At 41.7% G+C, this 57671-nt stretch carries 53 protein-coding genes and 1 riboswitch (2 of these 54 cut by a window edge); of the genes, 30 read left to right on the forward strand and 23 right to left on the reverse strand.

Annotation, left to right across the window (positions count from 1 at the left end):
• Window positions 1-679 carry the 3' portion of an oxidoreductase gene (locus H9Y05_RS11555; protein ID WP_216714377.1) on the forward strand. The gene continues 281 nt to the left of window position 1, outside the view, so 679 of the gene's 960 nt are visible here — the last part of the coding sequence; its start codon lies beyond the left edge, outside the window; its stop codon occupies window positions 677-679.
• Between the two features lie 30 nt (window positions 680-709).
• Here the strand turns inward: H9Y05_RS11555 and H9Y05_RS11560 are convergent, their stop codons facing one another.
• Entirely contained in the window at window positions 710-2842 is a 2133-nt protein-coding gene (locus H9Y05_RS11560; RefSeq protein WP_163491890.1) for an endonuclease MutS2, read from the reverse strand.
• Window positions 2843-3063: 221 nt separating this feature from the next.
• On the opposite strand from H9Y05_RS11560, the gene H9Y05_RS11565 reads away from it, so the two are divergent.
• The 4 genes from H9Y05_RS11565 (at window position 3064) to H9Y05_RS11580 (ending at window position 5885) form a co-directional block, all read left to right on the forward strand.
• Window positions 3064-3903, forward strand: a complete 840-nt coding sequence (locus tag H9Y05_RS11565; protein WP_163491891.1) for an outer membrane beta-barrel protein — start codon at window positions 3064-3066, stop codon at window positions 3901-3903.
• A gap of 157 nt (window positions 3904-4060) precedes the next feature.
• Window positions 4061-4630: a 30S ribosomal protein S16 gene (locus H9Y05_RS11570; RefSeq protein WP_163491892.1), complete on the forward strand. Its 570-nt coding sequence runs from the start codon at window positions 4061-4063 to the stop codon at window positions 4628-4630.
• 15 nt (window positions 4631-4645) lie between these two features.
• Window positions 4646-5173, forward strand: coding sequence for a ribosome maturation factor RimM (gene rimM / locus H9Y05_RS11575; RefSeq protein ID WP_163491893.1), 528 nt, complete (start codon window positions 4646-4648; stop codon window positions 5171-5173).
• A 67-nt stretch (window positions 5174-5240) separates the two neighbouring features.
• Window positions 5241-5885, forward strand: a complete 645-nt coding sequence (locus H9Y05_RS11580) for a tRNA1(Val) (adenine(37)-N6)-methyltransferase (RefSeq protein ID WP_163491894.1) — start codon at window positions 5241-5243, stop codon at window positions 5883-5885.
• A 75-nt stretch (window positions 5886-5960) separates the two neighbouring features.
• Here the strand turns inward: H9Y05_RS11580 and H9Y05_RS11585 are convergent, their stop codons facing one another.
• Entirely contained in the window at window positions 5961-6770 is an 810-nt protein-coding gene (locus tag H9Y05_RS11585; RefSeq protein WP_216714378.1) for a 2,3,4,5-tetrahydropyridine-2,6-dicarboxylate N-succinyltransferase, read from the reverse strand.
• 277 nt (window positions 6771-7047) lie between these two features.
• On the reverse strand, window positions 7048-7428 hold the full coding sequence (locus H9Y05_RS11590; protein WP_216714379.1) for a DUF1573 domain-containing protein: 381 nt from the start codon (window positions 7426-7428) through the stop codon (window positions 7048-7050).
• A 125-nt stretch (window positions 7429-7553) separates the two neighbouring features.
• Between H9Y05_RS11590 and H9Y05_RS16560 the strand changes: the two genes are divergently transcribed.
• Window positions 7554-8828 (forward strand): PKD domain-containing protein, encoded by a 1275-nt coding sequence (locus H9Y05_RS16560; RefSeq protein WP_216714380.1) that lies wholly within the window; start codon window positions 7554-7556, stop codon window positions 8826-8828.
• A gap of 56 nt (window positions 8829-8884) precedes the next feature.
• Here H9Y05_RS16560 and H9Y05_RS11600 read toward each other — a convergent pair whose 3' ends face one another.
• From H9Y05_RS11600 to purL, 5 genes are all read right to left on the reverse strand, one after another.
• Window positions 8885-9328, reverse strand: a complete 444-nt coding sequence (locus tag H9Y05_RS11600) for a DUF1573 domain-containing protein (RefSeq protein WP_163491898.1) — start codon at window positions 9326-9328, stop codon at window positions 8885-8887.
• 211 nt (window positions 9329-9539) lie between these two features.
• The gene (locus H9Y05_RS11605) at window positions 9540-9986 is read right to left on the reverse strand and encodes a DUF1573 domain-containing protein (RefSeq protein ID WP_163491899.1); all 447 of its coding nucleotides are present in this window, start codon (window positions 9984-9986) and stop codon (window positions 9540-9542) included.
• Between the two features lie 128 nt (window positions 9987-10114).
• Window positions 10115-11422, reverse strand: a complete 1308-nt coding sequence (gene murA, locus H9Y05_RS11610) for a UDP-N-acetylglucosamine 1-carboxyvinyltransferase (RefSeq protein WP_216714381.1) — start codon at window positions 11420-11422, stop codon at window positions 10115-10117.
• 6 nt (window positions 11423-11428) lie between these two features.
• On the reverse strand, window positions 11429-12064 hold the full coding sequence (locus tag H9Y05_RS11615) for a DUF4290 domain-containing protein (RefSeq protein WP_163491901.1): 636 nt from the start codon (window positions 12062-12064) through the stop codon (window positions 11429-11431).
• Between the two features lie 153 nt (window positions 12065-12217).
• On the reverse strand, window positions 12218-14452 hold the full coding sequence (gene purL / locus H9Y05_RS11620) for a phosphoribosylformylglycinamidine synthase subunit PurL (protein ID WP_163491902.1): 2235 nt from the start codon (window positions 14450-14452) through the stop codon (window positions 12218-12220).
• A 193-nt stretch (window positions 14453-14645) separates the two neighbouring features.
• Between purL and H9Y05_RS11625 the strand changes: the two genes are divergently transcribed.
• On the forward strand, window positions 14646-15038 hold the full coding sequence (locus tag H9Y05_RS11625; protein ID WP_163491903.1) for a VOC family protein: 393 nt from the start codon (window positions 14646-14648) through the stop codon (window positions 15036-15038).
• Between the two features lie 227 nt (window positions 15039-15265).
• On the opposite strand, the gene H9Y05_RS11630 is transcribed toward H9Y05_RS11625, so the two are convergent.
• Window positions 15266-15865, reverse strand: a complete 600-nt coding sequence (locus H9Y05_RS11630) for an NAD(P)H-dependent oxidoreductase (RefSeq protein ID WP_163491904.1) — start codon at window positions 15863-15865, stop codon at window positions 15266-15268.
• 94 nt (window positions 15866-15959) lie between these two features.
• Here H9Y05_RS11630 and H9Y05_RS11635 point away from each other — a divergent pair, with 94 nt between their 5' ends.
• The 4 genes from H9Y05_RS11635 to H9Y05_RS11650 all read left to right on the forward strand — a co-directional run bounded on the left by H9Y05_RS11635 (window position 15960) and on the right by H9Y05_RS11650 (window position 20534).
• Window positions 15960-16310 (forward strand): winged helix-turn-helix transcriptional regulator, encoded by a 351-nt coding sequence (locus tag H9Y05_RS11635; RefSeq protein ID WP_216714382.1) that lies wholly within the window; start codon window positions 15960-15962, stop codon window positions 16308-16310.
• Window positions 16311-16430: 120 nt separating this feature from the next.
• Window positions 16431-17468: a sensor histidine kinase gene (locus H9Y05_RS11640; RefSeq protein ID WP_216714383.1), complete on the forward strand. Its 1038-nt coding sequence runs from the start codon at window positions 16431-16433 to the stop codon at window positions 17466-17468.
• Complete coding sequence (locus H9Y05_RS11645; protein WP_205729585.1) at window positions 17455-18204, forward strand: LytR/AlgR family response regulator transcription factor; 750 nt, start codon at window positions 17455-17457, stop codon at window positions 18202-18204. Before H9Y05_RS11640 ends, H9Y05_RS11645 begins: the two co-directional genes overlap by 14 nt.
• 74 nt (window positions 18205-18278) lie before the next feature.
• Complete coding sequence (locus H9Y05_RS11650) at window positions 18279-20534, forward strand: DUF5060 domain-containing protein (RefSeq protein WP_216714384.1); 2256 nt, start codon at window positions 18279-18281, stop codon at window positions 20532-20534.
• 35 nt (window positions 20535-20569) lie between these two features.
• Here the strand turns inward: H9Y05_RS11650 and H9Y05_RS11655 are convergent, their stop codons facing one another.
• From H9Y05_RS11655 to H9Y05_RS11680, 6 genes are all read right to left on the reverse strand, one after another.
• Entirely contained in the window at window positions 20570-21751 is a 1182-nt protein-coding gene (locus tag H9Y05_RS11655) for a lipase family protein (RefSeq protein WP_163491908.1), read from the reverse strand.
• Window positions 21752-21924: 173 nt separating this feature from the next.
• Window positions 21925-22617, reverse strand: coding sequence for an adenine nucleotide alpha hydrolase (locus H9Y05_RS11660; protein ID WP_216714385.1), 693 nt, complete (start codon window positions 22615-22617; stop codon window positions 21925-21927).
• Between the two features lie 104 nt (window positions 22618-22721).
• A complete protein-coding gene (locus H9Y05_RS11665) occupies window positions 22722-25781 on the reverse strand; it encodes an efflux RND transporter permease subunit (protein WP_216714386.1) in 3060 nt (1019 codons plus the stop codon).
• A 10-nt stretch (window positions 25782-25791) separates the two neighbouring features.
• On the reverse strand, window positions 25792-26850 hold the full coding sequence (locus H9Y05_RS11670; RefSeq protein ID WP_216714387.1) for an efflux RND transporter periplasmic adaptor subunit: 1059 nt from the start codon (window positions 26848-26850) through the stop codon (window positions 25792-25794).
• Between the two features lie 8 nt (window positions 26851-26858).
• Complete coding sequence (locus H9Y05_RS11675) at window positions 26859-28229, reverse strand: TolC family protein (RefSeq protein WP_216714388.1); 1371 nt, start codon at window positions 28227-28229, stop codon at window positions 26859-26861.
• A gap of 11 nt (window positions 28230-28240) precedes the next feature.
• The gene (locus tag H9Y05_RS11680; RefSeq protein ID WP_163491912.1) at window positions 28241-28891 is read right to left on the reverse strand and encodes a TetR/AcrR family transcriptional regulator; all 651 of its coding nucleotides are present in this window, start codon (window positions 28889-28891) and stop codon (window positions 28241-28243) included.
• Window positions 28892-29046: 155 nt separating this feature from the next.
• Here H9Y05_RS11680 and H9Y05_RS11685 point away from each other — a divergent pair, with 155 nt between their 5' ends.
• The 3 genes from H9Y05_RS11685 to H9Y05_RS11695 are packed head-to-tail and all read left to right on the forward strand — an operon-like array spanning window position 29047 to window position 31909.
• A complete protein-coding gene (locus H9Y05_RS11685; protein ID WP_163491913.1) occupies window positions 29047-29670 on the forward strand; it encodes a DEAD/DEAH box helicase in 624 nt (207 codons plus the stop codon).
• A gap of 30 nt (window positions 29671-29700) precedes the next feature.
• The gene (hemE, locus tag H9Y05_RS11690) at window positions 29701-30741 is read left to right on the forward strand and encodes a uroporphyrinogen decarboxylase (protein ID WP_216714389.1); all 1041 of its coding nucleotides are present in this window, start codon (window positions 29701-29703) and stop codon (window positions 30739-30741) included.
• A gap of 1 nt (window position 30742) precedes the next feature.
• Entirely contained in the window at window positions 30743-31909 is a 1167-nt protein-coding gene (locus H9Y05_RS11695; protein ID WP_216714390.1) for an OmpA family protein, read from the forward strand.
• An 85-nt stretch (window positions 31910-31994) separates the two neighbouring features.
• Here the strand turns inward: H9Y05_RS11695 and H9Y05_RS11700 are convergent, their stop codons facing one another.
• Entirely contained in the window at window positions 31995-32246 is a 252-nt protein-coding gene (locus H9Y05_RS11700) for a hypothetical protein (RefSeq protein ID WP_216714391.1), read from the reverse strand.
• 167 nt (window positions 32247-32413) lie between these two features.
• On the opposite strand from H9Y05_RS11700, the gene H9Y05_RS11705 reads away from it, so the two are divergent.
• Both H9Y05_RS11705 and H9Y05_RS11710 read left to right on the forward strand, forming a co-directional pair.
• Window positions 32414-32992 carry a DinB family protein gene (locus H9Y05_RS11705; protein ID WP_163491917.1) on the forward strand — a complete coding sequence of 193 codons (579 nt, stop codon included), beginning with the start codon at window positions 32414-32416 and terminating at the stop codon, window positions 32990-32992.
• Window positions 32989-33750 carry a C40 family peptidase gene (locus tag H9Y05_RS11710; RefSeq protein ID WP_163491918.1) on the forward strand — a complete coding sequence of 254 codons (762 nt, stop codon included), beginning with the start codon at window positions 32989-32991 and terminating at the stop codon, window positions 33748-33750. The genes H9Y05_RS11705 and H9Y05_RS11710 overlap by 4 nt, the downstream gene beginning before the upstream one ends.
• A gap of 37 nt (window positions 33751-33787) precedes the next feature.
• Here the strand turns inward: H9Y05_RS11710 and H9Y05_RS11715 are convergent, their stop codons facing one another.
• Both H9Y05_RS11715 and H9Y05_RS11720 read right to left on the reverse strand, forming a co-directional pair.
• Complete coding sequence (locus H9Y05_RS11715; RefSeq protein WP_216714392.1) at window positions 33788-34837, reverse strand: PorP/SprF family type IX secretion system membrane protein; 1050 nt, start codon at window positions 34835-34837, stop codon at window positions 33788-33790.
• 20 nt (window positions 34838-34857) lie between these two features.
• On the reverse strand, window positions 34858-36474 hold the full coding sequence (locus H9Y05_RS11720; RefSeq protein ID WP_163491920.1) for a gliding motility-associated C-terminal domain-containing protein: 1617 nt from the start codon (window positions 36472-36474) through the stop codon (window positions 34858-34860).
• A gap of 177 nt (window positions 36475-36651) precedes the next feature.
• Here H9Y05_RS11720 and H9Y05_RS11725 point away from each other — a divergent pair, with 177 nt between their 5' ends.
• From H9Y05_RS11725 to H9Y05_RS11740, 4 genes are all read left to right on the forward strand, one after another.
• Window positions 36652-38067, forward strand: coding sequence for a CCA tRNA nucleotidyltransferase (locus H9Y05_RS11725; protein ID WP_216714393.1), 1416 nt, complete (start codon window positions 36652-36654; stop codon window positions 38065-38067).
• A 156-nt stretch (window positions 38068-38223) separates the two neighbouring features.
• Window positions 38224-39888 (forward strand): acyl-CoA dehydrogenase family protein, encoded by a 1665-nt coding sequence (locus H9Y05_RS11730; protein WP_216714394.1) that lies wholly within the window; start codon window positions 38224-38226, stop codon window positions 39886-39888.
• A gap of 113 nt (window positions 39889-40001) precedes the next feature.
• Complete coding sequence (locus H9Y05_RS11735; protein ID WP_216714395.1) at window positions 40002-41363, forward strand: pyridoxal-phosphate dependent enzyme; 1362 nt, start codon at window positions 40002-40004, stop codon at window positions 41361-41363.
• Window positions 41364-41404: 41 nt separating this feature from the next.
• Complete coding sequence (locus H9Y05_RS11740; RefSeq protein WP_163491924.1) at window positions 41405-42193, forward strand: ABC transporter substrate-binding protein; 789 nt, start codon at window positions 41405-41407, stop codon at window positions 42191-42193.
• Window positions 42194-42202: 9 nt separating this feature from the next.
• Here H9Y05_RS11740 and H9Y05_RS11745 read toward each other — a convergent pair whose 3' ends face one another.
• Window positions 42203-42622, reverse strand: a complete 420-nt coding sequence (locus tag H9Y05_RS11745; RefSeq protein ID WP_216714396.1) for a hypothetical protein — start codon at window positions 42620-42622, stop codon at window positions 42203-42205.
• A 149-nt stretch (window positions 42623-42771) separates the two neighbouring features.
• A riboswitch (cobalamin riboswitch) is annotated at window positions 42772-42954 on the forward strand.
• Between the two features lie 132 nt (window positions 42955-43086).
• On the opposite strand from H9Y05_RS11745, the gene H9Y05_RS11750 reads away from it, so the two are divergent.
• Window positions 43087-43473 carry an acyl-CoA thioesterase gene (locus H9Y05_RS11750; RefSeq protein ID WP_163491926.1) on the forward strand — a complete coding sequence of 129 codons (387 nt, stop codon included), beginning with the start codon at window positions 43087-43089 and terminating at the stop codon, window positions 43471-43473.
• 24 nt (window positions 43474-43497) lie between these two features.
• On the opposite strand, the gene H9Y05_RS11755 is transcribed toward H9Y05_RS11750, so the two are convergent.
• Complete coding sequence (locus tag H9Y05_RS11755) at window positions 43498-44880, reverse strand: FG-GAP-like repeat-containing protein (protein ID WP_216714397.1); 1383 nt, start codon at window positions 44878-44880, stop codon at window positions 43498-43500.
• A gap of 165 nt (window positions 44881-45045) precedes the next feature.
• On the opposite strand from H9Y05_RS11755, the gene gcvT reads away from it, so the two are divergent.
• The 6 genes from gcvT to H9Y05_RS11785 all read left to right on the forward strand — a co-directional run bounded on the left by gcvT (window position 45046) and on the right by H9Y05_RS11785 (window position 51528).
• Window positions 45046-46131 (forward strand): glycine cleavage system aminomethyltransferase GcvT, encoded by a 1086-nt coding sequence (gene gcvT, locus H9Y05_RS11760; protein ID WP_216714398.1) that lies wholly within the window; start codon window positions 45046-45048, stop codon window positions 46129-46131.
• Between the two features lie 2 nt (window positions 46132-46133).
• On the forward strand, window positions 46134-47600 hold the full coding sequence (crtD, locus tag H9Y05_RS11765; RefSeq protein ID WP_163491929.1) for a 1-hydroxycarotenoid 3,4-desaturase CrtD: 1467 nt from the start codon (window positions 46134-46136) through the stop codon (window positions 47598-47600).
• Between the two features lie 131 nt (window positions 47601-47731).
• Window positions 47732-48175: a Fur family transcriptional regulator gene (locus tag H9Y05_RS11770; RefSeq protein WP_163491930.1), complete on the forward strand. Its 444-nt coding sequence runs from the start codon at window positions 47732-47734 to the stop codon at window positions 48173-48175.
• Between the two features lie 7 nt (window positions 48176-48182).
• Window positions 48183-48536: an STAS domain-containing protein gene (locus H9Y05_RS11775; RefSeq protein ID WP_163491932.1), complete on the forward strand. Its 354-nt coding sequence runs from the start codon at window positions 48183-48185 to the stop codon at window positions 48534-48536.
• Window positions 48533-49807: an adenylosuccinate synthase gene (locus H9Y05_RS11780; protein WP_216714399.1), complete on the forward strand. Its 1275-nt coding sequence runs from the start codon at window positions 48533-48535 to the stop codon at window positions 49805-49807. The genes H9Y05_RS11775 and H9Y05_RS11780 overlap by 4 nt, the downstream gene beginning before the upstream one ends.
• Window positions 49808-49845: 38 nt before the next feature.
• The gene (locus H9Y05_RS11785) at window positions 49846-51528 is read left to right on the forward strand and encodes an OstA-like protein (RefSeq protein WP_216714400.1); all 1683 of its coding nucleotides are present in this window, start codon (window positions 49846-49848) and stop codon (window positions 51526-51528) included.
• A 133-nt stretch (window positions 51529-51661) separates the two neighbouring features.
• Here H9Y05_RS11785 and H9Y05_RS11790 read toward each other — a convergent pair whose 3' ends face one another.
• Window positions 51662-52561, reverse strand: a complete 900-nt coding sequence (locus H9Y05_RS11790) for a C40 family peptidase (protein WP_216714401.1) — start codon at window positions 52559-52561, stop codon at window positions 51662-51664.
• A 224-nt stretch (window positions 52562-52785) separates the two neighbouring features.
• On the opposite strand from H9Y05_RS11790, the gene htpG reads away from it, so the two are divergent.
• Window positions 52786-54675, forward strand: coding sequence for a molecular chaperone HtpG (htpG, locus tag H9Y05_RS11795; protein WP_216714402.1), 1890 nt, complete (start codon window positions 52786-52788; stop codon window positions 54673-54675).
• Window positions 54676-54774: 99 nt separating this feature from the next.
• On the opposite strand, the gene H9Y05_RS11800 is transcribed toward htpG, so the two are convergent.
• Complete coding sequence (locus tag H9Y05_RS11800) at window positions 54775-55590, reverse strand: hypothetical protein (protein WP_216714403.1); 816 nt, start codon at window positions 55588-55590, stop codon at window positions 54775-54777.
• A gap of 63 nt (window positions 55591-55653) precedes the next feature.
• Entirely contained in the window at window positions 55654-56343 is a 690-nt protein-coding gene (gene radC / locus H9Y05_RS11805) for a RadC family protein (protein WP_163491941.1), read from the reverse strand.
• A 168-nt stretch (window positions 56344-56511) separates the two neighbouring features.
• Here radC and H9Y05_RS11810 point away from each other — a divergent pair, with 168 nt between their 5' ends.
• The gene (locus H9Y05_RS11810; protein ID WP_216714404.1) at window positions 56512-57540 is read left to right on the forward strand and encodes a metal-dependent hydrolase; all 1029 of its coding nucleotides are present in this window, start codon (window positions 56512-56514) and stop codon (window positions 57538-57540) included.
• Window positions 57533-57671: the 5' portion of a glycoside hydrolase family 3 N-terminal domain-containing protein gene (locus tag H9Y05_RS11815; protein WP_216714405.1), read on the forward strand. 1022 nt of this gene lie beyond the right edge of the window; only the first 139 of its 1161 coding nucleotides appear in the window; its start codon is at window positions 57533-57535; its stop codon lies off the right edge, out of view. Before H9Y05_RS11810 ends, H9Y05_RS11815 begins: the two co-directional genes overlap by 8 nt.

Consider the following 57671-nt stretch of genomic DNA (forward strand, 5'->3'; position numbering starts at 1 on the left):
CATTTACAATTATGCAGAAAACAAACTCAAAACATTTAAAGCAAAAGAACTTCAGGTAATCGCGCTGTTGGATTTTTATGCTTCTGTTGAAGAATGGCCGTTTTCGCAATATGATTATATGATCGGGTTTCAAATAGACAACAGCCAATTAACCGACTTCAAGGAGAATTATTATGATGTTCTTGTATATATAGGTAAAGAGACCCCATTTATTACCGGAGCACTTGAACCGATTACCTGGGATCGGGCCGAAGCAAAAGACAAAACATTGTTGTCGACTGTTCCAACAGATGATTCTTTTTTTACAGACAGGGAAATTACTGATTATACTGTTGGGGATACCTATACATATGAATCCGGAGGATATACCTATTATATTCAAAATTTGTTTGACGGGAATAATGAATTATTCGTACGGCATTTAATTGTGCTCAATTCCGCGACAAAGAAACTGGTCTGCGAACGGCTCTATGATCAATGGGAAGGCAATGGACTTACGTCACTGAATATCCGGGGAGAAGAAAATGAATATGCGGATTACCAATGGACAGGGAAATTATTCAACGGTATGGACCCCGTCATTTTTGGATTTCAGTACTTTTCATTCGGATGTCCGTACATTACCATTCTTAATTCAAACGACGAGGAAGTTTATATTTATTGTGACAACAGGCATTAGGGAAGAGTTTTTTGTAAGAAAGAGGGGCGATTACCTGATCCACATTAGTTTTTCCCGTTCCACTTTCATTCGTAAAAATCCGAATTCGACAGTAATTTGATTTCCAACCACTTCTTCAACCGTTCCGGATTGTTTTGTAGCAATCAATTTTACTGTAGACCCGACAACAATTTTCTGTTGCTGAAATTCATCTTTTTCCGGAGTGGATTTCTTTTTCTTTGCTGGCTTGGCAACCGGGTTTATCGCTGCTTTTAATTTCTCCTTTCGTTTGCTTTCTTCTGTTTTTCCTCTTTCCATCGCAATGAAGGTTCTGACATCATCCAGCAATGGCTTGTTAACATCTTTCTTTTTACTATTCGAATTATAGCGATCAATAAAGCTTTGCATTTTCTTACCCAAAATCAACCACTTGTTGTTCTTATCGGTTAGCTCCTGCTGAGCAAGCAACCTTTTTTCCAGGTGTTTTTTCTTTTCCAGGAAATACGTTCGGGCTTCATCCGCTGCTTCCTGTGCTTCCCGGTGTTCATTATTCAGCCGTTCGAAATAATTTTTTTCTTTCTGCAGTTCATTGAGCAAATGATCCATCTTCACTTTCCGGTCGTCTAAACGCAACTTGGCTTCATTGATGATCCGCTGTGGAATTCCATTGATTTGTGCGACTTCAAACGTGAATGAACTCCCTGGCTGACCAAGGTTGAACCTGTACAAAGGCTCTAAGGTTTCGGTGTCAAACAACATACACCCGTTTACTGCATGAGGTAATTGATCCGCCTTTAATTTTATATTGGCGTAATGTGTTGTGATAACTGAAAAGCACTCCGTTTTGTACAACTCCTCAAAAAACACCTCTGCCAATGCCCCTCCCAAATCCGGATCAGAACCTGTTCCGAATTCGTCCAGCAACAACAGCGTTCTTCGATTAGTCACTTTCAAAAAATGCTTCATGCGCTTAAGTCGGTACGAGTAAGTACTCAATTCATTCTCAATCGACTGATTATCTCCTATATCTGACAACACCTGTTGAAAAAAGCAGATTTTACTATTCGGATGCACCGGAATCAACAATCCAGATTGCAGCATTACCTGCAACAATCCGACGGTCTTCAAGGTAATACTTTTTCCTCCGGCATTTGGTCCTGAAATAACTAACATGCGGGATTTCTGATGCAATTGAATTCGTTGTGGAAATGTCGGTTTGCCTAACAACTTGTTGCTTTTCCACAAAATAGGGTGATAGGCATCAATCAATTCAACGTTCATCTGGCGAACAATTCCCGGAAGATGCCCGTCCAACTCAAGTGCCAGCCTTGTTTTAGCGTTAATAAAATCCAGTTCTGTCAGCACCGACTGGTAAGCCGTAATTAACGGAAGAAAAACAGCTATTTCAGCCGTCAGTAATTTTAATATCCGGTAAATTTCCTTTCGCTCTTCATCAATCTGTAATTCCAGTTCATTGTTCAATTCAACGTTGATCTGAGGTTCAATATATACAAGACTTCCCGTTTTGCTCGACCCGACGACATTCCCGGAAACCATGCGCTTATGTGAAGCCAATACGGTCAATACTCTTCTGTCATTGTAAAACGTTTCACGCGTATCGCCCAACACATTTTCCCGGATCAGCTTCTTCATTTCCCGGTCGAAATTACGATTGATCTGATTGCGAAGCACTTTAATTTCATTTCGAATCTCCGACAACAAGGAGGATGCATTGTCTTTTACCTTCCATGTCTTATCAAATACGTGATCGATTTTCTCAATGACTTCTTTTGTATATTCAATGTCTGAAAACAGGCTGTATAATAGCGGATAATCTTTTTCGCGTTTGTCAAAAAAGTACACTAACTGGTTACACAAATCAGAGGCCTTACTCAATCGGTAAAAACCTTCCTGTGACAGTACCGAGTTTTTAATTGGCAACAATTTCAACTCTTCCGTCAACTCCTCAAAATCAAGCTGAGGAAAGGTCTCTCCTGCTTTTCGAACCGCCAGCAATTCATTCGATTTCAGTAGTTCCTGCTCTACCAGTTGAAAATCATTACTCGGTTCCAGTTGCTGGATTCGCCCGATGGCAGTAGGTCCAATCGCATACTTTTCCAACCATGATTTTATGGCCGGGAACTCCAAATCTATTAATGTTTGTGCATCAAATGGTGAAAACATGGTTACAAAGTTAGTCAGGAAATTTCAAAACTGATTTTTATCCGGAAGATATTTACAAATTGATTGTTCCCGGTTATCCGTCCTGATTCAGAAAGGAACTTAATCAATTCACAATCAAACCAATTCAAAAAGAATCATTCCCTGAATCGATTTAATTTTCAGCGAATGTTAAATTGTAACAAAAATATCCGTATGTTTATGTTATATCTAAAACAAAAATTATGAGAAAAATTGTATTATTAGCGGCTGTTCTTTTTACCGGGTTCGGAGTGAAAGCACAGGGATTTTATGGAGAATTCAACGTTGGATACGGGTTTGGGATTCCATCCAGCAACCTGGGAACAGAAAGCTATACGGATCTTTCAGGAAACGGCTCGTATCAGAAACCTATCTATGGAACATTGGGAAGCGGACTGAACCTTACATTGACTCCGGGATATATGATTAACAAGCACCTGGGAGTTGAATTGGGAATCAACTACTTTCTGGGTTCAAAAACGGTGATCTCAGAAAGTTCTTCTTCTGTCAATGCTACAGATAAAACTACGGCTCACTCCAATCAGTTGCGCTTGTTGCCTTCATTGGTGGTAAGCACCGGGGGAGACAAGTTGTATGCATATGCGAAGGCAGGATTAGCCATTCCTGTTTTCGGAGATACAAAAGGATTACGTGAAATATCTGTTCCTTCTCCAATGGGACCAATTCCAACAGAAGTAGAGACAACAACAAAAGGAAATGTTTCATTGGGATTCAGAGGTTCTGTCGGTATTGGCTACAATATCTCCGAGCTGATTGGGTTACAACTGGAGGTCTTTCATACCAGCCTGACGATCAAACCGAAGTCGAGAGCGATTGATTCATATACAGTTGCCGGACAGGATATTTCAGGTATGCTTACTGTGTATGACAAAGAAACGAAATACATTGATGAGTTAAATTCAACATCCAACAACAGTTCTACCAATCCGAATTATTCAGCGGGTGTTGCAAAGGAAGAACTTGCAACAAAATCAAATTTCAGTCAATTCGGAGTATCTTTAGGAGTGAAGTTCAACTTCTGATACAGCCCGTATTATCCGAACATGTTATTGTACCTGCCAGTTCGCTGGCAGGTTTTTTTATTGTTTTTTCTCGTGTATCAATAAAAACACTATCTTTGTACCCAATTAATTTAATTATTAACCGGGGTTTCGTACTCCAAATAATAAACAAAACAGTATGGCAACTCGCATCAGATTGCAAAGACACGGAAAGAAAGGATATGCTTTCTTCCACATTGTAGCTGCAGACAGCAGAGCAAAAAGAGATGGTAAATTCATCGAAAAACTGGGGACTTACAACCCAAACACAAATCCGGCAACAATCGACATCAACTTTGATCGTACTCTTCACTGGGTACAAGTTGGAGCTGAATTGACGGATACAGCACGTGCGATCCTTTCTTACAAAGGAGTTCTTTACAAAAATCACCTGATTAAGGGGATTGCAAAAGGAGCTTTGACAGAAGCACAGGTTGAAGAGAAATTCAACGTGTGGTTGGCTGAGAAAGATGCAAAAATTACAGGTAAAAGTGAAGGTCTTGCAAAAGCAAAAGCTGATCAAAAAGCTGCTGCATTGAAAGCTGAAACTGCTGTAAACGAAGCAAAAGCGAAAGCAATTGAAGCAAAAAACACTCCGGAGCCGGAAGTAGCTGAAGAAGTTGTTGCTGAAGAAGCTGCAGAAGAAGTAGCAACTGAAGAAACAACTGAAGGAGCTGAGGCTGCTGAAGAAGAAACTTCTGCTGAGTAATTTAAACGTCTTTAAATGAACAAGGCAGACTGCTTTCATTTAGGATATGTGGCGAAACTTCACGGATTTAAAGGTGAAGTTTCGCTGTTTTTGGACGTTACCAATCCGGAAGATTATGCTTCTCTGGATGCTCTTTTTATAGAAATAAACGGCCAATTGACTCCTTTCTTTATTGAGTCATTCAAATTAAAAAACAAAGGTTTTGCAGCCGCAAAGTTCGAAGGTATTGAGACCGAAAACGACGCGCGCCTATTGCTGCGAAAACATATATACCTCCCGGCTTCTATTTTACCTGAATTGGATGGCGTCCATTTCTACGATCACGAAATTATCGGATTCAATGTGGAAGACGTGGAACACGGAAATATCGGAAAAGTCATCCAGGTTATCGACCTCTCGGCAAATCCATTGATCCAGATTGATAAAGACGGAACAGAATTACTACTCCCTCTGCAAGAAGGAGTCATCCGGGAAGTTGACCGTAAACATCAACTCCTGAAAGTTGCTGCACCGCCGGGGTTAGTGGAGTTGTACCTGGGATAGTCTTGTTTCCGTGAGCATTTTTGAATTCAAATACTTTTCAGTTCGACAGTCTAACAGTCCGCTAAAAGTGGGGACAGATGCAATGTTACTCGGAGCTTCTATCGCCGAACATTTCTATTTATCTATCCTGGATATCGGAACAGGTACAGGAGTATTGGCTTTAATGGCGAAGCAAAAAAATCCAGCCGCAACAGTTGAAGCAATTGACATTGATGAAGCTGCGCTGACCGACTGCCAGTTCAACTTCGAAAACTCACCCTGGAGATCCGATCTGACATGCCGGAATCAAGATATTTTTGGTATTCAGACAGACCGGCAATTCGATTGCATTGTCTGCAATCCGCCTTATTATGAAAACGGATTATTATCTGAATCCGAATCCGTCAACAGAACAAAACACACGGCTTCGTTTTCCCTGGAAAATTTGTTTATCAAAGTAAAAACATTGCTGCCTGAAAACGGACATTTCCGGGTTATTCTCCCCTATTCCACTACTGAAAAGTGGGTTACTTTCGGAGCGTCCATCGGATTATTTTTGGTAGAACGGATAATTATTTTCGGTAAACCGGAACTTCCGAAACGGAGTATCCTGGTGTTTGGACTAACAGAACAACAAGTGATTGAGCATAGTATTATTGTTCGAAATACCGATAATTCATATACGGAAATCTACAAAGAATTAACACGTGAATTTCACAATAAGACCATTTAAGGTTTCGTCAATCTGCTACCCTGCAGAGAAGAAAATTTCCTATCTCTGCAAGGTAACAGTTCTTTGAAATGTGAATTATACCGCTACGTTGTGTTCTCTCAACGCGTCGTTCAAGGATGTTTTCAGATCAGTCGATGCTTTTCTTTTTCCGATGATCAATGCGCACGGAATCTGAAATTCTCCTGCCGGAAATGTTTTTGTATAGGATCCCGGAATCACGACACTTCTTTCCGGAACATATCCTTTGATCTCTACAGGTTCGCTGCCTGTAACGTCAATGATTTTTGTTGATTTGGTCAATACGACATTTGCTCCCAAAACGGCTTCCTTTCCTAAACGCACGCCTTCTACAACAATGCAACGGGAACCGATAAATGCGTTGTCTTCAATAATAACAGGAGCTGCTTGCAATGGTTCCAAAACACCTCCGATTCCGACACCTCCGCTCAAATGAACATTTTTCCCGATTTGCGCGCATGAACCAACGGTTGCCCATGTATCCACCATTGTACCAGAATCTACGTACGCTCCGATATTTACATAAGACGGCATCATAATAACACCGGGAGCAACAAATGATCCGTAACGTGCCACTGCGTGGGGTACCACACGTACCCCCAATTCTGCATAATTGCGTTTCAATGCCATTTTATCGTGAAATTCAAACGGACCAACTTCAATGGTTTCCATCTGACGAATCGGGAAATACATTACCACTGCTTTTTTCACCCATTCATTCACCTGCCATTCTCCGTTTTCCAATGGCTCTGCAACACGCAACAATCCTTTATCGATATCTTCAATTACCTGGTTGATTGCTTCAATTGTTTCTTTTTCTTTTAACAATTCACGGTTTTCCCATGCTGCTTCAATGTGTGATCTCATGTATTCTGATGATTAATTTAAATGCGGTATAAATTTAGCGATTAAAGCCGGGAATGCAACTAAATATAGAGATTACTCCGGTTAAACGCATTTAATTTTTAATTAAAATATAAGATATATAGGGTTCTATTGTTCCCACAAAGACGCAAGGGCGCAAAGAAGTAATAAAACAATAACACCTTTGCGAATTAGCGACTTGGCGAGCTATTTTTATGCAAACCATTGCTGAAATACGAGTGATAGACACTAAAAAAATTGAAGGTGTTTGTCCTAAAAATTACTCTCCTTCCGGAATAACAAATACCTTGAAGCGAAGTTTTTCTTCTTTCTTTTTGGTGTTTGTCTGCAATAAAACAGATCTGTCCTGAAGATAGATCTTTCCTTTAGTATCAAATGTTACCTTCAGTTTGTATGACTGTCCCGGCATGATCGGCTTTGTTGGCAGTTCCGCTTTTGTACAGGGGCAAGCCACTTTATAGTCGCTGATAATTAATGGTGCATCACCTGTATTTGTTATTGTAAATGTATGTGATAACTGTTCTCCTTCACGGGTATCCGGGAATTTGTACAGAGCGTTATCTGCTTCGAATTTTGGTACCTGAGCCATCGAAACCACTGTCAGAAAGCTCATGATTAAACTCAACAAATATTTTTTCATCGTTCGTAATTATAGGATTACTAATCTTCTGTTTTTTTACCCTCACAAACTTTATTCCAAACAAGCAACCTTGGTGCCCTTTCTTCGTTTTGAGATTAATTGAATCAAACGTAAATTTAAAAAATATGTCTGTTATTATCTCTTTTTTCAAAAAATACCTATTAAGCACTCTGCTGTTTTTATTCTGTCAGCAACTAAGTATTGCACAACAAAAAAAGAACGTTTTGTTTATCGGCAACAGCTATACGGCCTACAATAACCTCCCGCAGTTAACAGCCAATGTTGCCTTATCGGCAGGAGACACGCTGACCTTTGACAGCAACACACCTGGTGGACAAACATTCCAGGGGCATTCTACCAACAGTCAAACCCTCGCAAAGATTCAGGCCGGAGGTTGGGATTTTGTTGTCTTACAGGAACAAAGTCAATTGCCGTCCTTCCCGATTCAGCAGGTACAAAATCAGGTATTCCCGTTCGCACGTAAACTGGACAGCCTTATTCATGCGGCAACTCCATGTGCTCAAACACTTTTTTATATGACCTGGGGAAGAAAAAACGGAGATGCCAATAACTGCCAGTTTCTCCCGGATTTGTGCACATACGAAGGAATGGATAATTTACTTCGGGAGCGATACATGATGATGACCAACGATAACAACGCACAGGTTTCTCCCGTTGGAGCTATTTGGCGCTACCTTCGTGAACACCATCCGGGGATTGAGCTCTACCAATCCGATGAAAGTCATCCGACGCTGGAAGGATCTTATGTTGCTGCCTGTGCATTTTACACGGCTATATTCCGAAAAAATCCGGAGCTCATCACCTTCAATGCGGGAATATCATCAACGGTTGCCAATCAGATCAAGCAGGCAGCCAAACTGGTTGTATATGATTCTCTGGCTCATTGGAAAATAGGCATTTATGACCCTGTCGCTGCTTTTTCCTATACTGCACAAACCAATCAACTGGCATTTGAAAATACTTCACAGCATGCGACTGATTATTTATGGGATTTTGGGGACGGTTCTACATCGACAGAACAAAATCCAACACACATATACACCGCTGTCGGCAGTTATACTGTTACACTCATCGCACGGCATTGCGGGCAAACGGATACGCTTGAACACGTAATTCCCGTTCAATCTCTTGCCGTTCCGTCAACAGATAATACAACCATTTTGGTCTATCCGAACCCGGTGAATGATCAACTACATATCCGGTCTTCAGGGACGGCAGAAGTTCAACTACTGGATCTGACAGGGAGAACTGTTCTCACCGGAGTGGTGGTCACTGACGGTAAATCTACGTTGCTATTACACCAGGTTCCGAACGGACATTACACGTTGAAAATCCGGATCGGGGAGCACGATTATTTCAAACAGGTGATCAAGCAATAGGCACAAAAAATCCCGTCTCATTTGACACGGGATTTTTTTCTTAACGATTGATGCTATTAGTTGACTGAAGCACCTACTGTTTTAACAGGTACTGTCGTTTCCGGTTTATTTCCTACGTTTCCTTTAATGCGCAAGATCTTAGACGGATCGTTGGCGGCATTGGAAGTAATTGTAACGCTTTTGTTGATTACTCCAGAACGCTTTGTATCATAATGAACGGTAATTTTCCCTGTTTCCCCCGGGTTAATCGGCTCTTTCGGCCAGCTTGGAACGGTACAATTGCAAGAGCCTTTCGCATTGGAGATGATCAGTGGTGCATTTCCTGTATTTTTAAAATCAAAGGTATATGTTCCGTTTGCTCCGTACTTCAATTCTCCATAATCATGTACATCTTTTTTAAACTCAATTTTCGGTCCGTTCACCACCTCCTGGGCATTTGTGTGATGGACTGAAAAAACACCTGCTACTGCCATTACGAATGCTACTATTCCTTTTTTCATGATCTTGTTATTTATTGTTTACACTCAAAAATAGTAACTCCAGGGGCTGAAAATTTTCATTTAACAACCGGTTAACGGACTTATAACACTTTTAACAAAACGTCAGAAGGATCACTGATGACAAGGAATCATATGAACTCAATTATTGGAAAATAAAAAAATCCTACTCATTAAATAAGCAGGATTTCTATCTGTTAATTTCTATTTTCTATTAGTTCGCAGGAGCTCCTGAAGTATTTACAGGAGTTGCAGATTCTGGTTTCGCACCAACATTTCCTTTAATACGTAACACTTTATTTGGCTCATTTACCGCATTGGAAGTGATCGTTACACTCTTGTTGATCGCTCCAGGGCGTTTTGTATCATACTTTACGGTAATAACACCAGTTTTTCCCGGGTTAATCGGCTCTTTTGTCCACTCAGGAACTGTACATCCGCAAGATCCTTTTGCGTTAGAGATAATCAAAGGAGCGTTTCCTGTATTTTTGAATTCAAATGTACACGTACCGTCCGCAGCATACTTGATATCACCGTAATCGTGTGTATCTTTTTTAAATTCGATTTTAGGTCCGTCAGCACCAACTTCTTGTGCTACAACTGTATTTACAGCGAATGCCGCCATAAATGTCATTACCATTGAGAATAATACTTTTTTCATTGCTTTTCGTTTTTAGTTTACATTACCAAATATAGAACCATTTTTTTAATTGCAACTTTTCTTAACAGTGTTTTAACAGAGTAATTGTAAGCAATTAAGTGTTATCACATAATTTTTCACATACAGGATTATCCGATTCTACGAATATCCGCGCCGATGTTATTCAATCGGTATTCAATATTCTGATATCCTCTGTCAATTTGTTCAATATTATGGATCACACTCTTTCCTTCTGCTGAAAGTGCTGCAATCAGTAGCGATACTCCGGCACGAATATCCGGCGAAGTCATCGAGATGCCACGCAATGCATGTTTACGGTCCAAACCGATTACTGTTGCTCTGTGCGGATCACATAAAATAATCTGTGCACCCATGTCGATCAGTTTATCGACGAAGAACAAGCGTGATTCAAACATTTTCTGGTGAATCAGACACGAGCCTTTTGCCTGTGTCGCAACGACCAAAATGATGGATAATAAATCCGGTGTAAATCCCGGCCACGGCGCATCTGCAATGGTCAGAATCGAACCGTCGATAAATGTATCTATTTCATATGATTCCTGAGCGGGAATGTAAATATCGTCTCCTCTGCGCTCCAGTTTGATCCCCAGTCGACGGAACACATTGGGAATAATTCCCAGGTTCTCCCAGCTGACATCTTTAATGGTAATTTCCGATTTGGTCATTGCCGCAAGACCGATGAAACTTCCGATTTCGATCATATCCGGTAAAATCCGGTGGAAACATCCTCCCAGTGTTTTCACGCCTTTGATGTGCAGCATATTCGATCCGATCCCGGTGATGTTTGCTCCCATTGAGTTTAACATCTTACACAACTGCTGCAAATAAGGTTCACAGGCCGCATTGTAAATGGTCGTTGTTCCTTCTGCCATTACCGCAGCCATCACAACATTTGCCGTACCTGTTACAGAAGCTTCATCCAGGTGAATGTACGCTCCCTTTAATTTCTTTGCTTCTACCGAATAAAAATGCTCTCCGGCATCGTAATTGAATTTCGCACCCAATGCGGTAAATCCTTCAAAGTGCGTATCCAAACGTCGACGTCCGATCTTATCCCCTCCCGGTTTCGGAATGAACCCCTGACCAAAACGCGCCAGTAACGGCCCAACAATCATAATAGACCCACGCAATGACGCTGCCCGCTTCTTGAAATCTTCTGATTTGAGGTAATCCAGGTCAATATCTTTTGCCTGAAAGATGAACGTTCCCGTCTCTACTTTTTCTACTTTCACGCCCATTGCCTGCAACAAATTGATCAATTTGTTGACATCAATGATATCCGGAATATTGGAAATTGTTACTTTTTCAGCAGTCAGAAGTGGCGCACAAAGTACTTGCAACGCTTCATTCTTTGCACCCTGAGGGATTAATTCTCCTTTCAAAGGTTTACCTCCGTAGATTTCAAAAGAAGCCATACTGTTTTATTTTTTAAATTTCTTTTTCTGATTCATTTTCTTTTTCCCGTTGTTGTTATTGCGCTTATTGGAATTGGTGCTTCCCATCTGACGCAATAGTGAATTGGTACTCACCAATTCATCCGGGTTGTCCAACGCTAACTCTCCTTTCGAGAGTTCTTTCAACTGGTTGGCGATAACATGGTTTTCCACAGCTCCGTTGTTGTGTGCCAGGTACTGGTACTTCATAAAGTTAGCCATGGTGCCTTTCAGGTATTCTTTTTCTTCCGGGTTGTCGACTTCCTTTGCTGTTTCCAGTATTTTCTGTGTATACTGTCCGTAGTGCCCGTAACGAATCTTACTTTTCGGGTATTCCATCAATTTCGGACGTTCGTTCAGCACTTCCTGTGTCGGAATTTCATACGGAGAATCTACATCCAGCCGGAAATTGGACATCACAAATAAATGTGTCCACAATTTATGGCGGTAATCATCTACATCACGCAAATGAGGGTTTAATTGCCCCATCACTTCAATGATTGCCTGAGCGGCACGGTTACGCTCATCTCTATTTTCGATTTCCATTGCATGTGCAATCATATTTTGCACATTTCTACCGTATTCAGGCAACAATAATGGTCCTCTGGTTGTGTTGTATTCCATATTTAGCTATTTAGAATCGCTTCGCTTTGAGCATTTAGATAAAAAGATAATTCATCCTTTTCATCTAAAACGACTATTTATCCAGTGCGAATTGAATCTTTATTTTTACATATTGAAGCCTATCTTTTTTCTTTGCGATCTATTGCCGGCTTCTTACTTTAATCGTTTTTCCAACGCGTTGTCGAACAATTCTTTTGCTTCGTGGATGAATCCGAAATGCTCTCCGTCAACAACCAGCTTACCTTTGGTCACATGCCCCAACAAAGTAGAAGCCACGTCGATTGTTGCCAGGTATTCAATGAATTCATCTTCCGCATCTTCGCTTACGGTAACCACAACACGTCCTTGTCCTTCCCCGAACAGGAATGCATCCAGTCGCACTTCCCCGTCCGCTTCCACATCAAATCCTAATCCTCTCGGCATGGACATTTCCACAAGAGAGGTATACAATCCGCCATCGGAAACATCATGTGCGGCATTGATCAGGTCTTTTTGAATCAGGTCTTTGACAACTTCCTGCGTTGCAAATTCTTTTTCCAAATCGAAATACGGAGCCGGTGATGCTTTGATTCCGTGATAAGAATATAAATATTCAGATGACGCGATGTCATTTGTACATTCTCCCAATAAGAAAATCAAATCTCCTTTTTGTTTGAAGTCCAGTGTCATGATTTTGTTTTTGTCTTCTACGACTCCGATCATACCAATTGTCGGTGTCGGGAAAACCGGAACTTCCACTCCGTTTGTAACCGTTTGATTGTAGAAGGAAACGTTTCCTCCCGTAACCGGCGTCTGGAATTTAATACATGCTGCAGACATTCCTTTGATCGCACCTACAAATTGCCAGTAGGATTCCGGGTTGTACGGATTACCAAAATTCAGACAATTGGTAATTGCACTTGGCACACCTCCCGCACAAACAATGTTTCTCGCCGCTTCGGAAACAGCAATCATTGTTCCGATCTCCGGATCTGCATTTACATATCGGGAATTACAATCCACCGTCATTGCCAACGCTTTTTCCGTTCCTTTGATATTCACCACACCTGCATCTGCCGGTCTGTTTGTTGTCATATTCTTCGTTCCAACCATTGAGTCGTATTGCTCATACACCCAACGCTTGGAAGCAATATTCGGATGTTGCAACAAGAAATCCGCAACTGCTTTCAGGTCTTCCGGTTCCTGTACGTTATCAATGGAGAATTTTTTAAACTCCTGATAATATGCAGGCTCTTTGTATTCCCGTTGGTATTGCGGGGCACCACCACCCAGGACCAATGATTCAGCAGGGACATCTCCCACCAATTCACCGTTCATGTAGTAGCGGATGCGTTGTGTGTCCGTTACCACGCCGATTTCTTCCGCGTGCAAGTCCCATTTGTCAAAAATATCTTTTACGATTTGCTCTTTTCCTTTTTGTACAACCACCAGCATTCGCTCTTGTGATTCAGAAAGCAGAATCTCATACGGAAGCATGTTTTCCTGACGTGTAGGAACTTTATCCAACTGGATTTCCATTCCGACACCTCCTCCTGCACTCATTTCACAGGTAGAACATGTAATCCCCGCAGCACCCATGTCCTGCATTCCGACAATCGCATCTGTTTCCGCCAGTTCCATTGTTGCTTCCAACAATAATTTTTCCATGAACGGGTCACCGACTTGTACGGAAGGTAAATCCTGAGCGGACTCTTCGGTAATGTCCTTCGAAGCAAATGCCGCTCCTGCGATTCCGTCTTTTCCTGTAGCAGATCCAACAATGAATACCGGGTTCCCTGGTCCTTTTGCTTTTGCTGAAATAATCTTTTTCGCATCTACGATTCCTGCAGAGAATGCGTTCACCAACGGGTTTGTATTGTATGAATCATCGAAGAATACTTCTCCTCCTACAATCGGAATACCGAATGCATTTCCGTAATCACCGATTCCTTTTACTACGCCGTTTACCAACCACTTCGTACGATCTCTGTCGATGTTACCAAAACGAAGAGAATTTAACTGAGCAATCGGACGGGCTCCCATTGTAAAGATATCCCGGTTGATTCCTCCTACTCCTGTTGCTGCTCCCTGGTATGGTTCCAATGCAGACGGGTGATTGTGTGACTCAATTTTGAAAGCACAGCCCAATCCGTCACCGATGTCTACCAATCCTGCATTTTCCTCACCTGCCTTTACCAGCATATGCGGTCCGTCTTTTGGCAATTGTTTCAACCAGTAAATTGAGTTTTTGTACGAACAGTGTTCTGACCACATCACAGAATAAACTGCTGTCTCTGTAAAATTCGGCGTGCGCCCAAGAATTTCCTTGATCATTTCAAATTCATCTGCACGCAATCCCAGTTCTACTGCCTGCTCTACCGTCGCTAATTGTTGTGTTGTACTTTCCATAAATTTTTATCGCGACACAAAAATAAGGAAATTATCAAGAACTGAGAATGAAAGCCGTTTTACTTTTGAACAAATCAGGGTTGATGTCCGGAATTTTGTAAAAACACAAAAACAATTTCTGTAAAACCATTACTTTCACACACTGTAACCGGCAAAATTGCCTGTATAGTTACCTGTAAAATACGAAAACAGCATGATCAAACTTGCATATACAATCCTGTATGTACAGGATGTCGAAAAATCGATCCGTTTCTATGAAACCGCATTTGGATTTACCCGAAAATTCGTTACTCCGGAAAATGATTACGGGGAAGTCGCTACTGGTCAAACAACACTTGCATTTGCAGCAATAACATTGGCAACATCCAACCTGAAAGACGGTTTTATTGAGAGCAACAGAAGCAATAAACCGTTTGGAATAGAAATCGGGTTTGCAACAGATGATGTAGCATCAACAGTCAACACGGCACAAGCAGCAGGTGCCCTAATCGTCGAAGCTCCGAAAACCAAACCATGGGGACAAATTGTTGCTTATTTAAGAGATCCTGACGGCTTCCTGATTGAAGTATGTACGCCAATGAATTAAGCTAATTCAATTTTTATTGAAAAATAATATATTTATCATTACCCAGATTTTCAAACGGGAATGGAACTGCAATCTGAAAACGATTTAACAATTTAAACGATATTGGACCACAAAGAAAATAGAGTTGTGTGTATTTATTGTCTTCTGTTTTCTTTGTGGTTTAAAAAATAGAATACAAGCTTCAAAGTCGGTTAACACCAATTCTTTGAGGCTGTTTTTTTTTATTTTCAGATGGATTGGATCGTCTGTTCTGTTGCCAATCGTGTTTTAGCTTTCAATGACGGCTGATTTGCATCCTCCTGATCTCTGTATCCCAATGCGACAGCTACCAGCGGCTGATAATTATCCAGCTGTAAAATTTCTCTGTACTTATCCGCCTGGATACCTTCCATTGGTGTTGAATCAATTCCTAAACTTGCTGCAGCCGATAAAAACATTCCAAGAGACAGGTACACCTGGTGTTGCAACCACGCCTTGATTTCTGCTTCCGGCTTTGGCTTGATAAACGTCATATAATACTGAACCGCCCCTTCCGGCAAGTGCGCTTTGATTTGCTCTTCAAACACAGCAATGGAATCAATCGCACTAAAAACAACCAGGTGACTCGCGTCATTAATCTTCGGCTCGTTGAAATACGAAACACTCCCCAGCGAACGTTTTACCGCTTCGTCAGAAACGATTGTAAACTTCCACGGCTGGCTGTTAATTGACGAAGGACTCAGTCTCAAAATTTCTTTTAACTGCTCTATTTTATCTGCGGTAATACGTTCATTCGGATTGTATTTTTTGGTTGTATAACGGCTTTGCGCCAATTCTAAAAAATTCATGATGTTACTGTTTTTTATTGAACTATAAAAATTATAGTTGCAAAACTAAGTATAGTATTTTATCTTTGCAATAACGGTCAAAAAAGATAGTAGCATGTATTCCATCGACAACAAACAATTTCCATGCAGTACCAGCCTAACAATGAAATACATAGGCGGTAAATGGAAAGCAGTAATTCTGATTCACCTGATCAAAAAAAAACGGTACAGTGAATTGAGAAAAGAATTACCGATGGTCACCGAGCGGACATTGAGTCTCCAACTGAAAGAACTGGAATCGGATGGATTGATTACCCGGACTGTTCACACAAACAAACCTCCGTTAAAAGTAGATTATGCGCTATCAGAATTCGGTCAAACACTAATTCCCCTTTTAAAAGGAATTGCTGAATGGGGCAAAGAAGCAGCTGCGAAAAGTGACCAGGTAACAATTGTACCATGCTAAATAAATTCCGGGAATACTTTTACAAGGATCGCTTTCCTGAAATCCATCCGATTACCTGATCTTTTTCGCCATTTATCCAGTTTCTTTCCGGAAGTTTAAAATCCTTCCTACATTTGTTTTATGCAGACAAGTAAAAAAATGTACTGGGGAGCACAATTACTGGGATGGACAGGTTATTCCTGTTTGATTTACCTTTCAGCATACATTGACCGCCCGAAAGAAATTACGTACAAACTGCTCATACAATTGCTCTTCATGACATTTTTCAGTATTTCCTACACGCATTTGATGCGTTGGTTCATGCTGCGAATGGATTGGTTAAACAAGCGACTGGTTGCCCTGATGCCCCGGTTGATTTTAATTTCACTGTCCTGTTCCGTGTTGATTGAGTACAGTCTTACTTTTATTGAACGGTTTTTACTCAACGAAACAGATGCCTATTCCAACTTCGGAAGAGTAATCATCAATATCCTGGCACTGACAATGCTTATTATCTGTTGGAATGGAATTTACTTCACCTATCACTTTTTTCAGAAGTCCCGGCAACAGGAACTGGACAACCTTTCACTTGAAGCTTCCAAAAATGAAATTGAGTTAAAAAACCTGCGTTCACAACTGAATCCACACTTCCTGTTCAACTCGCTCAACTCCATCCGGGCATTAATCGACATGGAGCCACAACATGCGAAATCAGCCGTGACAACACTTTCCTATCTTCTCCGGAAATCACTTATTTCGGGAAAAGAAAATCTCATTCCATTGTTCGAAGAAATGGAAATTGTACACAACTATCTGGATCTGGAAAAAATCAGGTTTGAAGAGCGGCTAACCGTAAACTGGGACATTGACAAGCAGCTGGATTCGTTTCCCATTCCACCGTTTTCCATCCAAATGCTGGCTGAAAATGCAATCAAGCACGGTATCTCCAACCGGATCGAAGGTGGTTTTATCAAAATAACGAGTTATAAAAAAGAGAACACCGTTATTATTACGGTTGAAAATACCGGGAAACTGGGGAATTCTCCCGATATGGGTATCGGTATTTCCAATACCCGGAGAAGATTGGCCATTCAATACAAAGGGAAAGCAGATTTTTCACTTTCAGAACATAAAGATACTGTAATCGCAACTTTAAAATTTGAGTATGAGAACCATTAGAACCATCATTATTGACGACGAGCGACTGGCGCGGGAAGAATTAAAGTCCCTTCTGAAGAATTACGCTGAAATTGAAATTATTTCAGAAGCAAAAAACGGTGAAGAGGGAGTACAACTGATCAACGAATTAAATCCCGACCTGATCTTTCTGGATGTCAATATGCCCGGGTTATCAGGATTTGATCTGCTCAAGCAACTGGATGAAATTCCGCTGGTCGTATTTGTAACCGCTTATGATGAATACGCCATCAAAGCATTTGAAGTAGATGCCCTGGATTACATGCTAAAACCGGTGGACCCGGAACGATTAAACGACGCATTAAAAAAGATTACCGCACGGTTTGTAGAAGACAATATCCCTGTGGAAACCGCATTTACGGATGTTCAGCCTAAAAAAGTATTGTCAGCTACAGATTCCGTCTTCATCCGGGACGGTGAAAAATGTTGGTTTGTGGAACTTTCCAGTATTCGCATGCTGGAATCGGAAGGAAACTACGTGAAAGTTCATTTTGATCAGTTTCGCCCGTTAATTCTCCGATCACTTGGCAGCTTTGAAGAACGATTGGACCCGGATTACTTCTTTCGCGCCAACCGTAAATTTATCATTAATCTGAAATGGATTGAAAAAATTGAAAACTGGTTCAACGGCGGATTAATTGTCGAACTAAAAACCGGTGAAAAAGTAGAGATATCGAGAAGGCAGGCAATTCGGTTCAGGGAATTGTGGAGTTTATAATAAATTTGTATCTTTCATTGCATTAGGAAAAGAGTCTGTAATTCTGTAAACTGGCTTTCATTTTTGAAAAAACGATGAAGTACTTTATTCATTTTCTGTATACATTCTCCGTCTGGATTGCTTTCGGACAAATCCACCCGTTTCCGGTACACGTCCGTCATGAAAATTATCCCTTACTGGGAAAGACACCGGATGGAATGGAACTGGTGCTGGTTAACTACTCTACAACAACCACCATTTTAAAATACAAAAAACTGGAATTGGGGGTAAAACTTCCGCACGAAGTACTTCAACGCATCAATCACTTTTTATTCTCCGAAGGACGCGATGCAGATGAGTTGAATCCTTTTGTGGAATGGGACGTTGATGTGGAGACGTATTTCTACCATCCTGCAACAGGTATTCTAAAAACAATTGACGGGTATTATCACCGGGAGTACATTGAAAACCCACATACAGATGACTGGGACGATATCGGTACCGGCTACCCGTTCAGAGTTCGCTTCGCTCCGCCCGAAAACGGTCAGTGGATGGCCAAAACAGCAATTAAAATTAAAGGTGAAACTGCCTACGAAATCCCCTGGTTTGTCTTTCATGTAACAGAAAGCGGAAACCCGGGATATGTTTCCGTTCATCCCAATAAAAAAAACCTGGTTCGCGGCGGAGAAATCATCTTCCCTGTGGGACATAATTTTGCAGGACCGGATGAACACGGGTTGGAATGGGGATTGAAAACAGAGTACCTGGGAAACAACCTGCTCAGTCCGCAAACGACATTTAAAGCCACCAATACAAAAGAATGGGATTTCTACCTGCAAAAAGTAACGGATTACCTGGAACGGGGAGGGAAATACATCCGGACGATTCAGTCTCCGTGGGCCACTTTGATTGAATTTGAGAAAAAAGGAAATTATTACGACCGGCTTCACTATGCCTGGGAACAAGACAAGTTATTGGATGTATGTGAAGCACACGATGCATTTATTATGTTCAACATGCTCATACATACCCCACTCTGTGTGTATGATATTTATCGAATGTCGCTTTGGGACTGGGAAAAGTGGGAAATCTGGGAAAATGACACCGTCTATTATTCCGAAACACCCTATCCACTTTATTGCTACAACGATCGTCCAAAGGAAATCGGAGGAAAGCAACCGTATGAGACCTTCCTGGAAGAAGAGGATTTAAAATACCACGAACAACGAACCAGGTACTACATTTCAAGGTATGGTTATTCAACAGCTATCTATGAATTTGAACTGCTGAGCGAACCGTTTAATGTAAACACGAATCCGTTGGCAGGATTAAAACCATACGAAGACAATACGAACCCGCTTCAGGAAAAAGTATTTGCGGCCATTGAGAATTATCAGCGGCGTATCAGTTCATACATCAAAGAAAAAATGAATCATACCCATCACCTGATCGGAGTTGATTATACAATGTATGTATGGCGTCCCGATAAAAAGGATGTGCGCATGGATCAAAGCTTGCTTCTGGAAAACGTAGATTTGATCGGCATCAACTTTTATTCCCGGGAATTCAACAAATATGTTATCCGTAAATCAGAGGAAAACAACTTGTTTGAACCCGGCGAGAACTCACGTGCAAAATCTGTTTTTGATTTCAATGACTGGTCAGGAAAACCTGTGTTATTATCTGAATTCGGTGACGGAGATGGTGCACACGAGTGCTCACAATTTACAGGTAGTTATACCGATGCAATGGTTGCCGGATTTACCGGTGTCGCCGGTTATCACCTGTGGGAAGGGCGGGTTGTCCGGGATAGTTTTCTATGGTCAGCGACAATCAATGCCCAACAACACATGAATAGTCCGGAGGTAATCCGTACGCTGGAAAACGGTAACGGAGAGTGGATTCAAGGAAGGCAACAGGCACGGATTACACGCAGCAAAAAAGGCAAAGCAGCACTGGAATTACAGTACTACCTCTCCCACGACCGCAGCACCTCCGTCGGATATGTTCGCAATCGCTCGTACAACGTGTATACCAAACGTATTGACGACAGTTATGGCTGTTTACTTAACCTGAACGATGATCCTACCGTTTCGAGACTAACGGATATTTCATGGGACATGCCTTCTGTAAAAAACCGCCTGAAAGTTGAAGAACTAAAAAAGAATACGAACTACCAGATTGAATGGTATTCATTTAAGGAAGGGAAATTACTGCTGAGCGAATGTGTCCGTACAACCGGGTCATCATTGGTGCTTCATTATCCCGTTCTGGTTGTTACCGACCCGAATCGAGAGCAACCGGTCATCTGGTTTACCATCAAAGAAAATGACTGTTCTGCTTCCCGTTAGCTTGTACTCTGAAGGTTAACAGATCCCGAAATCAATTACTTTTTCTCTTTTTTCGGCAGGACAAAATATTTTTGCTTCAATCCGCTATAATCATCCGGAAAATAGTCTTTCAGAATAGCCGTATAATAATTGTACGCTTTGTGTTGATCCGTAAAGCTTTGTTTTTTGTACAAACTTTTATTTTCAAACACACCATTTGCATCCCGTTTGTAGACCTTCATCAGCGAATCGTTTTTCAGAATAGTCGAATCCTTCAATTCCAACGGGTACTCTGTTGCAGAAATCTTGATCAGGTTACCGGTATGCACGTAGTTGATATCTTCATGAAATGCCGGCATTTTGATTTCTCCTAATTCTTTCAGTAACTGAGCCTCGATGTTTTTTGACATGTTCTTTGCCAGTTCGTTTACCCTGTCTTTGAAAAAGTACAATGCTCCCTCCATTGCAGCGCCAGACATTGAAAACTCATTGCTATTCATCAAAAATTCCGTCAGGTTAGCCTGCCAGAATGTACTATCGTTGTAGCTGACCGGTAGTTTCGTTACAAAATCAGTCGGGTTGTGGACCAGGAAACTCATTCCCGGATCGCAATATTTCTTTGTGTATTCTTTTGCAAAGGAAGCATTCCCCACCATCGGATTGGCAAATGCATAGACTTTGAATGTGTTTTTTTTGCTAAGTTCTTTCTCCGGTAAGTAATCCAGGTAAGCACGTACAACCTGTGCCAGTGCGCCTCCCTGAGAATGCCCGGTAATGTAGATATCGTAGATTCCCTTTTTATTGAGTTCATTGAGTTGCTTCAGCAGGTCATCCTTAAAAAAGTAAACGGCCAGCGTATAGCCAGCATGCACCCGGCTGGATTCTTTCTCAGCTACCTGGTAAGGAAACTCCTTTCCGTTGACAACAATTTTATCTTTGACCGGAATCATCGATGCATATAGGTTTTCCAACCAGCTGGACTGTCTGGAAGTAGAACCTCTGAAATTGATGACAGCCGTATTCCCGTTCGTATATACCTGGAATTTATTATCCATCCCATACGCGGGTGATGTATACGTTTTTTTGTAGCCGGACGGTAAAATATCGGTGTCATTTCCGTACAAATCCAGATAGCCGAAGCTGTTACAAATCCGGATCAGGTCGCGGGCTTCAGCTGCATCGAAACCGCTTTTGAGTTGTGCATTACTTCCAAAAGCAATTAAACAACTACTAATCAAAAGGTATTGTTTCAAGTTTAACATAACGTTGTGATGGTTAAAAATTCCGTTTACTTTAACAAAAATAACACCACAAACGATAGTAAACTCGTTTTCAACATTTTTTAACTTCCATCTTTTAGGATAAACCTTCCTTCAAGAGACGGTCCTCCCTCTTAATCCAGCATCAACGATTAGAGAACCATCACCGCCTGCCAATAGTCAATCGTTCTTTTTTCACCAGTATCCAACTGCAAATCGTAAGACAATTTCACGACATCCCGGATTGTATGTGCAACAGGTGTTTTGAACAAAGCTCCTGCGTATGAAAATGTATGGTATTCCCCATTTTCACCGCAAAGATCGACGTCTTCCGGAAAGGATTCAATCAAAGCAGGTGACAAGTCTTTGCCAATATAGGTTTCATCTAATTTGTCCGCCTGCGTGACAACAATCGTTGACCTGATTCCTGTTGCAAAGAACGCTTTCATCACTTCTTCTGAAGTTTTTCCCCACAAAGGTTCCACGACTTCAATTCCGTACGGATGTAGTTTACTTTCCCGGTATGCTTTAATGTCTTCCAGGAAAATATCACCAAACACAAAGTGTGTCACTCCCTGCTCTTTGTACTTCATGACAATTGCCTCCATCCGGTCCGATCGTCCATCGGTATCCAAATAAACCGGCTGCAACGGAATTCCAATGCTTTCAGCCTGCCTGGTCAACAATTCGAGGGGAATACCGTGCATTAACGATTTAGATGTCGCCGCGTATACGGTCGTCAGTAATGCAACAACTTCAAATGCATCGTCATTCAGAACCATGCTTAAGGCCAGTGCAGAATCCTTTCCCCCACTCCAGTTAAAAACCGCCTTTTTCTTCACCATTTTATTGTATCTGTAACAAAACTAAGAAAGACGGGTAGAAAAACAAAAGCACCCCGCAGTTATTCTCCACGAAGTGCTTTTGATGCATTAATCAGTCAAGTTTATTATTCGTTTGTATCTTCAATCTTCGGTGGGATCAATTTGTACACCACCGGTGTTACGATTCGTGAAAGCAAGGTAGAACTGATCAATCCTCCGATCATAACAATAGCCAACGGCGAGATCATCGGGTTGCTCGACCATGCAATCGGCAATAATCCTCCGATCGCTGTCAACGTTGTCAGGATAATCGGTAAAAAGCGTAATTCACCTGCCTTTTCAATCGCTTCATTTAACTCCATTCCTTCCCGTCGTAACTGATTGGTAAAGTCAACCAGCAAGATGGTATTTTTCACTTCGATTCCCGCCAGTGCCACCAGTCCGATCGTTGCAACAAAGGAAAGTGTATTCCCCGTCAGCCACAATGCCACAACGGCACCGACAATTCCCAGCGGAATCACCGACAAAACAATCAACGTACTCTTGAATGTTTTAAATTCAAGTATCAACACCGCAATAAACAGAAACATTGTAATCACGATAATGGTACCAAATCCACCAAATGATTCCTGGCGGCTTTCCACTTCACCTCCCATTTCGTAATGGTATCCGGAAGGCATTTTCATTTGTTCCATTTGCCCGATGACATCATCAATTACTTTATCATTGGTAAATCCTTTCTGTACAAATGAATTGACATACACCACCCGTGTTCTGTTGATGTGATTAATCGTCGACGGAGAGGCTTCCATTTCGATTGTAGCAAGTTGGCTCAGCGGAACCGCAGTTCCCTGCACGTTGTTCACAAAAATTTCATCGAAGACGGACAAATCCGGATAACTGTTCCGGGGCATACTTACCCTTATTTTATAATCGTTATCATCTGTTGAAGGATCTGAATAAGTCGCTACATCCAATCCTGCCAATGCCATTCGTACCGTCCGATCAATGGAGACAGTGGGAACGCCCAATGCCAGTGCTTTTTCTCTGTTTACATTTACTTTGAAATCCGACTTATTATTCGCCACCGGGTTGTTTACATATACGGTTCCTTTTGTATTCAGCAACATTGTTTCCACATGTGCTGCAAGATTCCGCAACGTATCCAGGTTATCACCGAACAGCCGTACTTCAACCGGAGAAAGAATCGGAACTCCCTGTTCGAAGTTCTTCACTTCGACTTTTGCCCCCAGAAACGAAAACCATTTCTTACGCAAGGTATCGATCAGCTGCAGTTTCTCTTTGGCGTTGACATGATCGTGCAATTGCACAAAAATTTCCGCGTAATCCTCCCGTTCACTCGCCTGATCCAGGTTGTAATAAATCCGTGGATTTCCTTTTCCGACATTGCTTGCATAGAACTTCACCTGCTCGTACTTATTCAAATCGTTTTCAATGAGACGTGCAAGACTATCCGAGTGAAAAATATTGGATTGCGGCGGCGGCGAAATGGTTATCATGAACTGCGGTTTTTCAGACTCTGGGAACAAACTGAATCCCAGTACAGGAATCATTGCCAGTGCTCCGATGAAGATTCCCAGTGCAATAAAGACTGTTACAACCGGGCGTTTCAACGCTTTATCCAACCACACAGCGTATGTTGCATGAATGATTCGCTGAAACGTTCTCAAGACAATGTTTCCTTCCGGGTGCGCATGCGGTTTCAACAAGATACTGGAAAGAAACGGAACAACCAGCAAGGCGACAAACATGGATGCCACAACAGAGCCAATCACAGCAGACGGCATACTCCGGATAAAATCACCGGACATTTCGGGCATGAACATCAGGGGCATGAATGCAATGATCAATGTTGCCGTACACCCCACAACCGCCAATGCGATTTGTTTTGTTCCCATGATTGCCGCATCTCTTCGCGAATAGCCTTCCCGCATCCAGCGTTCAATGTTTTCCACAACAACGATACTATCGTCTACAACCAGACCAAGCGCGACAACAAATCCAACAATACTTAGCTGGTTAAGAGAAAAGCCGAATACATTCAGAATAACGATACCAATGGCTAACGACAGCGGTATGGCAATCATCACCACCATGGATGCGCGCGTTCCCAGGGGCAATAAGGTTATCAACACCAACCCGATTGCGATAATAAAATCTACTCCCAACCCACTCAGGCGTTTGTTGACATTTTCCGCCTGGTCAAAATTGACGACCAGATCCACATTATCCGGCAGTGTTTCTTTGAATTCACTCAGTACTTTCTGATAGCCTTTCTGTGTTTCACTGATGTTCATTCCCCCTTTCTGAGCAGCAGTTATGAATAAACACCTGTATCCGTTCAAACGGGTAATGTGGTTATCCGGAGCAAAGTCCGGATAGACATCAGCAACCTCCTTTAGCGCTACATTTTTTCCCTGGTAGCTGGAAACAATTGTGTTTTGAATCTGTTCGATGCTCTGGTAATTCCCACTGGTTTTTACGCTGAATGATTTTTGTCCCGCATGGATACTCCCACCAGGAATGTTTGATGCTTCGCTCCCGATCGCATCCATTACTTGTGTAAGGGGAATGCTCATTTGGGACAACCGGTCGGGATGTACATCTACGCGGATGAGTTGTTCCGGCAAACCGTGAATGGTTACTTTCTTCAATGCTTTGACCTTCTCCAGTTCTGCTTTCAGATCATCCGAGATTTTTTTCATGGTAGCACGGGACGCATTTTCGGATATCAATGCCGCCTGAATCACATTTACTCCCGTCGGGTCAATTTCCAATACCTGTGCACTGTAGATTCCTTCCGGCAGGTCCTCTTGTTGCGCAGCACTCAGTTCGCGGATGAGTTCCTGAAATTTCGTATCGTATTCCGAGCCATGTTCATATTCAACAAATAAAAATGCCAATCCGTTTGTAATCTTTGTTTTGATTCGCTTGATCCGGTCCAGTCCATAAAACCGGGCTTCCAACGGTTTGACGATTAATTGTTCCATGTCTTTCGGACTGGTTCCGGGATATACAACAACAACAGGAAAGCTTGGCGCTTTCATATCCGGATCTTCTGCACGTGGCATACTTGTCAAAGTACTTACCCCCACAAGAATGATCATCACTACGATAATTAATGTGAACTGGTAATTTTTAATGGGATATTTAATAATACTCATGCTCGTCAGATTACTTGTTCACTACCTTGATTTTCGCTCCGTCTTTCAGGTAAGGGCTTCCTGAAACAATCAGGAATTTACTATTCTCCAATCCTGAGGTGATCAATACGTTGTCGCGCTGAATCGCTCCGATTTTAACTTCAGCCTTCCGGGCCACTTGCTGATCGTTCGTGACGAATACATATCCTCTTCCGGCATCTCCATCCAACAGTGATTCATAAGGAATCAACCAGGAATCAGTCGCTTGTCCGTAGATTGTAACTTTTGCAAACATTCCCGAAGCAACCGCCAGTTTCCCCAGTGATACCGGTTGTACCTGAACACTGAATGTCCCTGAATTCGGGTCCAATCCTTCTGATTTCCGGGAAACCACAGCTGCAATTTTATCCGGGAATGCGTCTGTTGTAATTACAGCAGAATCTCCCTCCTGAATTGTTGCCCATTGGCGATCAGAGACTCCGATTTTCACAATCCAGTTTCCTTTTCCGGCTCCATTGATTTGTACCACGGGAGTTCCCGCACCAACAATCTGGCCTTCGTTTGCCAGGCGCAACAATACATATCCGTCTGTCGTTGCACGAATCTCCGAATAGCGGAGGTTGAATTGAATTGCTTTCCAGTCCTGCTGTACTACTTCATACGCTGTTTTTGCATTTTCAAACTGCTCCAATGTCACAACACTATCTCTATACAACTTTTTAGCACGGTTGAAATCCCGCTCCGCTTTTTCAAGTCCCAACTTCGCCTGCGCTGCTTTTGCATTGATTTCGGTCATATTTAAGATCGCCAGCAATTGCCCCTTTTTTACCAAATCTCCTTCTTTGACGTAAATCCGTTCAATGACTCCCCCGTTTTTGAATGACAACAGTGTTTCATCATCTGTTGAGAACAATCCCGTTGTTTCAGTCAGAGACTCTCCTTTTCCCTGCTTCAGAGAAAGCACTGAAACAGGAACAGATTCCTGTACGTTTAATCCATCCTCCCCGGTTTCATCATGACCGCACGAGGCTAACACAGCAAGAAAAAGAAGTGGCAGATAATTGATAATTGTCTTCATTGTTCGTTTCATAACTCGTCTCATTTTGATTGTTGATTGGTTGGTATGGGATAAGATGCAGTCTCGCGTTCCAGTTTAGCCAAAGCCGTCAGTAACTGGTAGTAATACACCGAAGTTGCCAGCTTTGCTGCCGTCAGTTGCGTACGGGCATCAACTGTTTCGATGTACGTATTGACTCCCGCCGCATATCCTTTATCAATTAACCGGAAATACGTTTCAGCCATTTCCAGTTGTTTGAGTGTTGTTTCATAATTTGACTTACTCGCTAACACTTCGTTGTAAGCTGAAGTCACTGCAACATCCAATTGCTGTTCTGCGTACGCTTTTTGGAGTTTTGCAATTTCCACTTCATTTTTCGCTTCCTTTACTTTCAGGGTATTTCTGTTTCCGTTAAAAATCGGAATGTTCAGTTGCAATCCGACCATGTAATACCGGGACTGTTCATTGAACTTAAATCCTTCTGCCTGTGACCCGGCATCTGCAAATCCATTCAATTTGGGGACAAATACCTGTTTGTTCATCCGAACGACATCTTCCCGCAGCGTAACCATGTACTCCATTGACTCCAGCTCTTCCCTGTCCTGTGCAGAAACAGTGGTTGTTTCAATAAATGGAATAATCCGTTCTGTACCTGCAGCTTCAATGGTAGCATCCGCTTCCCGGTTGAGCAACGCATTAAAATACCGTTGCACTGTTTTCAGTTGCAGTTCTGCAGCATTCAATTTTGCTGTTGCCTGTGCAATTTCCGTTTCCGAGCGCAGCACATATGCATGCAATCCGTTTCCGGCTTCAATCAGTTTCTCATTGGTGCGCTTCCCTTCTTCGGCAAGTTGAATCGCATTTTGGTGAATTTCCACCGCTTTCAATGCGCTCAGATAGCTGTAATAAGTCGTTTTAATTTCCTTCACCAATTCCCGCTGGTAAATTTCCACTTCATTCTCGCGGATCATCCATTGTTTTTCCTGGATTCGCTTGTTGTGAATAATGTCCATATTCAAAATCGGTACCGACAAACGAATGCGTGCATCGTAATAATTTTTCGGTAAGAAATTGATTTGCTGGTTTTCAATGAGAGGAAATGCATTTTGCCCCATAAACTGATTCAGTGTGGAATATACGGGATTCAACATATCTCCGACCGGAAGCTGAATATCACGACCTCCTTCCGCTGTGGTATATCCTGCCTGAAAATCAAGGGACGGAATGTAGAGATTACGTGCCTGTTTCAGTGCATAGAGTGCATTTTGAAGGGATAAATTGCGTTGCTGCAATACCAGATTACTCTGTAATCCTTGTTGGAGATATCCTTCTAACACCTCACCCTGACCCCAAACCGGCAGGTGCAACAACAGGGATACCAGGATAACCGCTTTTAGTGTTATTTTACGCATAGTTAACAGTGTTATTTATGATTGTTTTTTGTCTGTTCAAGGAAATGCACATACGTCTTAAAGGCTGTTTCCAATAACAACTCTGTATCTTCCTGTGACAAACACTCTTCTCCTACTTTTTGCAAATGTGTCGAAATAAACAGTGAACACAATCCATGAACAGTAGCCCAGGCTTGTAAAGCTGTAGAACTCACATCGCTTCCTACAAAATATCCTTTCTGCTGGCATTCTTCGATTGTAAACACTAAAAACTCAAACACCTGTTTCCCTTCTTCCCAACACTCCTCACCGGAATCAGCATCCAGGTGATCCATCGGGTCCTTCATTATAAACATCAGTTCGTAAAAATCCGGACTCTCCAAAGCAAACCGGATATACGTTCTACCGATGGCCTTTAATCGCTCAAAAGGATCTTCTACCGAAACAAGTGAAGAGAACAGTGTTTTCAACACTAAAAATCCTTCCTGATGCAACGCATAAGCAATATCACTTTTATCTTTATAATACAAATAAATCGTCGTAGGGCTAACACCTATTTCCGCAGCAATTTTCCGGATTGAAGCAGACTGATAGCCTTCTTCCACAAACAATTTTTTTGCCGCGTTTAAGATTGTTTTTTTGACATCTTCTTTGCGTTTTGATTTTTTATCTTCTGCTTTCATGAGGTCAAAAATAAATCAAAAAATTAACACTGTTAATATTTTTAACAAAAAAAGGAGAAAAAATAATTTTACAGCTTCAAAAAAACAGAAAACAATCCCGCAATAACTTCACATTCTGTAAAAGAACCATTAATTTAGCCGTAAAATCCTAAAAGATGTCGTTTAAAAAGTTAAAACCGGAAGTTGTTGAAGCATTAAAAACCATACCAATTGAATCACTCGTTGATGCTGCCAAATCCCTTTTCTCGACTATCAAATCGGGTAAAAACGTATTGATCTCGGCACCGGTTTCTTCCGGAAAGACAACAACGGCACTGGTTTCCATTTTTAATAAAGTCAACCAGGAATATGAGGGTTCTCCACGCGCTATTTTACTAACGAACAGCATCGAGAAGGCAGAAGCACTTCACAAAAAGATCGCTCCGGTTTGCCGGAAACTGGATGTTACTGCGGATCTGATTCACGACAAGGGCAACAGTATTCAGCAGCGCAATGACATTTTTGACGGAACGGAAATCATTATTGGCAATCCGAAACGAATTTTTGAGTTGTACCTGCAAAACGGAATCAATCTCAAATTACTGGATTTATTTATTGTTGATGATCTGGACGAATGTTTATCCAATCACAAACAAGCGGAATTAAAACGACTGATTGAAAGCCTGGAATCGAAAACACAATTGGTATTGTTGACCAACGTATACAACAAGAAAGTGGAAGTATTTATTGAATCGCTTGAAATTCCACTTGCGGTCGTTGAGTTGGACGAATCCATATAATGAACAGAATATATATATCTTTACACCCTAATGATTCAAAACGATTTACTTTTAAGAGCAGCAAAAGGAGAAGCAATTGAACGCTATCCTGTATGGTTAATGCGTCAGGCCGGAAGAATTTTACCGGAATACCGGGCAGTGAGAAACAGTCTCTCCGGGTTTAAGGAACTTGTGGAAACTCCTGAATTGGCTGCCGAAGTTACCATTCAACCCGTTGATCTTCTCGGGGTAGATGCTGCAATCATCTTTTCAGACATCCTTGTTGTTCCTGAAGCAATGGGATGTGAATACCAGATGATTGAGAAAAAAGGCCCCTGGTTTGAGAATACCGTTAAATCAACGGATGACCTGGTCAAACTTGCCGAAACTGATTTTGACGTTGAAGACCGTCTGGGATACGTTACTGAAGCCATCCGCATCACCAATAAAGAACTGAACGGACGTGTTCCACTCATCGGGTTCGCAGGCGCTCCATGGACAATCTTTTGTTACATGACAGAAGGCCACGGGTCAAAAACATTCTCCGAAGCACGCAAGCTTTTGTATACCAATCCGACTTTGGCACATGAGTTGTTACAACGTATTACAAAGGTAACTGTTTCCTATCTGAAAGCCCAGGTTGCTGCCGGTGCGCACATGATCCAGGTATTTGATTCATGGGCAGGCGTTTTGGGACATGCTCAGTACCTGGAATTCAGCTTACCGTATTTACAGCAAATTGTGGATGCAATAACAGATGTACCTGTAACCCTTTTCTCAAAAGGAGCGTATACTTCTTTGCAGAACATTGCAGATCTGAATTGCAACACAGTAGGTTTGGACTGGAATATGGACGTAAAAGACATTCGCGTTCATGTGGGAGAAAACAGAACATTACAGGGAAATTTAGATCCGTGTGTGCTGTATGCTTCACACAAAGATGTGGAAAATTTAACAAAAAGTATGTTGGATACCTTTACAAGTAAAAGACATATTGTAAATTTGGGTCACGGAGTTTATCCGGATGTTGATCCTGAGAAGGTTAAAACATTTATTAAAACTGTAAAAAACTATGAAATTCAATACAAATAACATGAAAAGATCAATCGCGGTGGCAATGATAGGCCTTTCTACTACAATTGCCATGGGACAACAAGCAGAGAGCCTTGTTTCTAACGGAAGTTTTGAATCTGTTGACAAGCAACCTAAAAAATTGGGAAGCATCGAAAGTGCAATCGGCTGGTACTCCCCGACAGGAGCCAGAGCGGATTTATTCATTCCGAATAAGAAATTACCTGAAATTGATGCTCCATCCAATATTTACGGAACAGAAGAAGCAAAAGACGGTTCTAATTATGCGGGAATTGTCACGTATTCCCACAACAACAAAGTACCACGTACGTATGTTGCCAATAAATTAGAAGTTCCATTGAAAAAAGGAGAAAAATACTGTGTTCAGTTTCATGTTTCCATGGCTGAAGCTTCTTCGTACGCTTCCAACCAAATCGGTGTTCACTTTTCAAAGAAAGCATTCGGAACAGAGGCAAAAGAAAGCATCATTGAAAAAACACATGTGTTGGATGAAAACAACAAAATTTTCAATGCGCCATTCGGATGGGATCGCGTGTGTGGTGTGTTTGAAGCAGAAGGCGGTGAAAAATACATTACCATCGGAAACTTTACATCCAATGAAAATACAAAGAACGTACGGAACAAAAAGAATTCAAGTTCTAAAGTTGCGCTGATTGCGGCAGCTTATTATTATGTGGACAATATTTCCGTGACGGTAATCGACGAAAGCAATCCATGTGACTGCGCTCCGACAGACCCTACGGAAGGTTATTCAAAAACGGTATATCAAAAAGCGATCAACATCTCTGACGATATGACGCCGGCGAAGAAAGTTGAATCACTTCAGGTATTTTTCGGATTTGGAAAAACAGATTTGACAAAAGCGGGAGAAGATGTTCTGAACATCATCGTGAAGCAGATGAAAGACAATCCGAATATGAAATTACAAATCAACGGATTCTCAGATGCTGCTGAAGATCAAGCTGCCGAAGATCAGCAATTCTTCCAGGGAATGGACAGCAAACGTGTGAATGCTATTTTCACGTACCTGACAGAAAAAGGAATTGGTGAAACGCGCCTGATTGCTGCTCCGCAAGGAAGTGCAGAACAAAGTTCTGAAATCACAACCAGCGATGAAGACGATATCAAGCAAGCGAAAAACCGACGTGTAGAATTTAAAGTACGGTAATTAACTGGTGTTATAGAATGAGAAAAGCCGCTTCTGATCAGAAGCGGCTTTTTTGCGTATTTTGGTCGTTTAATTCTTCCGCTAATTAGTTTATTTCTTCATAATCGACATCCTGAACTCCCCCCTTCACCTCATCCTTTTTCACAATCCGTGTTCTTCCGAATGTTTTCAGTTTTTCTTTTTTCTCTGTTTCAAACTGTCTGTTTGCCTGATTCATCCTTCTCTCCTCTTCCATGTTTCTTTTCGCAATGAGCAATTGACCTATCAATCTCAGGACAATCAATCCTCCGATAATCATCAACACCATTTTAAAAAAACCGGCAATGCTTAAAATCATAACGTTTAGCTCTTCTATGAAGCACAAAAATAGATATAAGTTCCGAATTCACATCTTTTTTACCTCCAAAACCATAGAGACGCATAAATTATCGTTAAACTCTGCACAAGTCTTTCGTTTCAAAACATATTTTTTATATTTTTATCCGCTATAAATAAACCCACATCATGACAACGCAGGCATTATTCAGCGAGTTAGAGAACGTTACGAAAGAAAACATACACTACCTGGAACAAAATGTCTTGCCGTTAACTCCTGAGCAACTCAACTGGAAACCACGCCAGGATGTATGGAACGTGAAAGAAGTCATTGCTCACGTGTACGAACACGCGAAATACTATCATTCTGCATTCTCAAAAAAAATTGACACCACCAAATTCCGGGAACCCAAAGATTTATTTCTTTCCTCTCCATTGGGAAAAAGCATGTGGAAATCAATGAAGCTCGGGAATGCGAGAAATGTGAAACGAAAGATGAAAGCAGCACGACTCTACAACCCGCTGATTGTAAAATCAATCGTTACAGAACATGTTATTGCTGATTTTTTGGCAAGTCAAAAAGAATTGCTGAACATCCTGGAACGCGCAAAAACAATCAATATCAGAAAAGCAAAAATACGTCTGGTTGGCAACAATGTTATCAAATTCCGGTTTGGTGACACCTTATTACTGGTCGTTTATCACAACCAGCGGCATATTCAACAAGTCATCAATCTAATTCAGCACCCTAAATTCCCGCAACCATGAGTTCAATATCCGCCTATTGCAAAGTCGCGATTGCTCCTGTGAGGGAAGATGCGAAAGATAGCAGTGAAATGGTTACACAGTTGTTGTTTGGAGAAATGGTGGATGTAATGGAAGAGCAGGAGAAATGGTGGAAAATCCGAACATACCAGGACAATTACATCGGTTGGGTGGATCCGAAGCAACTGCGAAAACTCTCAAAAAAAGAAGCTGGCAGATGGTTGGACGGGTTATCTTACCAACGCAATTTAATCACGGAGTTGATCACTCCCTGGGGAAAGCAATTGATCGTTAAAGGTTCATTTGTACCATTTCATGTAAAGGATTCGTTTTCGATCGGGAATGATGAATACTTCCTTGCCGGGGAACCGGATGAAAAGGTCGGGGGCAATCCGGTGGCGATTGCACTTGAGTACCTCAACGCTCCTTACTTGTGGGGTGGAAAAACTCCTTTTGGAATTGACTGTTCAGGCCTCACACAACAGGTATTTCGCTTCCTGGAAATCAATCTCCCGCGGGATGCTTCCCAGCAGGTTGAATACGGAACAAGTATTGATTTTGAAGAACGGCTTCCCGGAGATGTCCTGTTTTTCAGCAATGAGAACGGAAAAGTAATTCATGTCGGGATTATCAAAGACGACAATGAAATCATTCACGCCAGCGGTCAGGTGCGCATTGACCGGTACGATCAAAAAGGAATTCTACATTACTCCGGTGAATACTACACCCATAGCTTCTCGGCAATCAAGAGAATGATCTGATCGTTGTTATTAATCCGAATTGCTTTATAATAACCGATTATTTGTTCTCTTCGGTTCCTGCGTTGGATTTTTCTTCTTTTTTCTGCTCTGTATTTTCAGCATCCGACGCTTTCACTTTCTTCACACGCTTACCGATATAAATTCCCAGTTGAATTTCGTGTGTGCCACTTGCCGCATTTCGAATTTTCCCGATACTGTGCTCGTACGCATAACTGATGTAAATATTTTCCACCACTGTTGTCCCGAACTGGAATACGAGATTATTGCTTGTTCTTCCATATACTCCCAGCCACATTGCATTTTTATAAATAAAACGCGCTCCGAAGTCGAGATTAACTGGTGAGTTATCAGCAAATTTTGCAATCACCCCCGGTTCCAATACACTCTTCCCTACCTTCAAGCCATAAGAAAGTTGCAGGAAGTAATGCCGGTTGTAAAAACTTTGCGTTTCAACACTACTGAACTTTGCTTTATTTTTTAATGCATGCGTCATACTCGCGCCGAAAAACAATCCCTTCCCGTAGAATACCAACCCTGCATTTGCATCAAAAATATGCTGTTGAGCCGTATTTCCAAGTGCCATGGCATAAGCATCATCCATTTCATCATGCAAAATAACTCTGTTGCTGTTAATCCGGTAATTTCCCCAACCTAAACCAACTCCCGCGCCGATGTTAAATTCTTTTGTTACAGGAAGATGAATCGCATAGCTCCCGTATACGCCAACTTTGTTGAATACACCGATTTCATCACTCATTATTTTTCCTCCGACAGCATGTTTCAATGCACCTACCGTAACATCAGGACGGGCATGCATGAATTTCCCTTCCGGGTTGTATTCCTGAAGTCGTGCGCTATTCCCCGCTCCCACAACAGAATGACCACTGAAATTAATTGTTTTTGGTCCTCCTCCGTAACCAACCCATTGAAGACGTGCGATCAAATCAATTTGGGTGACACTTGCCAATCCTCCTGCCGCAGGATTGTAGATATATGGATTCTGAAACGCGGACGCAAACTGTGCCTCCTGTTGCGAGAAAAGTGCTCCGCTGCAGAATAATAATGCGATGAGAATACTATTTTTCATTGTAAATTTCATTCGTATGATTAATGTATAATACTGATTGGGCCATTATAAATGGTATTTGAACCGTCGTTCAGTTCCAACTTGAAGAAATAAGTTCCCATTGGTAATTTTTCTCCTTTAAATGTTCCATCCCACGGAGTCGTGTAACCTGGTGATTCGTAAACAATGCTTCCGTGCCTGTTGAAAATCGTCATCTGGCATTTCGGGTATACTTTTTCCAGGTTGTGAATGATAAATAAATCATTTTTCCCGTCTCCGTTTGGTGTGATAACCGTTGGAAACACCGGTTCAAAATCTTCACACGGCATGATGTAAATGCGCAGCGTATCCGATTCTTTCGGACACAAAGCATGTGTCACTTCATAAATCAGGTGGTTTTCTCCTGTCTGAAGTCCACTTACTTCAACGGAATCAGAAGTCAACTCATTAATCAGCCCGTTCCCCATTCCAAATAACCAATTGACTGTTTGCAACGAATCAGTTGGTGTTGCTGTGACAATGAGTTCAGCATCTGTTCCGAAACAAATCGTTGTATCTGCTGTGAGAATGGATTGTCCTCCCGTCTTGAAAACATCCATTGTATCAGCCTTCGACGGACATCCCGGAGATGAAATGGTCCAGATCAACTGGCTCCACCCGTTGGGTACATTCGTTACAACTGTTGCCGGACTGTTTGGATTAGCGATTGTTGCTCCCTGTGGAGACGTCCATGTTCCGATACCTGCCATCGGAGCAGAAGTAGAAATATTCAATTGTTCAGCCACACAGGCATAGAATGTATCCTGGACATTCGCATTGGAAGGTGCCAGCGAATTAATGATCACAATTGTATCAACTGAGTTTCCGCAATTTGCAGAAGTAACTGTCCAGGTAAACACACTTTCACCGATCGCCAGGTTGTTTACCCCCGTTTGATTGGCTGCAGCATTGTTGAAGGTCCCCTGCCCGCTTAACAGGAACCAGTTCCCTGTCCCTCCGGAATACGGGTCGGCTGTAACAACAATTGTCGTTTGGCCGCAGACAGCCATTGTATCTAATGGAATGTTTGCTTTCGCAGCAATTCCGTTCACTTCAAAATTGTCAACTGCAAACGGATCTCCGGATCCGCTTACATTGCTGTATTCAAACCGTACGCCCACCAGAAAATCCTGGTTGTATGTTGTTTCACTCAACGGAACAGTGATTGTCGTCCACGCAGCAGCATTTTCCAATGTATCCTGTACAAACCAGAATGCTCCTCCATTGAGACTATATACCACAAACGCACGGTTACTCCCGTCTGAAGGATTTAATTTGTAATCAAACGTCACGGCGTGGTTATTGGTACATTTCCCATCTACGGAAACATATGCTGTCATTCGCTCCGTTGTACTCGGAGGGGCCGCTGAAAAGGCATATTGATCAATCCCGTCCGTTCCGCATCCGGGATTACTCCCTCCTTTGGAAGCATACAACGCATTCGTTCCCGGGCTTGAAACCCCGTTCCCGGCACATGTTGCAACACGCCATGTATTGACAGCCGTCTGGATGTACGTGAAATTTTCACCTGATTCAAAATCGTCCGAATAAAGTGAAACTACCTGGGAATAAAGACTGTAATTAAGGAGTGTAAAGAGAAGTAATGCTACTTTTTTCATATTCATAAGCTATTTAGCAGAGCGTAAATATAGATAAAAGAATTTTCTTTTGTCTGTATCACCCAAAAAAACCTGTTGTATTTCACACCTGCAAAATCCCGGGTTGCTACAAAATGGGGCAATTCCATAAAAATCGGTTGCTACAATTTGTCGCAATTCACTATCTTTGCGGTCCAAATGGAGAATTTTTCAGCATATCTCACACACCCCGTGTTCAAGGTTGTTCGGCAAATTGTCGAAGAAGAAGCACTGGAAGCATATGTAATCGGAGGTTTTGTGCGGGATATTTTCCTGGAAAGAACCCGAAAAGACATTGATATCGTTGTGGTAGGAAGCGGAATGGATCTTGCTGAAAAAGCAGCGGAACGTCTGCGAGTCAAAAAAGTATCGTTGTTCAAAAATTTCGGTACCGCTTCTTTCAGATACAAAGATCTGGATGTGGAATTTGTCGGGGCGCGAAAAGAATCGTATCAACGTGATTCACGAAAACCAATTGTAGAAGACGGAACCCTGAAAGACGATCAGGACCGACGGGATTTTACCATCAATGCGATGGGAATCTCACTACAAGCCCACAATTTCGGAACGTTGATCGATCCGTTTAACGGACAGGAGGACCTGAGAAACAGCATCATTCGCACACCGTTAGATCCCGACGTAACATTTAGTGACGATCCGTTGCGCATGATGCGCGCCATTCGGTTTGCCAGTCAATTGGATTTTAAAATTGATCCGAAGTGTCTGGAGTCGATTCTTCACAATTCCGAACGGTTGGATATTATCTCCAATGAGCGGATCATGGATGAGTTGAATAAAATCATCTGTTCAAAAACTCCTTCCAGAGGATTTAAACTACTGTACTCCACTAAATTACTACATCGTTTTTTTCCGGAAATGGTTGCCTTGCATGGAATCGAAACCAAGAACGGGAAATCACATAAAGACAATTTCTACCATACGCTCGAAGTACTGGATAATGTAGCTGTAAACAGTGACGACCTCTGGTTGCGGTGGGCAGCAATCATGCACGACATTGCTAAACCGCCGACGAAACGATTCGATGACAAGGTCGGCTGGACGTTTCACGGACATGAAGACTTAGGAGCACGCATGGTTCCGAAAATTTTCACACGGTTAAAATTACCACTGGATGCCAAAATGAAATACGTACAAAAACTGGTACGACTTCACTTGCGTCCGATTGCACTGGTCAAAGGAAATGTAACCGATTCGGCTGTCAGACGCTTGTTGTTTGAAGCAGGAGACGATATTGACGATTTGATGATTCTGTGTGATGCAGACATTACTTCCAAAAATGAGTTTAAAGTAAAACGTTACCGTCAAAACTTTGAATTGGTACGCGAAAAACTCAAAGCTGTTGAAGAAAAAGACAAGGTACGGAACTTCCAACCACCGATCAGTGGAAAAATCATTATCAAAACCTTTAACCTGGAACCTTGCCAGGCAATCGGTGATATCAAAACCCGGATCAAAGATGCGATCCTTGAAGGAGAAATTCCGAATGAGTACGATGCAGCGTATGCCTATATGTTACAATTGGGAGAAGAAATGGGATTGACGGCTGTTAATTAGATCCATGCCCCTCCCTTAATCCCCACTCCTAAGGGGAAACGAAATCTATTCAAAATTGCCTACGCCTGACAATCTATTCTATCATTTTATAACTAATCACTTCGTTTATCCCTGATATTTTACTACATTGCATCTCAATCTTTTCAATGAAAACCAATGGGAAATCAATGGAAAACACATCATGTATCGAATCAGTTCTCTGAGTTAACCGGGTATAATTTATTTACAACAGATGCGGTTTTAACAAACTACTTCAAACGTCACAATGCTAACTGGGCAATGACCGAACTAACAACTTTCGGAGAAGAATTGGGAACACCCGAAGCTTTTCAAAACGGGCAACTCGCCAATGAATACACTCCCGTTTTCAAACCATTTGACAACCGTGGCAACCGGATCGATGTGGTGAATTTTCATCCTTCCTGGCATCTGTTTTCTTCGTGGTGTAAGTCATCCGGGTTGATTGCACGTCCTTTTGAAGACAGCACGCCTTTTCGCTGGAGTTATACCGCTGCCAACTTCATCCTCCAATCGCAGGTAGAAGCAGGGTCCATGTGTCCGGCTACGATGACATTGGCATCCATTCCTGTTTTACAAAAAGAACCGGATTTATGGAATCAACTGAAAGAAAAACTGGTTTCCCGGGAATACGATCAACGCGACATTCCGATTACTCACAAACGCTCCATCTGGATCGGAATGGGAATGACTGAAAAACAAGGTGGTTCAGATGTTCGCTCCAATATGACAACCGCGACTCCGATCGGAGAGCCCGGAAGAGGAAAAGCCTATGCAATCACCGGACACAAGTGGTTCTTCTCTGCTCCCATGTGCGATGCACATTTAGTTGTAGCACGCACCAATGACAGTGATTCAATCTGTTGTTTCTTTGTTCCCCGGTGGAAGCCCGACGGCACTAAAAATCCGATTGAAATTCAACAACTGAAAAATAAGCTGGGCAACAAATCAAACGCCAGCAGCGAAGTAGAGTTCAAAGCTGCTTACGGAATTTTAATTGGTGAAGAAGGGAGAGGAATTCCTACCATCATTGAGATGGCCAATTATACACGACTTTGTTGCATCCTGGGAAGTACGGGAATCATCCGGCAGGCCACCGTTCAGGCAATTGCGTACACCAGGAAGCGAAAAGCCTTCGGAAACACTTTATACAATCAACCGCTGATGCGCAATGTACTGGTTGATTTTGCGCTGGAAAGTGAAGCGGCTGAAGTAATCTGTCTGAAACTGGCAGAAGCATTCGAACAAGGTGATGATACGCATTCGGCAAAAGCATGGAAACGATTCATCACTCCCGCCGCTAAGTACTGGATCTGTAAGCGTGCAGAAACACTCACAGCTGAAGCAATGGAAACATTCGGAGGAAACGGCTATGTAGAAGATGGTATCATGGCGCGCCTGTTCAGAGAAGCTCCCGTGAACTCCATCTGGGAAGGGTCCGGAAATGTGATGTGCCTGGATGTACTCCGGGTAATCAATAAAGAACCTGAACTGGTGCGATTGATCCTGGAGGAATTAACGGAAATGGCAGCCGGGGATGTAACGATACTGGGGGTATTGTCAACCTTACAAACACTCCTCCGGCACGATTCGGCAATTCTGGAAGCATCTTCCCGGTTATTAACAGAACAACTGATGTTGGTTGTGCAAGCATGTCTCCTCAAACAGCAATCTCCCGGATGTATAAGTGATGCATTCATTGAGTTACGGCTCAAACAAACACCTTCCTTAAATTACGGTGCGTTTCAATCAACAACTATTGATCACAATGCCATTCTCGAACGAACATTTCCCTTTATCTGAGTATGAATAAATAATATCAGCATTTAACAATTCAACATTCATAATTTTCTCCCTCACCTTCCTTCATTTCAAAATGTATTCCCTACTTTTGCTTCTCAGAATTTTATAACAATATGAAGATTTACAACAACATTCTTGAAACAATAGGAAATACGCCGCTTGTGCGACTGAACAGATTGACAAAAGACGTAAAGGCTACGGTTTTAGCGAAAGTAGAAACAACCAACCCGGGCAACTCAGTAAAAGACCGCATGGCTGTGAAAATGATCGAAGATGCGGAAAAAGCAGGCTGGATCAAACCAGGAGGAACCGTGATCGAAGGAACTTCCGGAAATACAGGGATGGGATTGGCACTGGCATGTATCATCAAAGGGTATAAATTAATTTGTGTACTGAACGACAAACAATCCAAAGAGAAAATGGATATCCTGCGCGCTGTAGGAGCCGAAGTAGTTGTATGTCCGACTGCAGTTGAACCATCCGATCCCCGCTCATACTATTCTGTGTCGAAACGCCTGGCAACAGAAATTCCGAATTCATGGTATGTAAACCAATACGATAACTTATCAAACAGGGAAGCACATTACGAATCGACAGGACCTGAAATCTGGGAACAAACAGAAGGAAAAATAACACACTTTATTGTTGGAGTTGGGACAGGTGGAACGATTTCCGGAGTTGGAAAATACCTGAAAGAAAAAAATCCGAACATTAAGATCTGGGGAATTGATACCTATGGTTCTGTTTTCAAAAAGTACAAAGAAACAGGTGTGTTTGACGAAAATGAAATCTACCCGTACATTACGGAAGGAATCGGTGAAGACATTTTACCGGCCAACGTGGATTTCGACATCATCGATCGTTTTGAAAAAGTAACGGATAAAGACGCCGCTAATTACACTCGCAGACTTGCACGTGAAGAAGGAATTTTCGTAGGAAACTCAGCGGGAGCAGCCATCGGCGGATTATTGCAACTGAAAGACGAATTAAAAGAAGACGATGTTGTAGTTGTGTTATTCCACGATCATGGCTCACGCTACGTTGGAAAAATCTTCAACGATGACTGGATGCGTGAACGAGGATTCCTCGAAGAAGACATTAAAACGGCAGGAGACCTGATTGCCAAACATTCTGATCAACCATTGGTAACATTATACGCAGAAGAATTGGTTTCTCACGCTATTGCGAGCATCCGCAAATATGATATTTCCCAAATTCCTGTTATCAAAGACGGAACGTTTGTAGGATCCATCGATGAAAGCACGTTGTTTTCGTTGTTGATTGACAATCCGGAGTTGCGTGACGCGTCTATTTCGTCTGTCATGAATGCTTCGTTCCCGGTTGTCAAAGAAACGGCAACGCTGGAAGAAGTTTCCAAACTGATTAACAAAGAAACACATGCTGTTTTGGTTGAGAAGAAAGACGGTAAGTTTCATATTGTCACGAAGTTTGACATTATTTCTGCATTGAGTTAATCCAGATCGTTTGACTCCGCTTTTGCGGTTCGGCAATTACCATGATTGAATCAACAGATCAACTGAATACGACAATCCGGCTGGAACATTTTCCTGTCCGGATTGTTTCTTTAGTACCTTCCCAAACCGAATTATTGTACGACCTTCAACTGGAAGAACAGGTTGTCGGAATCACTAAATTCTGCATTCATCCGGATCAATGGTTTCAGAGTAAACAACGGGTGGGAGGAACAAAAAACGTACACATCGAAAAGGTACGGGAATTACAGCCGGACCTGATCATCGGGAATAAAGAAGAAAATACACAAGCAGACATTGAACTGTTGCGGGAAATTGCTCCGGTGTGGATGAGTGACATCGACACATTGGAACAGGCGCTGGAAATGATCATTGAAATCGGAAAACTAACAAACAGAACATCCGAAAGCGAGCATATTGCCGATGTAATCCGGATCAATTTTGAACATTTCAGACCAACAATTACCCGAAAGTGGACGTGTTTGTATTTTATGTGGAAAGATCCTTATTTCACCGTTGGAACAAACACCTTTATCCATGCAATGATTGAGGAGTGCGGGGGTATCAATTTGCAAACGAAACCTCGTTATCCGGAATGGGATTTTTCGCAATCAGTTTCTCCGGACGTGATCCTGTTGAGTACAGAGCCCTATCCATTCAATGAAAGCCACCTGGCATTTTTCAGAGAGAAATATCCTACGTCCACTCTTCTCCTGGCGGATGGTGAATACTTTAGCTGGTACGGTTCCCGGCTGGAAAAAGCACCAGCATATTTCAAACAATTACTTACAACAATTTATTCCGGGAAATAAGGTATTCTCTTACCCTACGACAATCTTCATCTGGCAGGTCACCAGTTCTTCCTTTCCTCTGAAAGCAGTTCCTTCAATCAGGTGAATGGTATCAAATGTACTGATGACATTTACTTTGGTTGTAATCGTATCGTGTACATTTGCCGCTTTTTTTACTTCTAAACGACTCACTGATCCGATAAATCCTAATTTTCCGGCAGTTTCTCCCTTCTGGCTGTTCACATACCCAAATCCTGCGGCACAGGTCTGTGCAATGTTTTCAATTAACGCAGATTCTGACAGAATCCCTCCCTCCAGGAAAAGATGATCAGCTGCGATTTCAAATTCGGATTCAAAATAGGTTTCATCGGCTGCGATCAGTTTATCCACCATCACAAAAGGAAAACGCTGTGGAATATAATTGGTTATCGTGTCTTTATCGATCAACATAATTAATAAATGTATGGTGCAAAGTAAGGAATAATATCGCTTCCATCCTTCTCCCCTTCTGATTATTTCATATCACACGATCTGCCATGATTGAAAACATGCCGAAGAATCTCCAGAACTTTATTACATTTGTACCGCGTTCTTTTTGTAGTTCATCAACCGGAACAGGTTACACAAGCATCGTGTAGGAAAAGGGAATCGTGTGAAATTCACGAACTGTCGCGCAACTGTAAGTAACACAGGATTCATTAAATTTCGTAGGCTAAAAAAGATCGAACGAGCAATGAAGCACCGTTACAAGTCAGGATACCTGCCTCTTCCGTAATTTGACATACTGCTTTCGCGATTTGAAGTTAACGTCAGAGTGATGTATTTTTATTCACAAACATCTTTATTACCCGTTTGTGCCCGATACTTCATTTCTGCCTGTTATCTTTTAACTGAAATATACAATATTGTACATTATGACAACAGAAGAAAAAATCAAACAATCGGAAACACGTATCTTTAAAGCTGTTTTTCCCAACACAACCAATCATTACGACACGCTGTTCGGTGGAACCGCCATGCAACTAATGGATGAAGTCGCATTTATTTCGGCTACCCGTTTTTCCCGTCAACGGATGGTAACTGTCAGCAGCGACCGGATTGACTTTAAACAGCCAATTCCTGCAGGTACCATTATTGAATTAGTGGGCAAGGTGAGTTATCTGGGAAATACCAGTCTGAAGGTAAAAGTTGACATTTACGTAGAACAAATGTACCAGGAACAACGCGAAAAAGCGGTAAGCGGAGAATTTACATTTGTTGCGGTGGATGAAGAAAAACGTCCGGTGTCCATCACCTTCTGATCGTCCCCTGAAGCAAGATTTCCATCACTTTGCGAGAATGGTTACGTGCTCAACACGAATAAATTGTTCATGGATAATAGCTACCTGATAATTTCCCGGTAAAAGTCGTGATGTATCAAGTGTATTACTCCCTTCTTTCATTTCAGAACGGAGCACCTGACGCCCGTTTACATCATACATTGAAAGAACAGCCTCTCCTGCGGGAAGTGTTACCACCATGTACGTTCCTGCGGGATTCGGATATATGTGCAAAACCGGTTGCTCTGCATTATTCAGTGACAACTGGTTTCCTTCATTTCGCCAGATAATATTGCTAACCAACAAATCCATATCGCCGTCATTATCAAAATCGGCCGCTTCTACCAGACAATTCATAATGTCCGCATGAATGGGTTGTGACAGGGTAAACGAACTATCTGCATTCGTAATCGCCAGACTTGAGAACTGTTCGAGAAAAAACTCATTCGAACCCGCGATAAAGACATCCGCGACACCGTCATTATCAAAGTCTGCCACATCTGCTGCAGAAGGCTCTCCGAACACAGGGAAATTAGTTTGTACCTCTGTAAATGTTTCATCTCCGTTGTTGTAATAAATCGTTGTATAATTGGATGCACTTGTGCTATCAACTCCGGAAACAAACAAATCGTCCCATCCATCCGCATTAAAATCAACCCAATCAATTGTCCCCCGACCACCGAAGAAATGATTGCCCGTCAAAACAAATTGTCCGTTTCCCGCATTCTTATATAAATAAGTTCTCGAAAAATTCCCATCTCCCGTCAAACTCAAATCCGGAAGTCCGTCGTTGTTAAAATCACACCATTTCATTTCCCCGGAAGGCAATGCTTCAAACGATTGAGCTACAATTGAGAAATTCAGATTTCCTTCATTTTTGAACAGGATAACAGCTTCCGTAAAAACAGTATTGTACCCCGAAGCGACGATATCCAAAAAACCGTTGCCGTCAAAATCGGCCAGTGCAATGCTCCCTGTAGAAAGTCCCGGAAACGTATCAATTACACCAAATGTTCCGTCTCCGTTACTCACATAAATATTCAATTCCGGTTCTCCGCTTCCCAAATTCAGCCCGGATGCGATTAAATCCTGGAATCCGTCATTGTTTAAATCACCCCAGGCAAGGGCAGGCGTGTGCAACATCGGAAAAGAAGTAGCAACAGTGAATCCGCCCGGTGTATTTTTATACAGAACAAAAACATCCGTATCATGTATTGCCTGTGCAATGTAAGCGATATCTTTGCGTCCGTCACCATCGTAATCTCCCCAGGCAGCAGCTCCGTAAGCTCCTTTTTGAAGTGAATCCGCCTTTACGAAATGTTGTGCTTGCAAGTTCACCGGAACCAACAGCAGCACTAGTGCACATCTAATAAAACGATCTTTAATCATCTGATTAGTTTTGACATAAGACGTAATTCAACTCCTGAAAGTTGTATCTTATTTACATGGAATTTAATTTTCGCAAACACGCTCAGAGCTACCAACGGAAGATCAAAAAAACAGGACATTTTCAACATCATGACATAATTGTTATATTCGCACAAAATTTAAATCATGAAGTACGTAACTCTAAACGATAAACACATCGCATTAGGAGCTAAAATGGTTTCTTTTGCAGGATTCAACATGCCCGTTCAATATGAAGGAGTCAACAGCGAACACGAAACAGTTCGCAACGGTGTAGGTGTATTTGATGTTTCTCACATGGGAGAGTTTTTAATAACAGGTGACAAGGCATTGGAGTTGATCCAGAAAGTTGTTTCCAATGACGCGTCTAAACTGACAGACGGAAAAGCTCAATATGCATGTATGCCAAATGAAACCGGTGGAATTGTTGACGACTTGATTATTTACCGATTCAGCGCTGAAAAATATTTGTTGGTGGTCAATGCTTCCAATATTGAGAAAGATTGGAACTGGATCAGCAAATACAACGAAGCAATTGGTGCGGAAATGCGTAACTTATCAGATGATTATTCTCTGTTGGCAATCCAGGGTCCGAAAGCAGCAGAAGCAATGCAATCGTTGACAAGTGTAAAATTGGATGAAATCCCGTACTATAGTTTCGAGGTGGGTCCGTTTGCAGGTGTTGACTATGTAATCATTTCGGCGACGGGGTACACCGGAAGCGGTGGTTTTGAAGTGTATTGTAAAAACAGTGAAGTCGAGCAAATCTGGAACAAGGTATTTGAAGCAGGTGCACCTTTCGGAATCAAACCGATCGGGTTGGCAGCACGCGATACACTGCGTCTGGAAATGGGATTCTGCCTGTATGGAAATGACATTGATGACACCACTTCTCCGCTGGAAGCAGGATTGGGATGGGTAACAAAGTTCACAAAAGATTTTGTCAATTCAGATCAACTTCAAAAACAAAAAGAAGAAGGTGTCAGCAGAAAATTGGTTGCTTTTGAATTAGTTGACAGAGGAATTCCGCGTCACGATTATGAAATCACGGACGGAAACGGAAAGGTGATCGGAAAGGTTACTTCGGGAACGATGTCTCCGAGTTTAAAACTGGGTATCGGACTGGGATATGTTCCAACAGAATTGGCAGCATTGGATTCTGAAATTTTCATCAAAATCCGTGACAAGGAACTGAAAGCAAAAGTTGTAAAAGCTCCTTTCTATAAAAAATAAACATGAAAAAAGCAGCTGTCATTGGTGCCGGTATCGGCGGGCTTGGTGCAGCTGTCCGCCTGGCAAAAGCCGGTTATGAAGTCACCGTATTTGAAGCCAATGGCTTTGCGGGCGGGAAAATAAATTCAAGAACATTGGGTCCGTATCGTTTTGACATGGGCCCTTCTGTTTTTACATGTCCTGAATACGTTAAAGAATTGTACGATTTGTGCGGAAAAGATTTCAGTGAATTCAAATACCGGAAACTTCCCGAAACATTCACCTATTTCTTTCCCGACGGTCAGCAATTTACACTTCCGAATAAGCGGGAAGAACTGTTAAATGTACTGGTCAACGAGTTGGGAGAAGACCCCAAAGCGATTGAAAAATACCTTCGGAAAGCAGGTAGGAACTACCGCCTTATCGCCCCCCTCTTCATTGAATCTTCCTTGCATAAGTGGGGACATCTGTTGAATAAAAACCTGTTGAAAGCGTTGTGGAACATTCCTTCCTACAAGCTCAATTCAACAATGGACGAAGAGAACCGGAAGGCGTTTAAAAACCCGAAAACCGTACAATTGTTTAACCGTTTTGCGTCCTACAACGGAAGTAGTCCGTTTGAAACACCTGCAATGCTGAATATGATTTCCCACCTGGAATTAAATGACGGGGCATATTTACCCGCCAACGGAATGGTTCAGATTGCAGATAAAATAAAGGAACTCGCTGAAGAGCAAGGTGTCCGGTTTGTTTTTAACACAAAGATTGACGAGATTGTCGTACACAATAAAAAAGCGGTCGGTGTACGGTACGGCTCAACCGTTTTTGATGCTGATGTGGTATTCTCGAACATGGATATTGCTTACACCTACACGAAACTTTTACCGGGAGAGCAACATCCTGAAAAAATTTTAGCGCAGGAAAAATCAAGTTCCGCAGTTGTTTTTTACCTGGGGATCCGAAAAAAATTCAACCAGCTGGGAGTACACAATATCTTTTTCTCTGCTGATTATAAAGAAGAGTATCACCACATTTTTCATAAAAAAGAAATCTACAGTGATCCGACCATCTACCTCAATATTACTTCCAAGGAAGTTCCCGGTGATGCACCTGTTGATGGTGAGAACTGGTTTTTGATGATCAATGCTCCCGTTAATGTCGGACAGGACTGGCAGGAATATACGCAACGGTTACGCACAGTAATGATTGATAAAGTCAGCCGTTTTTTGGGCGAAGACATCCGTCCGTACATTGAGGTTGAAGATGTCATGAACCCGGTATTGATTGAAGAATGGTACAGTGGAAAGCAAGGCTCCATTTACGGGAACTCTTCCAACAGTAAATTCGCTGCGTTTTACCGGCATCCGAATTTTTCGAAGCAAATTAAACAGCTCTATTTCGTAGGTGTTACCGTGCATCCGGGAGGCGGTATTCCCCTGGCACTCAATTCCGCAAAAATCGCTGTGCGCTGCCTGTTGGAATCAAACTGATTCCGCATCTCTTTTGCATTACGTATGGTTTACTCTACGATCAAAAAATTGTGAACAAGACGTGTAAAACTTGTTGCTTTTTTGGACCTCAATTAAAGTATATTAACTAACTTTGCGCTTTACCAAGCGTTATGAGCAATCAGGACATACAAGAAGTTGTAAAAAATATATTTTCAGCATACCTCGAACAAAACGGACACAGGAAAACACCTGAGCGGTTTGCGATCCTCGCGGAAATCTATAGTTACCCCGGCCACTTTGACGTAGAAACATTGTACATCAAAATGAAAAACCAGAATTACCGGGTTTCCAGGGCAACACTCTACAATACAATCGAATTACTTCTTGCCTGTAATTTAGTCCGAAAACATCAATTCGGAAAAAACATTGCTCAATTTGAGAAATCACATGGCAACAAACAACACGATCATGTCGTTCTCACAGATACAGGCGAAGTCATTGAATTCTGCGATCCCCGGATTCAAACAATCAAATCCACGATTGAAGAAGTGTTTGGTGTAGAGATTCAGCACCATTCCCTGTATTTTTACGCTGTCAAGAAAAAAGAAGATTAATCCTGTCATGAGTTTTAGCGCGGAATTATCTGTAAAAGATACAGTTCTTATTGTTTCCCTCGAAGGAAAGGTATTGGAGGAATCTGTTCTGAAGCAGTTACTTTCCGATATTGACAGTCAACTGGGAGAAGTAAAAGGAAAACTGGTTATCAATATTGAAAAACTGGATTATATCAATTCAACCGGAATTAATTTTTTCATCAAAGCACTCACCAAGGCACGCGTTAAAAATGGTGATTTGATCCTGAGTGGCGCACAGGGAAGCGTATTAACAATTGTACAGGTCTCCAAAATGAACGAGGTCTTCACGATGACAGAAACAGTAGAAGAAGCATTAACAATACATAACACAAAGAAATGAAAGTAGATGTACTTTTAGGATTACAATGGGGCGACGAAGGAAAAGGAAAGATCGTTGACGTATTAACACCTCAGTATGACATTATTGCGCGTTTCCAGGGGGGGCCAAACGCAGGTCACACACTTGAGTTTGAAGGAATCAAGCACGTATTGCATACCATTCCTTCCGGAATTTTCAGAAACGATGTGATCAACATCATCGGTAACGGTGTGGTGATCGATCCGGTCGTTTTTCAGAAAGAACTGGAAAAACTGGCTCCGTTCAACATTGACTACAAAAAGACACTGCTGGTCTCCAAAAAAGCGCATCTTATTTTGCCAACACACAAGTTACTGGATGCTGCTTCCGAGCACTCAAAAGGAAAAAATAAAATCGGCTCCACATTGAAAGGAATCGGTCCTACATACATGGATAAAACCGGAAGGAACGGTCTTCGTGTCGGAGACATTTTCTCCCCTAACTTTAAAGAAAAATACGACGCATTGGTTGAAAAACACGAAGGAATGCTGAAGCACTTTGAAGGATTTGAGTATGACTTATCAGAACTCGAAAAACCATGGTTTGAAGGAATCGAAATATTGCGCGGACTGACAGCTATTGACAGCGAACAATATATGAATACGGCATTAAAGTCCGGCAAGAAAATTCTCGCTGAAGGCGCACAGGGAACGTTATTAGATGTTGATTTCGGAACGTATCCGTTTGTGACATCATCCAATACGGTGACAGCAGGTACGTGTACCGGGCTGGGAGTTGCTCCTACGAAAATCGGTAATGTGATCGGTATTTTCAAAGCATACTGTACACGTGTGGGATCAGGACCTTTCCCTACGGAACTGGATGACGAGGTAGGTGAATTCATCCGCCAGGAAGGGCATGAATTTGGTGCAACAACAGGACGCCCGAGAAGAACGGGATGGATTGATCTCCCGGCATTGCGCTATGCGATCATGATCAACGGAGTAACGGAACTTTCAATGATGAAAGCAGATGTCCTGGATAAGTTTGAAACAATCAAAGCCTGCACACACTACATCATCAACGGCGAAAAAATGGATTATTTCCCGTTCGACATCAACGATGCGGAAGTAACGCCTGTATATGAAGAAATCAAAGGGTGGAATACAGACTTGACAAAATTGACTAATTTTGCCGACGCTCCGCAAGCATTGAAAGATTACGTTACTTATTTGGAACGAAATTTGGAAGTGCCCGTAACAGTTGTTTCGGTAGGTCCGGACAGAACGCAAACATTGAATACAAAGAATTGATTTCGATTGTTAACATATTCAGAAAATTTGCGCTTGTAATGAGCGCATTTTTTTTGTGTACTGCCATTTATGCTCAGTTCGGGGAATTACTCCCCGGTTCCAGCGCATTGATATACGATGAAAAATCAGGTGTCCACAAACTGCTGGATGGTGCCAATTTTGTATACCAGGGAAATACCATGTATTGTGATTCAGCCTATTATTTTGAGAAAAACAGAACCATTCGCGCTTACGGAAATGTTCACATTCGTAAAACAGATAATGTCAACTTATTTTGCGATTCACTCTGTTATTATTCTTCCAACGGATTGGCAACACTCTGGGGAAATGTAAGAGCGACTGATTCTCAATACCGGTTGACGACTGATTCCATGACATACAACACGAGAAATGAGCAGGGAATTTACCGGAACGGAGGGAAAATAGAAAACATGCTGAAACCGGAAGTGCTTACCAGCAAGATCGGCTACTTTTACCCCAACTCCAAAAACTTTTTCTTCCGTACCAATGTCGTGTATACTTCTGACGAACTGCGTATGACAACCGATTCGCTACAATACAAATACCAGAAAAGCACCTGTTATTTTTACGGCCCGACCTGTATTGTAACGGAAGATGCATTTATGGAAGGAGAACGGGGATGGTACAACATGGAAACAGAAGACGGTAGCCTGATTAAAAATGCGGTCATTGAACAGGAATCACGCATTATAAAAGGCGACTCGTTGCTGTACGCCCCCAAATCAAAAATTGCCGAAGGGTTTTGTGATGTATTTATTCACGATACCAAAGACAGTATTGCATTTTACGGACACTACGCCATTATGGATGATTCGTTGAAATATTCCCTGCTGACCGACGACGCGATGATCATCAAGTACCAAAAAGAAGATACCTTGCACATTCACGCAGATACGCTCTACAACAAAAATGATTCACTTGATAACCGCGTGTTGACACTCGGGTATCATGGCGTCAAAATATTCAGCTCAAAAATACAGGGCATCGGAGACAGCCTTTCGTATGCAAAAGCTGACGGGTATATGGAACTCTATAAAAAACCTATTCTATGGGCTCAAAAAGGGGAACTGAAAGGAGATTCAATGCGGGTGTACATGAACGATTCAACCATTCATGAAGCACGAATCTGGGGAAAAGCAACCGGAGTAATGGAAATCGACTCCGGCAAGTATTACAACCAAATCGGGGGAACGGAAATGTTTGCCTATTTTGTTAAAAATGAACTAACGAGTGCAAAGGTGATCGGAAATGCACAAACCATCTACTTCCCCGAAGACGAAGATAAAAATCCCCGTCTGCCGGACAGTATTCAACCGATCGATTCCACAAAAACAACGATCCCTGATTTGGACTTCACCTCCCCTTCTCCGATCGATTCGCTTCCTGTGTTCAATGAAACCGATTCAATGCAGGTGGAGCTGCAACCGACAGATACACTAACGATCAATGATACACTTACCGATTCACTTGCTCTGAAACAACCCGTAGTCATCAAACGAATGGGAATGAATCGTTTTTATGCTTCCGAAATCAAAATATACCTGGACAGCGGAGAAGTCATTGGTGTAACATACTACGAACAACCGGATGGTGTCTTTTATCCAATGGATAAAATCAACAAGGAAGAACAATTCATTCAGCATTTTTCTACCAATTTTGCACTCCGTCCGAAATCGGTAGCAGATTTACTGAAGGATTAGAACTAAGTTTTTTTTTCCACGAGCATAATGTTCGAGTTTGTTGTGGAAGTTTTGGATTTTAATTTCCGTTCACAAACCAACAACTCTTCAAATCTGTGGTAAAGAAATCGGTTCTATTTGTTAGACGACGATCTTACTCCAAAAACGTTCCGTACCCTTTCAGGCGTTTATTCCAGTATTCGGAATTATGAATTTCGGTAATGACAATTCCTTTGGAAGTACTTGCATGAATCATCACCGGAGCCTCTCCTTGTTCGGAAATAATCATTCCTACGTGGTTCACCCCGCTTCCGTTATCAAAAAATACCAGGTCTCCTTTCTGAACTTTATTTTCTTTCAGTTTTTTAGAATTGGTGTACTGATCTCCGGAGCGTCGCGGAAGGTTAACTTTATATGCACTGAACACATAACTCGTAAACCCGGAACAGTCAAATCCAGCAGGTGTACTTCCTGTATAAACATACGGTTTCCCCAACTGTTGTTTAGCAAATTCAACAATTTCATCCCTGTTCTTCGAATCGAACGAAAACTCACGGACCACTTCTTCCGAAGGCTTCGGTTTTTCAATCGGTACTTCGTCATTGATCACCGGTACTTGTTCAAATAATTCGGCTACAATCATCGATAATTGATCGGATTCTTTTTGGTTTCCCTCCCGTTTTAAGTCTCCGATACGGTTCAATAAATCCTGCTTCAATGCCGCTACATCACTCAAATGATTCTCAATCACTTCTTGTCCGTCACTGGTTGACAGCAATTTCAGATACAATGCTTTCGCATCTTCCAGCGCATGAGGGCGCGTCCGTGCCCACTGTTTATTTTCCGTCAGTTGAAATGTACTCAACGCACGGTAAAATGCCGGCACTCTGGAATAATCATATTCAGGTTTATCCAGTAACTTCCCGGACTGTTTGTAAACTTTCAGGTAATGTCCCTGTGAATAATAAAGTTCCAAACGGTCAAAAGTCGGAGTTTGTGCACTTACTGTCCCACAAAATAATCCAATCAATCCAATCAACAACCAACGCGTCATAATCTACTTTTTCTATACACGAAGAAACAATATTTTATGGCTTTTATTCCTGACAACAGAGGAAAGTGGTTAACACCTGAATGTTAATTAACACGTGCTAACGGCAAATAACTGTCTGCAATGTTTACCAATTCCTGACACAAATGAATCCGGTTATTGACACTTTGTCAGTTTTTTTCCTGTGGTACAAAAATTGAAAAGAGGAATGCAAAAAAGTAATATTCATGAGAACAGGACAAATAAATGTACAAACGGAAAACATCTTTCCGATCATCAAGAAATTTTTATACTCAGATCATGAGATTTTTTTACGGGAATTGGTTTCCAATGCAGTTGATGCATCGCAAAAGCTGAAATTCTTTGCTAAAAACGGAGAGTTTAAGGGAGAGCTGGGGAACCTGAAAGTGGAAGTAATTCTGAACAACGAAGAAAAAACGCTAACAATCCGGGATAACGGGATTGGTATGACAGCGGAAGAAATTGATAGGTACATCAACCAGATCGCTTTTTCCGGAGCAGAAGAATTTGTTCAGAAATACAAAGGAAAAGAAGGTGCTGAAAACATTATCGGGCACTTCGGGCTTGGTTTTTATTCCGCATTCATGGTCGCTGAAAAAGTACAAATCCGAACAAAAAGCTTCAAAGACGGATCGCAGGCAGTACAATGGGAAAGCAACGGTTCGCCTGAATTTACCATTACAGATATTGAAAAAACAGACCGGGGAACAGACATCGTGTTGTACATCGCTGAAGATTCACTCGAATTTTTGGAGAAAAACCGCATCAATGAGATTTTAACCCGTTATTGTAAATTCTTACCGGTTCCGGTTCTTTTCGGAACAAAAACAGAATACATCGATTCACCGGAGGGAGAAAAAGACGAGGACGGAAAAGTAAAACGTGTTGCTGTAGATGTTGACAATCAAATTAACAATACCACGCCGGCATGGACGAAAGCGCCGATTGATCTGAAACAGGAAGATTACGACAGTTTCTATCGTGAACTCTACCCGATGACATTTGAAAATCCGTTGTTTCACATCCACCTGAATGTTGATTATCCATTCAATTTGACCGGGATCCTATACTTTCCGAAAATCAAAGAAAATGTAGAGGTACAACGCAACAAAATCAATTTGTACTCCAACCAGGTATTCATCACTGACAGTGTTGAAAACATTGTTCCCGAATTCCTGACATTACTGCATGGAGTGATCGACTCTCCGGATATTCCGTTAAACGTATCCCGCTCTTATTTGCAAAGTGACGGAAACGTAAAGAAAATTTCTGCACACATTACAAAAAAAGTGGCAGATAAGCTGGCGGAAATGTTTAAAAATGACCGCGCGGATTTTGAATCAAAATGGGACGATCTGCAGGTATTTGTCCAATATGGAACCCTTTCTGAAGAAAAATTTGCAGAAAAAGCCAGAAATTTCAGCCTTGTAAAATCAACAGATGGAAAGTATTATACAGTAGAGGAATACAAGGATAAAATTGCAACACTCCAAACAGATAAAGACGGAAAAATCGTTGTGTTATACACCAACAATCCCGAATTGCAATATGGTTTTGTGAAAAAGGCAAACGAAAGAGGATACGACGTACTGAGCTTTGAAAGTCCGCTGACACCTCACTGGATCAGTAAAATGGAACAAACGTTTGAGAACCTTACATTCGCTCGTGTTGATGCAGATACGTTGGATAAACTCATCAAAAAAGACGAAGAAATTCCTTCAAAATTATCAAAAGAAGACGAAGAAAAGTTAAAACCGGTGTTTGAAGGAGCATTGAAGGAAAAAGAAAAATTCACGGTTCAGTTTGAAAGCATGAGTGCTTCCGAATCTCCTGTTATCATTACACAACCTGAGTTTATACGTAGAATGATGGAACAACAGCGCATGGGCGGCGGCGGATTTTTCGGTGCTTTCCCGGAACGTTACAACATTGTTGTCAACAGTAATCACGAGAAAATTTCAGAAATTCTCGCAACGTCCGGAGAGGAACAAACGAAAAAGGTAAAACAGTTAACAGATCTGGCACTGCTTTCTCAGGGAATGCTGACAGGAGAAGCGTTAAATGCTTTTGTTGAACGCAGCATGGAACTGGTTTAACAGTCAACTGTATAGAAAAGCAAAGCCCTCGTGATATCACGAGGGCTTTTTTTTGATCAGTATATGGTGGTGGTATTTAAGCGCTTAATGGTCAATTCATTATTTATTTTTTTCCTTTGTCAATGCTTCATCCCATGAGAAATTAAACGATTGAGACGGCAAATCGACAGCAACCGCTTCGGTGAATACATCTGTAAAATTCAGATTCATTTCTACTTTTTGCATATCGTTCAGGCTACCTCCCGGCATCCGTTCCCAATTGGCACTAAAGCTATCTGATCCTCCCGGAAATAACAAAATCGGATCTGTTTTCTTACCGTTTGCATATTCCTTTCCGTCCGGCATCAACACAGATATCTTAGACGGAGAAACAAAACCAATTTTCTTCCCTTTGTATTGAACATTGAATTTGGAAGTCGTTGCGCCTGTTTCTTTTTTGTACCCTTTCAGTTCAACATAGAAATCGCCTGTCGAAAAATCATTTTTGCTTGGCGGGAATGTAAATCCCGGGGCAGCAAACTTTTCATCTGTTGGTACAACACGTTGAACTCCGTTTAGTTCAAATTTAAAGTCACGAACGTTATTATAACCACTTCCAAGAGCAACAATGGTCTTACTCTTTTTCTTATATGGTTCAACGATGATGAATTTATCTTTTGGTGTAACTGTTGTACCGTTAATGGTAAAAACACACTTAGAAGCATCGAATAATAAAAACTCACTGCTGGTGTTTTCAATTTCCAACTTGAATTTGATCTCAGTTGCCAGACCTACGATATTCGAAATTTCAACCGAATAATTTTCTGCTGCTTGCTTTTGATTGGCGTAATAAATCTTTTCCTGCCCGAAGGAGAACATAGAAGTTAACAAAGCAGGAACAACAAACAGATAGGGTTTAAGTAATTTTCTTTTCATTAGCACTAATAATTTATTTTAATTGAGAATGGAATTACAATATTTGTGCCATTAAATTTGATTCTAAATCATCCCTTCATCTGCAAAACTATAATATCCTGATTCGGATATAATTAAATGATCAAGAATATCGATATCAATCAATTTCCCGAACTCTTTGAGTTGTTGCGTTAGTTTTCGGTCCTGCTCGCTGGGGCTCAATCTTCCACTGGGATGATTGTGCGCGAGGATAATTCCGCTGGCATTCAACTCCAGGGCAGTTTTAAAAATAATCTTCCCGTCGGCGACAGTTCCGGAAATCCCTCCGATTGAAATTTGCTTTTTTTGCAGTACATAGTTCCCCCTGTTGAGATAAAGCACGTGAAATTCTTCGTGTTTCAAATCCTGCAAATCGTTGCTGAACAAATCAAAAGCGGACGGAGAGGAAGTTACTTTCATTCGGTTTCTGGGACCAACACACTGCCTTCGTTTTCCCAACTCAATGGCAGCACACAACTTAACTGCTTTTGCGGGACCGATTCCTCTGATTTTTTTTAGTTCGTTGATGTCCATTTTCCCGAAAAGATGGAGGTTGTTTTCATTTCTTTGCAACAATTCCTGGGCAACATCCAATGCTGAACGGGCGGAAGTTCCGGAACCTAATAAAATGGCAATGAGTTCTGCATCTGACAATGCTGATTTTCCCTTCAGGAGCATTTTCTCCCTCGGACGGTCATCTTCCGCCCAGTGTTTGATACTTCGGTTTAATTCCATAGATTAAAAGATAGGTTTACAACTAAAGGTACAAAAAAATTACCGGGAATCCTCCTCTTCGTCCACATTTTTAATCTTTTTTCTGATGTATGGATCTGTACTGGTTTTAATCGGGAAAATATGTCCTCACTGGTTTTATTGATTAATTTTGTGTTTGAAATTTTTTGTATGGATTCGTTGACACAAATTGTACTCGGGGCTGCGGTCGGTGAAGCGGTCGGAGGGAAAAAAATGGGGATAAAAGCTGCATTCTGGGGTGCCATTGCAGGAACGATTCCTGATTTGGATGTTTTTCTAAATGGTTTTTATCACCCGATAGAAGCGGCACTGGTTCACCGGGGATTTTCTCATTCGATTTTGTTTGCCGTTCTGTTTTCTCCTGTTTTTGCATGGATGTTGTTTCGTCTGTACAAACGAAAATACGAATACAAAACGTGGATACTGCTGTTTTTCTTTGGTATTGTAACACATCCGTTGCTGGATGTTTTCACAAATTACGGCACTTCATTGTTGTGGCCATCTCCCGAACGGTTATCCCTGGATTCTGTTTTTGTGATTGATCTGTTGTATACGGTTCCGTTTTTGATCTGTGTTGTGGTTGCTATTTCGATGAAGCGAACATCTCTATGGCGCAATCGGGTTAACTGGATCGGGATTATTTATTCTTCGGGTTACCTGCTGTGGGGAGTTATTGCGAAATATACGATTGAAAACAAAGCAGATACTTATTTTGCTCAGTCAGGAGTCAGCGTTGATCGTAAAATGGTATCCGCAATGCCTGCAACGACGTTCTATTGGACCATTATCGGAGAAAACCGGGAAAATTATTATGTGACTTACAAATCCGTTTTTGGTGAATATAAAGCCACTGACCTGGAAATCATTCCGAAAAATCATCAGTTACTCGATGAATTAAAATGGAAAAAAGGAGAAGAAGGATACCCTGAACTGTTAAAGTTTATTTCAAAAGGCTATTATACAATTGAACGGAAAGACTCGTTGTACAACTTCTATGATTTGAGGTTCGGAACGGCAACAAAGCTCACCAACGGTAAAGCAACTACCCCTGTTTTCGGATTTGGCTTGATTGTTGACAACGGAATTGTGGAAAAAACAGAACGGATCAGGAACAGAGGAGCATTTTCTATGCTTAACTTTGATGTCTATTGGAACAATATATTTGCAAACTATGAATAAATTTTTCACCTTTTTTTTATTTGCGGGAATCTCATTCGTTTCCTGTACACAGAATGATGATCTGGTAGTCCAAAAATTGCCAAAATCAAGCGAGACAAAACAACCGGCACCGCAAGAAAAAGCGGACACAT

The organism is Taishania pollutisoli (assembly GCF_014518315.1).
Lineage (GTDB): Bacteria > Bacteroidota > Bacteroidia > Flavobacteriales_D > Crocinitomicaceae > Taishania > Taishania pollutisoli.

What these genes read in the sequence shown, in the direction of transcription:
- H9Y05_RS11560 (WP_163491890.1), bottom strand. Translation starts at nt 2,842, where the DNA reads ATGTTTTCACCATTTGATGCACAAACATTAATAGATTTGGAGTTCCCG.
- H9Y05_RS11565 (WP_163491891.1), top strand. Translation starts at nt 3,064, where the DNA reads ATGAGAAAAATTGTATTATTAGCGGCTGTTCTTTTTACCGGGTTCGGA.
- H9Y05_RS11570 (WP_163491892.1), top strand. Translation starts at nt 4,061, where the DNA reads ATGGCAACTCGCATCAGATTGCAAAGACACGGAAAGAAAGGATATGCT.
- rimM (WP_163491893.1), top strand. Translation starts at nt 4,646, where the DNA reads ATGAACAAGGCAGACTGCTTTCATTTAGGATATGTGGCGAAACTTCAC.
- H9Y05_RS11585 (WP_216714378.1), bottom strand. Translation starts at nt 6,770, where the DNA reads ATGAGATCACACATTGAAGCAGCATGGGAAAACCGTGAATTGTTAAAA.
- H9Y05_RS11590 (WP_216714379.1), bottom strand. Translation starts at nt 7,428, where the DNA reads ATGAAAAAATATTTGTTGAGTTTAATCATGAGCTTTCTGACAGTGGTT.
- H9Y05_RS16560 (WP_216714380.1), top strand. Translation starts at nt 7,554, where the DNA reads ATGTCTGTTATTATCTCTTTTTTCAAAAAATACCTATTAAGCACTCTG.
- H9Y05_RS11600 (WP_163491898.1), bottom strand. Translation starts at nt 9,328, where the DNA reads ATGAAAAAAGGAATAGTAGCATTCGTAATGGCAGTAGCAGGTGTTTTT.
- H9Y05_RS11605 (WP_163491899.1), bottom strand. Translation starts at nt 9,986, where the DNA reads ATGAAAAAAGTATTATTCTCAATGGTAATGACATTTATGGCGGCATTC.
- murA (WP_216714381.1), bottom strand. Translation starts at nt 11,422, where the DNA reads ATGGCTTCTTTTGAAATCTACGGAGGTAAACCTTTGAAAGGAGAATTA.
- H9Y05_RS11615 (WP_163491901.1), bottom strand. Translation starts at nt 12,064, where the DNA reads ATGGAATACAACACAACCAGAGGACCATTATTGTTGCCTGAATACGGT.
- purL (WP_163491902.1), bottom strand. Translation starts at nt 14,452, where the DNA reads ATGGAAAGTACAACACAACAATTAGCGACGGTAGAGCAGGCAGTAGAA.
- H9Y05_RS11625 (WP_163491903.1), top strand. Translation starts at nt 14,646, where the DNA reads ATGATCAAACTTGCATATACAATCCTGTATGTACAGGATGTCGAAAAA.
- H9Y05_RS11630 (WP_163491904.1), bottom strand. Translation starts at nt 15,865, where the DNA reads ATGAATTTTTTAGAATTGGCGCAAAGCCGTTATACAACCAAAAAATAC.
- H9Y05_RS11635 (WP_216714382.1), top strand. Translation starts at nt 15,960, where the DNA reads ATGTATTCCATCGACAACAAACAATTTCCATGCAGTACCAGCCTAACA.
- H9Y05_RS11640 (WP_216714383.1), top strand. Translation starts at nt 16,431, where the DNA reads ATGCAGACAAGTAAAAAAATGTACTGGGGAGCACAATTACTGGGATGG.
- H9Y05_RS11645 (WP_205729585.1), top strand. Translation starts at nt 17,455, where the DNA reads ATGAGAACCATTAGAACCATCATTATTGACGACGAGCGACTGGCGCGG.
- H9Y05_RS11650 (WP_216714384.1), top strand. Translation starts at nt 18,279, where the DNA reads ATGAAGTACTTTATTCATTTTCTGTATACATTCTCCGTCTGGATTGCT.
- H9Y05_RS11660 (WP_216714385.1), bottom strand. Translation starts at nt 22,617, where the DNA reads ATGGTGAAGAAAAAGGCGGTTTTTAACTGGAGTGGGGGAAAGGATTCT.
- H9Y05_RS11665 (WP_216714386.1), bottom strand. Translation starts at nt 25,781, where the DNA reads ATGAGTATTATTAAATATCCCATTAAAAATTACCAGTTCACATTAATT.
- H9Y05_RS11670 (WP_216714387.1), bottom strand. Translation starts at nt 26,850, where the DNA reads ATGAAACGAACAATGAAGACAATTATCAATTATCTGCCACTTCTTTTT.
- H9Y05_RS11675 (WP_216714388.1), bottom strand. Translation starts at nt 28,229, where the DNA reads ATGCGTAAAATAACACTAAAAGCGGTTATCCTGGTATCCCTGTTGTTG.
- H9Y05_RS11680 (WP_163491912.1), bottom strand. Translation starts at nt 28,891, where the DNA reads ATGAAAGCAGAAGATAAAAAATCAAAACGCAAAGAAGATGTCAAAAAA.
- H9Y05_RS11685 (WP_163491913.1), top strand. Translation starts at nt 29,047, where the DNA reads ATGTCGTTTAAAAAGTTAAAACCGGAAGTTGTTGAAGCATTAAAAACC.
- hemE (WP_216714389.1), top strand. Translation starts at nt 29,701, where the DNA reads ATGATTCAAAACGATTTACTTTTAAGAGCAGCAAAAGGAGAAGCAATT.
- H9Y05_RS11695 (WP_216714390.1), top strand. Translation starts at nt 30,743, where the DNA reads ATGAAAAGATCAATCGCGGTGGCAATGATAGGCCTTTCTACTACAATT.
- H9Y05_RS11700 (WP_216714391.1), bottom strand. Translation starts at nt 32,246, where the DNA reads ATGATTTTAAGCATTGCCGGTTTTTTTAAAATGGTGTTGATGATTATC.
- H9Y05_RS11705 (WP_163491917.1), top strand. Translation starts at nt 32,414, where the DNA reads ATGACAACGCAGGCATTATTCAGCGAGTTAGAGAACGTTACGAAAGAA.
- H9Y05_RS11710 (WP_163491918.1), top strand. Translation starts at nt 32,989, where the DNA reads ATGAGTTCAATATCCGCCTATTGCAAAGTCGCGATTGCTCCTGTGAGG.
- H9Y05_RS11715 (WP_216714392.1), bottom strand. Translation starts at nt 34,837, where the DNA reads ATGAAAAATAGTATTCTCATCGCATTATTATTCTGCAGCGGAGCACTT.
- H9Y05_RS11720 (WP_163491920.1), bottom strand. Translation starts at nt 36,474, where the DNA reads ATGAAAAAAGTAGCATTACTTCTCTTTACACTCCTTAATTACAGTCTT.
- H9Y05_RS11725 (WP_216714393.1), top strand. Translation starts at nt 36,652, where the DNA reads ATGGAGAATTTTTCAGCATATCTCACACACCCCGTGTTCAAGGTTGTT.
- H9Y05_RS11730 (WP_216714394.1), top strand. Translation starts at nt 38,224, where the DNA reads ATGGGAAATCAATGGAAAACACATCATGTATCGAATCAGTTCTCTGAG.
- H9Y05_RS11735 (WP_216714395.1), top strand. Translation starts at nt 40,002, where the DNA reads ATGAAGATTTACAACAACATTCTTGAAACAATAGGAAATACGCCGCTT.
- H9Y05_RS11740 (WP_163491924.1), top strand. Translation starts at nt 41,405, where the DNA reads ATGATTGAATCAACAGATCAACTGAATACGACAATCCGGCTGGAACAT.
- H9Y05_RS11745 (WP_216714396.1), bottom strand. Translation starts at nt 42,622, where the DNA reads ATGTTGATCGATAAAGACACGATAACCAATTATATTCCACAGCGTTTT.
- H9Y05_RS11750 (WP_163491926.1), top strand. Translation starts at nt 43,087, where the DNA reads ATGACAACAGAAGAAAAAATCAAACAATCGGAAACACGTATCTTTAAA.
- H9Y05_RS11755 (WP_216714397.1), bottom strand. Translation starts at nt 44,880, where the DNA reads ATGATTAAAGATCGTTTTATTAGATGTGCACTAGTGCTGCTGTTGGTT.
- gcvT (WP_216714398.1), top strand. Translation starts at nt 45,046, where the DNA reads ATGAAGTACGTAACTCTAAACGATAAACACATCGCATTAGGAGCTAAA.
- crtD (WP_163491929.1), top strand. Translation starts at nt 46,134, where the DNA reads ATGAAAAAAGCAGCTGTCATTGGTGCCGGTATCGGCGGGCTTGGTGCA.
- H9Y05_RS11770 (WP_163491930.1), top strand. Translation starts at nt 47,732, where the DNA reads ATGAGCAATCAGGACATACAAGAAGTTGTAAAAAATATATTTTCAGCA.
- H9Y05_RS11775 (WP_163491932.1), top strand. Translation starts at nt 48,183, where the DNA reads ATGAGTTTTAGCGCGGAATTATCTGTAAAAGATACAGTTCTTATTGTT.
- H9Y05_RS11780 (WP_216714399.1), top strand. Translation starts at nt 48,533, where the DNA reads ATGAAAGTAGATGTACTTTTAGGATTACAATGGGGCGACGAAGGAAAA.
- H9Y05_RS11785 (WP_216714400.1), top strand. Translation starts at nt 49,846, where the DNA reads ATGAGCGCATTTTTTTTGTGTACTGCCATTTATGCTCAGTTCGGGGAA.
- H9Y05_RS11790 (WP_216714401.1), bottom strand. Translation starts at nt 52,561, where the DNA reads ATGACGCGTTGGTTGTTGATTGGATTGATTGGATTATTTTGTGGGACA.
- htpG (WP_216714402.1), top strand. Translation starts at nt 52,786, where the DNA reads ATGAGAACAGGACAAATAAATGTACAAACGGAAAACATCTTTCCGATC.
- H9Y05_RS11800 (WP_216714403.1), bottom strand. Translation starts at nt 55,590, where the DNA reads ATGAAAAGAAAATTACTTAAACCCTATCTGTTTGTTGTTCCTGCTTTG.
- radC (WP_163491941.1), bottom strand. Translation starts at nt 56,343, where the DNA reads ATGGAATTAAACCGAAGTATCAAACACTGGGCGGAAGATGACCGTCCG.
- H9Y05_RS11810 (WP_216714404.1), top strand. Translation starts at nt 56,512, where the DNA reads ATGGATTCGTTGACACAAATTGTACTCGGGGCTGCGGTCGGTGAAGCG.